General features: G+C 40.4%; 36 protein-coding genes (1 of these 36 running past the window's edge). 11 read left to right on the forward strand and 25 right to left on the reverse strand.

The window, feature by feature from the left end:
* Positions 1-40: 40 nt before the first annotated feature.
* The 4 genes from ACIGAM_RS08475 to ACIGAM_RS08490 form a co-directional block, all read right to left on the reverse strand.
* On the reverse strand, positions 41-319 hold the full coding sequence (locus tag ACIGAM_RS08475; RefSeq protein ID WP_396511028.1) for a DUF6520 family protein: 279 nt from the start codon (positions 317-319) through the stop codon (positions 41-43).
* A gap of 35 nt (positions 320-354) precedes the next feature.
* A complete protein-coding gene (locus ACIGAM_RS08480; RefSeq protein ID WP_396511029.1) occupies positions 355-669 on the reverse strand; it encodes a MauE/DoxX family redox-associated membrane protein in 315 nt (104 codons plus the stop codon).
* Between the two features lie 182 nt (positions 670-851).
* Positions 852-1,760 (reverse strand): helix-turn-helix domain-containing protein, encoded by a 909-nt coding sequence (locus tag ACIGAM_RS08485; protein WP_396511030.1) that lies wholly within the window; start codon positions 1,758-1,760, stop codon positions 852-854.
* Between the two features lie 30 nt (positions 1,761-1,790).
* Complete coding sequence (locus tag ACIGAM_RS08490; protein ID WP_396511031.1) at positions 1,791-2,084, reverse strand: hypothetical protein; 294 nt, start codon at positions 2,082-2,084, stop codon at positions 1,791-1,793.
* 455 nt (positions 2,085-2,539) lie between these two features.
* On the opposite strand from ACIGAM_RS08490, the gene ACIGAM_RS08495 reads away from it, so the two are divergent.
* Positions 2,540-3,370, forward strand: a complete 831-nt coding sequence (locus ACIGAM_RS08495) for an RteC domain-containing protein (RefSeq protein ID WP_396511032.1) — start codon at positions 2,540-2,542, stop codon at positions 3,368-3,370.
* Positions 3,371-3,458: 88 nt separating this feature from the next.
* Here the strand turns inward: ACIGAM_RS08495 and ACIGAM_RS08500 are convergent, their stop codons facing one another.
* From ACIGAM_RS08500 to ACIGAM_RS08515, 4 genes are all read right to left on the reverse strand, one after another.
* Complete coding sequence (locus tag ACIGAM_RS08500; RefSeq protein WP_396511033.1) at positions 3,459-4,625, reverse strand: ATP-binding protein; 1,167 nt, start codon at positions 4,623-4,625, stop codon at positions 3,459-3,461.
* A gap of 83 nt (positions 4,626-4,708) precedes the next feature.
* Positions 4,709-7,105, reverse strand: coding sequence for a glycoside hydrolase family 31 protein (locus tag ACIGAM_RS08505; RefSeq protein ID WP_396511034.1), 2,397 nt, complete (start codon positions 7,103-7,105; stop codon positions 4,709-4,711).
* A gap of 87 nt (positions 7,106-7,192) precedes the next feature.
* Positions 7,193-9,082, reverse strand: a complete 1,890-nt coding sequence (locus tag ACIGAM_RS08510; RefSeq protein WP_396511035.1) for a RagB/SusD family nutrient uptake outer membrane protein — start codon at positions 9,080-9,082, stop codon at positions 7,193-7,195.
* A gap of 12 nt (positions 9,083-9,094) precedes the next feature.
* Entirely contained in the window at positions 9,095-12,295 is a 3,201-nt protein-coding gene (locus tag ACIGAM_RS08515; RefSeq protein WP_396511036.1) for a SusC/RagA family TonB-linked outer membrane protein, read from the reverse strand.
* Between the two features lie 262 nt (positions 12,296-12,557).
* Here ACIGAM_RS08515 and ACIGAM_RS08520 point away from each other — a divergent pair, with 262 nt between their 5' ends.
* The 4 genes from ACIGAM_RS08520 (at position 12,558) to ACIGAM_RS08535 (ending at position 18,600) form a co-directional block, all read left to right on the forward strand.
* Positions 12,558-15,305 carry a glycosyl hydrolase gene (locus ACIGAM_RS08520; protein ID WP_396511037.1) on the forward strand — a complete coding sequence of 916 codons (2,748 nt, stop codon included), beginning with the start codon at positions 12,558-12,560 and terminating at the stop codon, positions 15,303-15,305.
* Positions 15,306-15,333: 28 nt separating this feature from the next.
* Positions 15,334-16,458 (forward strand): glycoside hydrolase family 88 protein, encoded by a 1,125-nt coding sequence (locus ACIGAM_RS08525; RefSeq protein ID WP_396511038.1) that lies wholly within the window; start codon positions 15,334-15,336, stop codon positions 16,456-16,458.
* A 45-nt stretch (positions 16,459-16,503) separates the two neighbouring features.
* Positions 16,504-17,421 carry an alpha/beta hydrolase gene (locus tag ACIGAM_RS08530; protein ID WP_396511039.1) on the forward strand — a complete coding sequence of 306 codons (918 nt, stop codon included), beginning with the start codon at positions 16,504-16,506 and terminating at the stop codon, positions 17,419-17,421.
* Between the two features lie 237 nt (positions 17,422-17,658).
* The gene (locus tag ACIGAM_RS08535) at positions 17,659-18,600 is read left to right on the forward strand and encodes a glycoside hydrolase family 43 protein (RefSeq protein ID WP_396511040.1); all 942 of its coding nucleotides are present in this window, start codon (positions 17,659-17,661) and stop codon (positions 18,598-18,600) included.
* Between the two features lie 302 nt (positions 18,601-18,902).
* Here the strand turns inward: ACIGAM_RS08535 and ACIGAM_RS08540 are convergent, their stop codons facing one another.
* The 15 genes from ACIGAM_RS08540 to ACIGAM_RS08610 all read right to left on the reverse strand — a co-directional run bounded on the left by ACIGAM_RS08540 (position 18,903) and on the right by ACIGAM_RS08610 (position 45,436).
* Positions 18,903-21,053 carry a hypothetical protein gene (locus ACIGAM_RS08540; RefSeq protein WP_396511041.1) on the reverse strand — a complete coding sequence of 717 codons (2,151 nt, stop codon included), beginning with the start codon at positions 21,051-21,053 and terminating at the stop codon, positions 18,903-18,905.
* A gap of 8 nt (positions 21,054-21,061) precedes the next feature.
* Positions 21,062-24,706 (reverse strand): DUF4450 domain-containing protein, encoded by a 3,645-nt coding sequence (locus tag ACIGAM_RS08545; protein WP_396511042.1) that lies wholly within the window; start codon positions 24,704-24,706, stop codon positions 21,062-21,064.
* Positions 24,703-27,591, reverse strand: coding sequence for a sugar-binding domain-containing protein (locus ACIGAM_RS08550; protein WP_396511043.1), 2,889 nt, complete (start codon positions 27,589-27,591; stop codon positions 24,703-24,705). The genes ACIGAM_RS08545 and ACIGAM_RS08550 overlap by 4 nt, the downstream gene beginning before the upstream one ends.
* 1 nt (position 27,592) lies before the next feature.
* The gene (locus tag ACIGAM_RS08555) at positions 27,593-29,473 is read right to left on the reverse strand and encodes a rhamnogalacturonan lyase (protein WP_396511044.1); all 1,881 of its coding nucleotides are present in this window, start codon (positions 29,471-29,473) and stop codon (positions 27,593-27,595) included.
* Positions 29,474-29,476: 3 nt separating this feature from the next.
* A complete protein-coding gene (locus ACIGAM_RS08560) occupies positions 29,477-31,996 on the reverse strand; it encodes a glycosyl hydrolase 115 family protein (protein ID WP_396511045.1) in 2,520 nt (839 codons plus the stop codon).
* Positions 31,997-33,484, reverse strand: a complete 1,488-nt coding sequence (locus ACIGAM_RS08565) for a glycoside hydrolase family 28 protein (protein WP_396511046.1) — start codon at positions 33,482-33,484, stop codon at positions 31,997-31,999.
* Positions 33,485-33,728: 244 nt separating this feature from the next.
* Positions 33,729-34,619, reverse strand: coding sequence for a phage exclusion protein Lit family protein (locus ACIGAM_RS08570; RefSeq protein ID WP_396511047.1), 891 nt, complete (start codon positions 34,617-34,619; stop codon positions 33,729-33,731).
* 59 nt (positions 34,620-34,678) lie between these two features.
* Entirely contained in the window at positions 34,679-35,638 is a 960-nt protein-coding gene (locus ACIGAM_RS08575) for a DNA adenine methylase (protein ID WP_396511048.1), read from the reverse strand.
* Entirely contained in the window at positions 35,623-36,978 is a 1,356-nt protein-coding gene (locus tag ACIGAM_RS08580) for a ParB N-terminal domain-containing protein (RefSeq protein WP_396511049.1), read from the reverse strand. The genes ACIGAM_RS08575 and ACIGAM_RS08580 overlap by 16 nt, the downstream gene beginning before the upstream one ends.
* A gap of 2 nt (positions 36,979-36,980) precedes the next feature.
* Positions 36,981-37,607 carry a hypothetical protein gene (locus ACIGAM_RS08585; RefSeq protein ID WP_396511050.1) on the reverse strand — a complete coding sequence of 209 codons (627 nt, stop codon included), beginning with the start codon at positions 37,605-37,607 and terminating at the stop codon, positions 36,981-36,983.
* A gap of 395 nt (positions 37,608-38,002) precedes the next feature.
* Positions 38,003-39,418: a purine-cytosine permease family protein gene (locus ACIGAM_RS08590; protein ID WP_396511051.1), complete on the reverse strand. Its 1,416-nt coding sequence runs from the start codon at positions 39,416-39,418 to the stop codon at positions 38,003-38,005.
* Positions 39,419-39,421: 3 nt separating this feature from the next.
* Positions 39,422-40,573, reverse strand: coding sequence for an alpha-hydroxy-acid oxidizing protein (locus ACIGAM_RS08595; RefSeq protein WP_396511052.1), 1,152 nt, complete (start codon positions 40,571-40,573; stop codon positions 39,422-39,424).
* Between the two features lie 5 nt (positions 40,574-40,578).
* Entirely contained in the window at positions 40,579-41,952 is a 1,374-nt protein-coding gene (locus tag ACIGAM_RS08600; RefSeq protein ID WP_396511053.1) for an FGGY-family carbohydrate kinase, read from the reverse strand.
* 18 nt (positions 41,953-41,970) lie between these two features.
* Positions 41,971-43,251: a sugar isomerase gene (locus ACIGAM_RS08605; protein ID WP_396511054.1), complete on the reverse strand. Its 1,281-nt coding sequence runs from the start codon at positions 43,249-43,251 to the stop codon at positions 41,971-41,973.
* 88 nt (positions 43,252-43,339) lie between these two features.
* Positions 43,340-45,436, reverse strand: a complete 2,097-nt coding sequence (locus tag ACIGAM_RS08610; RefSeq protein WP_396511055.1) for a bifunctional aldolase/short-chain dehydrogenase — start codon at positions 45,434-45,436, stop codon at positions 43,340-43,342.
* Between the two features lie 151 nt (positions 45,437-45,587).
* Here ACIGAM_RS08610 and ACIGAM_RS08615 point away from each other — a divergent pair, with 151 nt between their 5' ends.
* The 5 genes from ACIGAM_RS08615 to fucP all read left to right on the forward strand — a co-directional run bounded on the left by ACIGAM_RS08615 (position 45,588) and on the right by fucP (position 54,299).
* A complete protein-coding gene (locus ACIGAM_RS08615; RefSeq protein ID WP_396511056.1) occupies positions 45,588-46,634 on the forward strand; it encodes a GntR family transcriptional regulator in 1,047 nt (348 codons plus the stop codon).
* Positions 46,635-46,716: 82 nt separating this feature from the next.
* Entirely contained in the window at positions 46,717-48,003 is a 1,287-nt protein-coding gene (locus ACIGAM_RS08620; protein WP_396511057.1) for a rhamnogalacturonan acetylesterase, read from the forward strand.
* Between the two features lie 6 nt (positions 48,004-48,009).
* The gene (locus ACIGAM_RS08625; protein ID WP_396511058.1) at positions 48,010-50,856 is read left to right on the forward strand and encodes a glycoside hydrolase family 2 TIM barrel-domain containing protein; all 2,847 of its coding nucleotides are present in this window, start codon (positions 48,010-48,012) and stop codon (positions 50,854-50,856) included.
* A 290-nt stretch (positions 50,857-51,146) separates the two neighbouring features.
* Complete coding sequence (locus ACIGAM_RS08630) at positions 51,147-52,658, forward strand: rhamnogalacturonan acetylesterase (protein ID WP_396511059.1); 1,512 nt, start codon at positions 51,147-51,149, stop codon at positions 52,656-52,658.
* A gap of 321 nt (positions 52,659-52,979) precedes the next feature.
* Positions 52,980-54,299: an L-fucose:H+ symporter permease gene (fucP, locus tag ACIGAM_RS08635; RefSeq protein WP_396511060.1), complete on the forward strand. Its 1,320-nt coding sequence runs from the start codon at positions 52,980-52,982 to the stop codon at positions 54,297-54,299.
* Between the two features lie 82 nt (positions 54,300-54,381).
* On the opposite strand, the gene ACIGAM_RS08640 is transcribed toward fucP, so the two are convergent.
* Positions 54,382-55,095 carry a gluconate 2-dehydrogenase subunit 3 family protein gene (locus tag ACIGAM_RS08640; RefSeq protein WP_396511061.1) on the reverse strand — a complete coding sequence of 238 codons (714 nt, stop codon included), beginning with the start codon at positions 55,093-55,095 and terminating at the stop codon, positions 54,382-54,384.
* Between the two features lie 3 nt (positions 55,096-55,098).
* Positions 55,099-56,817, reverse strand: a complete 1,719-nt coding sequence (locus tag ACIGAM_RS08645) for a GMC family oxidoreductase (RefSeq protein WP_396511062.1) — start codon at positions 56,815-56,817, stop codon at positions 55,099-55,101.
* Between the two features lie 230 nt (positions 56,818-57,047).
* On the opposite strand from ACIGAM_RS08645, the gene ACIGAM_RS08650 reads away from it, so the two are divergent.
* Positions 57,048-57,671, forward strand: the 5' portion of a protein-coding gene (locus tag ACIGAM_RS08650) for an ROK family protein (protein ID WP_396511063.1). 495 nt of this gene lie beyond the right edge of the window; only the first 624 of its 1,119 coding nucleotides appear in the window; the start codon lies at positions 57,048-57,050; the stop codon falls past the right edge of the window.

Genomic DNA, 57,671 nt, shown 5'->3' on the forward strand with positions numbered 1-57,671 from the left:
TTTGCTATGGGGCTGTCTTCAATCTACGTGAATAGGTGGATTACGGATTACCTGGAATTACGTAAGGTGTCGCGCTTCCCGATGGTTTTCTGGTGTTTAACGAAATATCTGTAAAGACCTCAAAAACTCGTCCTTGAGGGTCATCTTGATAAATCACACTACACTCACTTCCCGAACTTTTACACGGATCAGTTGTTAATTGAGTAGGAGTACCATTCAGGTTAATCCATCCATTCGACTGGCTTGCGGTGTTCGCAAAAGCCAAACCTACTGCCAGCCCCAGTGTCATTACCGGGATCATTATTTTAGATTTTTTCATAATAAAAAGTATTAAAAAGTTTTGCCTACTCTGTTTTACAGGTTTTCGGCTGCTCCTGCATCATCGTGCGCACGACTAATTTTATAAGGCGTTATTTTTGTAAAACGGGAATACTGATAGCTGCCATAAATAGCCAGAGCCGTAAAAACCAGGTTGAAGAGCAAATGCTGACTCCAGGTTAAATCATTAATGATTCCGCCACAGGAGCAGGGTAGTTCTGGAATGAATAGCATCATCCCGGCTATATATACTGTAAATACGCTCATCAATACTGCAGAACCCAATAACCCAAGCCGGCGTGTTTTGGATACCAGCAGCAGGGCTGCCAGGCTGTATTTTAAACTGCTCAAACTCCAAAAGTTTAGTCGTAGCCGCATATAACCAGAGGCAGCTCAAGAAAATTGCACTGATTTGGAGCTGGTAATCAGGTTTTATACGTCGTGAACTCATAACTAGACTTTTGCTAGTTAAAGTACGTCTAGATCTTAAAAGATGAGTACTGTATGTGGGAGTATAAATACGGTATAGGCGATTAATTTTGGTTTTTTTTAAAGAAACTGGGTGGTACACCAAATTCTTTTTTAAACGCTTCTCCAAAATGCGGATAGGATTTAAATCCGGTTTTTAGCGCAATACCCGAAAGCTGATCGCCGGTGGTAGCTATCAGCTGTTTTGCCAGGTGTAAACGTTGTTTTATATGATATCTGAACACGGTGGTCTGGTAAAGCTCTTTAAAGCCTTTTTTAAGTTTAAATTCGTTTATACCAAAGCGTAATCCCAGCGTTTTTAAGGAACTTATGGGCGCATGTGTATGTTCTCTTAAATAGGCTTCCACTTTTTGTATGGTTTGAATATCGGCGGTATTTTTTAGCACTTCCAGTTTGCGAACCGGGTAGTCTTTGGGTAGGATTAGTTCTTTTTTTATTACAGGATTTAGGCTTTGAATTCGGGATGCGACCAGTAGAAAGTTACCGGTTACCGTATCGTATTGCAGTCTGAATAAGGTACAGTCTAACGGCATAAGCAGTCCCGTTTCTGTAATGATTTGCAGTTTACAGGAGCAACTGGGTTTATCTGTTTTTCTAAGTGTTTGTAACTGCCTGCTAAAAGTTTGCTGGGAATCGAGGGTGAGCAGCTTTGTGAAATTTTGATTTCGCACAACGTCTGTAGGGTACTGGTCAAAATTAGTGCTTAGAATTTCGGAGTTGGGACTGATTAAAAACAGGTAGTGGTTTACCGTTAATAGCTTCGTAACAGGCACATTGAATACAAACGGATTGTAAGAAGCCTGAAGTTCTTGAGCTAACATATTAAGCAGTACTGCAATGGCTTCGGTATCATTGTTTTGATCTGAGCGCGGAATCCGGTAATTGAAATTACCTTTAGCCATCTCCAAGATTATGTTTTTGATTTGAACTATTTGTGCTTCCCGGTTTTTCATCCTCCTTAATTTCACAGGGTTTGACTTCGTTTAGCGGTGTTTATTTAAAAACATAAGTGCCGGTTTTTTCTTAAAAAAAAGTTGGGTGGGAGTATGAGGATTGGTGCGTTGCAAATAAAAATTGAGCATACTCTCAGAAACCGGGCCTGAAATTCTAAACGCCACGGCACGTGTTAGTGCGGCTCCTTCACGAGCCAGGTAGTCGCGTGCTTCTTTATCGGTATCCAGAATGTTTCTGACATCGCAATATACAAGGTACGCCCTGTCTCCCTGCAGGCATAGGCGATCGTAAACCACCTTTTGTGCAGCTTGCAGGGTTAACACCTGTTGTTTGTAGTTGATACACAAGATTTCCGAATCTAATCGATATTCGGCATATGCGTTTTCGTATAGGTCCTGCATGACGTATTGTTTATTAAATGTATTAAAATTAGTAAAATGAATTATAAGTGTCTGTATTTCAAACTTATGAATGGTTTTATTTTGAGGATTTATCGGATGTAATAAGGTTTGCAGGATTAAAATTTACGTGTAAGGGAATATTTGGGGTTGTAACCTGCTTGCACGATATGGGTGTTGAAGGAATTTATTAGATTCAAAAAAATAAATCTTTAATCTGTTGCTTATGTCTCTATTCAAAACCTAACTATTGAACGATCAACCGGTATACCGCTGCGTACCGTTTGTTGTTTTAATTAGTTGTGATTATCCCTATACATCTTAAACACTAAAATCTATATCAGCCTCTCGATGTACTAACCTGTTTAACTGATGCTCCCATGTATACAACTATCCTAGAAAACTTTTACGATGACCTAACCCATCAGGTTTTACCCCTTGATGACCCTTTAAAAAAAGCCGCACTCGGAATTAAAACTTCGCATACTGCTTTGACCCGACTCAACGAGTTGGTTACACAGCAGGACTTTGAAGATGTTTCTGAAGAGATTCATTTTTTTAAGCATCTCAAACCCTGCCCAATGCGTTATTTGATTTATTATTCAGAAATGCGTCTGTGTGAATTGCGAAAGCCTAAAGCCGGTGTATGTTTTCAAATGCAATTTTATAAAAAGGAGTTGCGTAAAATTAATAAATTCTTCAAATGCCAAATGGATTTTGTGCGGTATATGGAGCAAGAGCTTACGCATCTGGATCACCAGTATTTTACTCGAAACGCAGGTATTCGTATTCCGTTTACTCCCCTAATTCATTATTTTGAATATCCGGAGTTTAGTAGTTCGCATGACCTGCTTTGGGCTAAGATTCAGGCTATGTACATGCTTATAACGTATCTACAAGAAGCACTTACCGCTTTGAAATCCAGAGTTGAAGCCCCTATTTTAGCTCAAAAGCATCTGGTGCTACTTTGGTCTGGTTCTAAAACTGCACTGGTAGAGCTTATTTATGCACTGTATGCATCACAACATTTAAATCATGGAGGTTCTGATCTCAGTACGTTGGTGAGTTGCTTTGAAAATTTTTTCCATATTAAATTGGATGGGATTTATAAGACCTATGGAGAAATTAAATCCCGGAAGGGGAGCAGGACCAAATTTCTGGAAGAACTTATTCTGGGACTGGAGTATAAAATGCGGTGTGATGACGCGTGATGTGGAAACTTTACAGTCAATCGCAGACTTCTTAATTTTCAGATTCACCAGGTGCTGTATGAACCATTTAAACTATTCGTTACTCAAATCAAAGCAAAGGAATCTCAATCCTTATTTGCGTTCCCTGATGTTTTGTACTTTCAATATGCATGGTACCATCTAAATTTGCAATGAGTTCTTTTACAAATAAGAGTCCCATCCCATAGCCCAATTCCCCTGAAGTTCCTACTTTATGAATAGACTGGGTGTTTAGAATCGCATCAATTTGATTTTGATTCATTCCCACACCCCAATCTTTAACTTCAATTTTTAAAATGTCGAGCTTTAATTGTTCTTCTATCGCTAAATGAACCTGTACCTGTTCTTTAGATCTGGTAAACTTTATGGCATTGGATATGAGATTGCCAATGAGTGGCAGCAAATTGCGTCTTGGGAATGTTAAATCGTGCTCTTTAAAGTCTATCGAAAGCTCAATATTCTTAGATCTAGCCTGTGGGCTGTAGAGATCACTTAACTTTGAAGCTAAGGAAGCTACGGTAAACTGGGCTTCCGTTTTGCTTTCAGCAGCTGTAAAATGATCTTTTAAAATGTCATTGGTTAATTGCAGAATGCCTGATGAAGCAGCCGAAATTAATTTTACAATATCCTGTAATTCTTCCTTTGTTTGACTTTCAAAATCATTGAGTTCTATAAGTTGGGAGATCCCGCTTAAAGGGCTTCGTACATCGTGTGCCAGGCGTAATTTTAGCAGTTTCTCCTCATGAGCCTGCTGAATGGCCTTTTGCGTTTCAAACTTTAATTGTATATGCTTTACAATTTGTTTTGCGATTATGTGTAGCTGTTCTATTTGAGCGTCTGACAACTCTTCAATTTTCTTACCGCCTACACAGAGCGTACCTATTGCAATGTCATCTCCTAACCGTAACGGAATACCATAATAAAATTTATAGCCTTCATTCTTTACATAATCAGAATTTTTAAAACGCGGATCTAAGTCAACCCGGGATTTAAAATGATGCGCTTCTTCTATTGTAAAATTACAAATAGATTCTTCGCGACTTTTTTGTGAGAATTCATCCAGCGTTCCGGCGACCGTCCACTGCGTATAATTATCAATAAAATTTACTTCAGAAAGTTCGGTCCCTGCTATTTTAGCAGCTAGTACACTTAAAGGGCCAAACTCACTGCGAAGCGACTCATAATCCAGATCGAGATCTGCTAATTTTTGTACTCTTAGAAAGTCTTTATTAATCAATTGTAGGGTTTAGAGGCCCTAAAAATAAGATATATTTGAAGCTAAACTTCACATTTTCTTATCATTAAAAATTGTTTAACATTTTAAAGCTCAATTTTAATGGTTTTTGATTTTTGAACATCAGCAAGGGTGAATTCTAGAATACCGTTCTCATACGTATACCTTGGAATCTCATTGTTTATCTTAATGGATTTGAGTTTTCCCACAAAATGAACGCGTAAGTTATACGTGCGCTTAGCTAGTTTAAAGTTTTTAAAATTGGGATTCATGGTAATAGCTAAGAAATTTTCAGTATGCTCAGTTGTAATTTGAGTAAGTGCATACTTCCCTTTTTTATAGTCTAAGCTTTTACCATCATCATCATACAATTGAAATTCAGCATTTTTACCAGCATAAATATCTAGTGTAATGAGCTCTGGAGTTTTAGACCCAATAGTTTCTACCCCATCTTGTGTAGGTAGTATAGCGCCCTCTTTGATAAACATAGGCATCTCGTCTAAGGGGCATAAGACATTTATAAAACGCTTTCCGGTATATTTTTCCTGTGTCCAGTAATTAATCCAATTTCCTTCAGGAAGGTAAACCGTGCGGGTTTTAGCTCCTTTTGTAGTAACGGGGCAAATCATCATAGCATCTCCTAATAGATATTGATCTGTAATGGCATATACATTGGGATCTTCCTGATAATCGAGTACTAATGCGCGCATGATTGGGCTTCCATCTTTATGGTTTTTATACATAGTACTGTATAAATAGGGGGTGAGGCTATAGCGTAGGTCGTCGTATTTCTTAAAGCTTACCAGAGCTTCTTCGCCATAATTCCAGGGTTCTTTATAGTTGGGATGCTCCATACCAAACAAATGTGCAATAGGACTCATCAAACCAAACTGCGTCCACCTGATGTATAACTCGGGGTCTGCAACGTGTTCAAATCCACCCATACAATGCGCCCAGTTGCTCACACCCGATAAGCCCATATTTAGACCCGCCTTAATTACGGATTCAAAATACTGCCACTCACTAGGCCAGTCACCGGCAAAAATAAAGGGGTAGCGTTGTATGCCGGCGTATCCTTCGCGGGTGTGATTCATACCGCGTTGCCCGTTGTATTCCTGAAATTTTTCATAAGGAGCTTTAGCGTATGCCAAAGGAAAAATATTATGAAGTCTTTTTATTTCCGGGCCCTGTGGTCCGGTTTTATCACTTTCATTAGCTTTACGTCCAAAGGCGCTTCCTTCGTCCGTTTTAAAGAACATCGCACCCGAATCTGCGAGGCGTTTCGCTCCATTGTCCCACCACCAATCTACCGCTTCTTTTTTAAAGAAGTTTACAAATTCACCGGTATTATTGGGTTCGGGATATACAAAACCTGCCTCACGAGCCTGATCGAGTAAATTGAGTGTGTTACCATTATCAAAACGCGGTCTTACGTGAACACCCACCATACTTAAGTCCTGCGCATACAGGCTATCAAACATCGCTTCGGGATTTTCAAAGGTTTCCCTCCATTCAAATGTTGTAGCACCGCTGCCTCCATTTTTACCGAAAATACGCCAGGTAGAATCCAGGTGTAAAATATCTATTGGAATATTGAGAGCTCTAAATTTTTTTACCAGCGCTACAGGATATTGGTCTGAAGTTAACTCTTCATACCCCCAGGTTCCGCCGCTGTATGTCCCTACGTGCAAGCCTAAGGCGGCTTTAGGAAGTAACGGAGATTTACCAGTAATGTCTGTATAGTGATCTAAAATCGCCGGAAAATCGGGTCCGTACATAAAATAATAGTCGAGTTCGCCACCCTTAGCTTCAAACGTGTAGACATCGTTAGCGGTGTGTCCCATATCCCAGCGTGTTTCAAATGAAGTATGAAAAAATATCCCATATCCGCGGGTGCTCATAAAAAATGGCACCGGACTGTAATTGGCCTCCAATACATTGTAAGCACCTACAATATGTGGTAAACCCTCACCGCGACCCACCGTAAGATTGGTAATTTTACCTCTTCGATCTAAGAAATCCATACGTTCTCCAAAACCAAAGAAATGTTCATCAGGAAATAATTCTTTCTGAGCACCTACCTCTTTATTCGTTGTATAGTTTCCGGAATTGACATCTCTAGAAAGTATGTTTCCAAATTTATCTTTAATCGTTACCTGAACCGGATTTTTAGTCACTTCTACAAGGAGCTGCGCTGTTTTTAACTGAATTAAATCTGCAGTTTCTTTAAGATCCCATTTGGTTTCTGCCCAGTCATACTGCGTAACCATATAGGGTTCGTCAGGCTCAAAATTGCCATCCCAGGAGGTTCTAAATCGTATAACATCTGCATTACAGACCTCCATACGCAGATGACCTTCAGTTGTTTTAATCTGAATGTGTTTTTTATCCTGGCTCGTTATTGATTGAAAAGAGCCTAAAGTGGTTTGGGCAGCAAGCGATGCTGTAAGTAAAAGACTAAACAGAACTATAGATAAGCGCATAGGAGTTGAGTTAAAATTATAAACAGGAATAGTCAAACACGGAGTATTGTGTTTGACTATTCTCTAAGTTAACCAGAATAATCACTATTAGAATCCTGGGTTTTGCATGGCTTGTTTTTCACTTGGTGAAAGCGGAGCCCCATCAATGATTAAGGCATCTAAATAGGATTGTGGTACCGGACGCAGTAAGAATTTTTCACTCACATTTGCTGCAGCTTCCGGATTAAATGCCTTTGCTCTGCTAACTAAACGTTCGGTTCTCGAAAGATCTACCCATCTGTAAAATTCTCCCATTAATTCGCGAGCTCGTTCGTTAAGCACAAATTCGACAAACATGTCTGCTTTAGAACCTACTCCGGGAGGATATAACTGCGCATTAGCTTCTGGTGTACCGGGTGTAAAAAAGGCTTCGGAAGCCAACATAGCGTCTGCTGTGCTGGTTGTGTTGCCAAAGTTTACTTCAGGTTCTGTAATATAATAAACAAGGCCGCGATCTTCCCCTTCTTTATAAGCAGCACGCTCTCTTAAGGTGTTTATATATCCCAGAGCTGTAGTATATTGTCCCATTCTGCCATAGGCCTCTGCAGCAATCAGGTAGGTTTCTCCCAAACGCGCAAGAATACCGTCACGGGTTCCTTTAGAATCATTAAAGTTAGTCCTAAACGGGTCGCGGTACTTTGAAAGGGAAGGATAGGTACTTATATTGAAATCAGTTACCTGATTTCCGTTATCATCAACCGCATATCTTGCGATAACTAAAGGCGCTAATGAAGATTTATAGGTAGATGTAAACCTCGTGTCATTTTGCTCATTAATCACATAGATAGCAGCCGTATCACCCACTGTAAATTTAGGCTCTCCTATTAAATCTGGAGTAGGAGCATTCTCTGCAGTCCAGCTAGGAACAGAATTTGTATTTTGGGCTATGTATGAAGTTTGAAAACTTTTGTAAAAACGAGAGTCGTTTACACGGTCAAAGTTATCTAAACCATAATCTGTAGGCTTTAAACGTTGAAACTCACGCCCGTCTGCGAGATTACGTGTCATTCCCGGAAAAAAGCGGTAAACCGAAAGAAAGTATAAATGCGTTTGGTTTCCGTAACGGCCTAACAGGGCCTGCGTATTGTCAAACTGAGAAGCCAGTAGAATTTCTGAAAGTTGCTCATTGGGTCCATTAACAGCCGTATAATTAAAAATATCATTGTAGTTAGGAGCTAAAGAACGCTCAGCGATTACCTCGTCTGCAAGAGTTGCAGCCATTTGTAAATCATTAGGCTGTGTGATTTCTGCATTCAATTCGCTGGCTCTGGTAAGATAGGCCTTTGCTAAAAAGTGACGTGCCGCCGCTTTTGTAAGTCTACCCTCCTGCGCTTCTGCCACTGGTAAAAATGCCACCGCCTGAGTTAAGTCTGCAATTAAAAGATTAAATACCTCTTCTTTAGAATCTCTGGGAAAATCTGCACGATCTGAAGTAATAGGTTCTGTAGAAATAGGCACATCTCCAAATTGGGTAACTAAATTGAGGTAATTAAAGCCTCTTAAAAAGTACAATTCTCCAAGGCGTGTATCGCGCAAATCTGGAGCATCTGCAAGCACATCTGGAATTTTTGAAATACCAATATTTGCAAGGTTAATCTGTGCATACATATTGTCCCAGTAAGGAGCTAAATTATCTCTATCTGTAGCATCTAATTCACTGCCGTATTGATTCCATTTTATAAAGTTAGTACCACCACCGTTTGTAAAGGTGTCTGTACCATAATTGGTTAGCGTATATGACCATTCATAATTATGGTGAAAACGCAAGCCCTCGTAGGCTCCGTTAACCAGCTCTTCGATACCTTCTGAAGAATTATAGCGGTCTTGTGTTAATACCGCAACAAGTTCTTCTTCGATAAAATCATCACTGCAGGAGCTGTATCCTAATGGCAACATTGCCAAAGCGTAAATTGTAAATTTTTTATATATATTTTTCATAATGCTCTTTTTTTAGAATGAAACATTTAATCCTACCACAAAGCTGTTTGTGGTTATTGAAGAGGCGCTGGGGTTAGCCCCGCCATTCTGAAAACTACTATCGGGATCAAGAAAATCTGTTTTAGAATACAACCATGGGTTTATAGCCTGAGCATAGATTTTAAGATTAGATATTCCTACATTTTCTAATGTTTGCTTATCAAAGTTATAGCCTAGAGAAACGTATCTTAATTTGATAAACGAACCATCCTGATAATTCATTGAACTGAAGAACAGGGGTTGACCGCCATTGTTGTAATTCGGTCTAGGATAGGCATTAGTAGGATTTTCTGGAGTCCAGTAATCTACTGCTCTGTGTACAAATTGCCCTTGAAGGTCTACGGCACCTCCACGAACTGTCGCTCCCCATTCTGAGTATAAGAATGCAGAAAGATCCCAGTTTTTGTAGCTGAAGGTATTGATTAATCCACCTATCCATTCCGGATTCGGATTTCCTATAATCTGGCGGTCATTGGTAGGGTTTATGATTCCGTCATTATTTACATCTTCAACCCGAATGTCCCCAGGTTCAAAATCTGCTCCATTCGCATTATAGCGGGCTATTTCGTCTGCATCTGCAGTCTGCCAGATGCCTATTTTTTTATAGTCATAAATAGCACCTATAGGTTCACCAATAAAATATCCGTTATTAATATCGTCTTCTTTGCTACCATCTACTAAAGAAACAATTTCGGTACGATTTGCTGTAAAGGTTAAGTCTGAAGTCCATCTAAAATTTTGACTTTCAATATTTCTTGTAGATAAAGCCAATTCGATACCCCGGTTTCTTGTCTTTCCTGCATTAACCGTGATGCTACCGTATCCCGTTACCGAGTTTGGGGTTTTATTTAAAAGAATATCATCTGTATTTGCTACATAATATTCTATAGAACCACTAATTCTTGAATTTAAAAAGGCGTAGTCTATCCCGAGGTTAATTTGTTTGGTACGTTCCCAGCCTAGTTCCCGGTTAGGTAAACTACCCTGATCTGTACCCTTAGGGTCACCTACCACATAGCCTGGTGCAGGAGTAGAGCCAAAAATATATGGCAGTCTTACCAGACCTCCGGAAGTGGAGTAGGGGTCAACCGCTTGATTGCCTACTTCACCATAACCCAGTCGTAGCTTAAATTGGTTGATCCAATTAATATCTTTCATAAAATCCTCCTGTTCCATTTTCCAACCTAAAGCCAATGATGGAAAGAAATCCCATTTATTATCTTCGCTTAGTACCGAAGCTGCGTCTGCTCTTCCGGTTACTGTTAAAAGATATTTGTCTAAAAGGCCGTAGTTTAAACGCGCCATGTATGAGGTTAATGTACGTTTTGTATAGCCTGATCCCCAGCCGTCAAGAGCCCCTCTATTTGTAGAGCCTAAGTTATACCATAACTGGCTGTCGTAAGGCAGGTCTGTGGCTGTCATATCGTTACTCTCGCCAGTAATACGAGATGAACTTTGTAATAGCGTAACGCCTAAATTGTGTACGTCATTGAAGTTTTTGTCATAGTAAACAAGATTTTCAAGCGTCCAGGAAACATTTTCACTGGTTGAGTAGCGGGCATAATTTGTAGAAGAAGAACTCCCACCACCTCTTAAACTTGAGGCTGCACTTTGAAACTGACCGTTTCTAAAGTTTCTAATATCTGGTCCAAAAATAGTTCTGAATCTTAAGCCTTCTGCTACCTGTAATTCGGCGAAGAAGCTACCAAACATTCTGGCAGTTTTTCGCTCGTTGATCACCTCGCCTACATCACGTATTGGGTTTATGATATTTGGGTTACCGCCGGGATTAAAAATATAATCTCCATTAGCATCATAAGGTTGTGCATACGGTAACTGGCCTAAGGCCGCTTCATATAGTGTTCTTGAGCCTCTAGACCCCCCGGCTGAATAGCCAAAGTCCTGTACTGCATAACTCGCATTGATAGTACCTCCTATTTTAAACCAGTCTACAGGAGTTAATTCTACATTGATTAAGGCACTGTATCTTTTATATTCCTGACCAACAACGGTACCTATTTGATCAAGATAGCCTCCAGAAATATAGGCTTTCATTTTTTCAGTACCCATATTTGCACTTACATTGTGTTGTTGTAAAATTCCTGTTTGTTCAGCAAAATTGGTCCAGTTTGTTGTAGGGATTCTCGAACCGTCATAAACGGGTATTTCACTAACCCCAAAACGAGCCTGCTCTGCTGCTGTAGTAGCTCTTGTTTGTACAATACCAGCCTCACGATCTATCCAGGAATACCCGTCAAGTACATTATTTAATGCAGTCTGATCACCGCCAAAAAAGATACGGTCTACGGCTGGGTCAGGATACAAAACCTGATCCTGATTGGGTCTTTTGTATGCGTTAGCTCCTATAAGGGCATCTCTTCTATACTGTGCATAGTCACCTGCGTTCCAATAATCAGCTAAATTGCGAATGTTTTCTAAAGAAACATTGGTACTGTAATTCAATTGAAATCTTCCGTTTTTTCCGCTTTTTGTAGTTACTAAAACAACCCCGTTTGCACCACGTGAACCGTATATTGCCGTAGCAGATGCATCTTTAAGAATCTCAACAGATTCAATGTCATTAGGGTTGAATGCTTCTAAACCACCCGATTGTAGCGGCACGCCATCTACTACATAAAGTGGGCTATTGCCCCCGCTTATAGAACGGTTACCACGTATGCGTATAGCTCCTACTTCTCCTGGTCTGGCGTTTGATGAGATGTTTACCCCTGCAGCTTTACCCTGTATACCCTGTAAGGTGTTTTGAACCGGGAAGTCATTTAACTCTTCTGCAGATACCTGTGAGATTGCACCCGTTATATCTGATTTCTTTTGCGTACCATACCCCACTACGATCACAGCGTCTAATTCTGAGCTATCCTCCTGTAACGTAATAGGATATGAATTTGAAGAGCCTACAGCTTGCGAAATCGATTTCATTCCTACAAAAGAAAAAAGGAGGGTTTGGCCTTCATTAGCTTGTAAGCTGTAGTTACCGTCAAAATCGGTTTGTGTTCCTGTTGAGGTTCCCTGTACGATAACATTAACTCCCGGGAGCGGCATTCCCTGAGAATCTGTCACGGTACCCGATACTGTTTTTTCCTGTGCCCAGATAGTTATACTAAGCATTAAAAAACTTAAAAACAGTACGATGTGTTTTTGCGTTTTTTTCATATTCATTAATTTTTAGAGAGATAAACTAGAATTAGTTGTTTGTGCTTAAAATTAAATAAAGGAAACGTTAGCGCTATCCTGTACTTACTGTGCTGTACTGTCCTGCTTTTTGTTAATATAGCTGTAGATACTACTACTCGTTAAACTGTGTGCTCAACAGGACGGCACAGGATAGCATTTGATTTATGAACTTTTATTTTTAGCATAACTTGAATACCTGAAGTATATCCACATATTATTAGCAATTAATTATCTTGAATTAATGACCTATACCAACCCTAAATTTTTATTTATACTCACCGCTTTATTACTTTTTTTAAATTGTAAAACGCAAGAGCCGCAAGAGACGCGAGAACCTATAAAAAACTCGATCTGGCCTGAAGTTACGAATACAACTAAACCGTGGACGCGCTGGTGGTGGATGGGGAGTGCAGTAGATAAACCCAATCTTAAAAAACACCTCATTGCTTTTCAAGAAGCGGGTCTTGGCGGTGTAGAAATCACTCCTATATATGGTGTAAAAGGGGAAGAAGCTAATTTTCTAGATCATCTTTCTCCAAAATGGCTGGAGATGCTAGACTATACCATTTCTACCGCAGACAGTCTGGGACTGGGAGTAGATATGGTTTTGGGAACCGGCTGGCCTTATGGTGGGCCCCACGTTACTAAAGAGTTTGCCGCAACCAAGCTGGTAGTGTCAACTTATACGGTTAAAAAAGGAGTTGACTTTACTAGCCCAATTCATCCACCTGCTACCGAAAAACAACCTGCGGTGTTCTCTGCTTTGTTAGCCTACGACAACAATGGAAACTTAAAAGATTTAACTACACAGGTTAGTGACGGGGCTATTTCATGGGACAATCCTGATGCAGACTATACCGTATATGCATTATTTACAGGCAAAACAGGTCAGCAGGTAAAACGGTCTGCGCCGGGTGGTGCAGGTTATACTTTAGATCATTATTCTAACGAAGCTTTTGAGGCATACGTAAAACCTTATGATTCCGCATTTGCGAAATTAAATGGAAATCTTCGTGCTATTTTTAATGATAGTTATGAAGTATATGGTACCGATTTTACACCTAAGTTCTTTTCTTTTTTTGAAGAACACAGAGGTTACGATCTTAAGCAGCATATCAACCTTTTATTAAGTGAAGAAGACGAGGAATTGGGCAACCGGGTAAAAGCAGATTTTAGACTTACCATTTCTGAATTATTATTGACCCAATTTGATAAGCCGCGGACCCAATGGGCAAACACCCATAATTTTAAAACCAAATTGCAGGCACATGGTTCACCGGGCAATTTGATCGACTTATATGCATCGGCAGATATTCCCGAGTGTGAGACTTTTGGCTCTATGCCTTATGATATAAAGGGTTTTAGACGCGAAGCAGAAAATATACGTACCGGTGATGCAGATCCTGTAATGCTGAAGTTTTCCTCTTCCGCAGGACATATTGCCGGGAAACCCTTAATTTCTTCAGAAACATTTACGTGGTTACGCGAGCATTTTAAAACCGCACTTTCACAAACAAAACCTGAAGCAGAAGAATTATTGCTTAATGGAGTAAATCATATCTTTTTACATGGCTCTACCTATTCACCGGAGCGTGCAGGTTGGCCGGGCTGGAAGTTTTATGCTTCTGTAAATTTTAGTCCTAATAATACGATATGGGAGGATGTACCTGCTCTATTTTCGTATTTGACTAATGTGCAATCAGTTTTACAAGAGGGGAAACCCGATAATGAGACTTTATTATACTGGCCTATTCAGGATGAGTGGAACAAATTTCAGCACGGTAAATTGTTCTTTGAGTTTAAAATTCACTCGCTAGAGGAGTGGTTGCTGGGTACACCCTTTTATAAAACCACACAGGAGCTGATGCAAAAAGGGTATGGAGTAGATTTTCTTTCAGATGATTTTCTAAAACAAGCAACTGTTGTAGATGGAAAGATCGTTCTTCCTAGCGGAACCTATAAATCGCTGGTAGTCCCGGACACTGATTTTATGCCATTGGCAACACTTCAAAAATTAATTGAATTAAAAAATCAGGGAGCTTCGGTACTATTTAGAGGCTTACCAGAAAGTGTTCCGGGGTTTTATAATTATAAGCAGCAAACCCAAGAATTAAAATCACTTATCGAAACTAATTCTCTTTCAGCAACTGATTTAGAAACCGGTTTGCAAGCGGCTTCAGTGTATCCCGAGACTTTAGTAAACACAGGTTTAAAATTTATAAGACGGGATGTTGATGGAAGCAAGATTTATTATTTGGTAAATCATACCGCAAATGCTATTGATCACTATATTCCGCTTGCGGGAACGGTGGAGAATGTGCTGATTTTAGATCCGCTTACGCGAAAGGCGGGAGCAGCACATATCAAAAAAGCAAATGGTGTTACTAGTGTAAATGTGCAAATCGCATCTGGTGATGCCTTAATTCTTAAAACAAATACTTCAGTTGCTGCAGATGACTGGGTGTATACTAATCCTATAAATTCTGGTGTAGAATTGACCAATCCCTGGAAAATTTCATTTGAAAAAGGCGGTCCGATTTTACCCGAAGCTGTCGAAATGAAAAGCCTAAAATCCTGGACAACTTTAAGTAAGGAAGCCGAGGAATTTTCAGGAACTGCCGTATACGCAACAACGTTTAATACGCCAGATGTTGAAGCAGATGCGTGGCGCTTAGATTTAGGCGACGTACGGGAAAGTGCAGCAGTTTGGTTAGATGATGTGTATATAGGTACTGCCTGGTCTGTACCCTATGTTCTTGATTTAGGTAAACTAGATTCGGGAAAACATACTTTAAAAATAAAAGTGACCAATCTTGCAGCAAACAGACTTCGTGCTAAAGAACTACGCGGTGAAGAATGGAAGATTTTTTATGAGATCAATATGGTAAATAAAGATTACAAACCATTTGATGCAACTGTATGGGAACCAAATCCTTCTGGTTTGTTAGATCCTGTAAAATTGATTCCGCTTAAAACAACAACAAACTAATTACTTTGATATCTTAAAGAATACTCTAATGAATAAAACAATCGCATTGCTACTTTTTGCTGTGTTTAGTATTAATTGTGCAGCTCAAAAAACAATAGACCGTAACGACATTTTAGCAAAAATGGAATTAGCCAATTCGTATTTTATGCAAAAATGGCCCGATGTAGGCAAAACCATTATTACTAATAAAGAGCGCCCCAGCCACATCTGGACGCGCGGGGTGTATTACGAAGGGCTGATGGCACTTCACGAAATTTACCCTAAAGCAGAGTATTATACCTACGCGCTAGATTGGGCTAACTTTCACGAGTGGAGTTTTAGAAGTGGTAACGAGACCCGCAATGCAGATGATTATGATGCAGCACAAACCTATATAGATTTGTACAATCTACAACCCGACCCCGAGAAACTAAAAAACACCCGCGCGTGTATGCAGAAGTTTCTAGTTACTCCTCAAAATGGGGATTGGGACTGGATTGATGCCATACAAATGGGAATGCCGGTTTTTGCAAAAATGGGCGTGTTGGAACACGACGACCGCTATTTTGAAAAAATGTACCAGATGTATATGGAAAGTAGAAACGTAATCGGCGGGAAGGGCTTATACAATCCTGAGGACGGACTCTGGTGGCGTGATGCAGATTTTGATCCGCCGTATACCGAGCCTAATGGGGAAGATTCCTATTGGAGCCGCGGGAACGGTTGGGTGATTGCAGCATTAGCAAAGACACTTGCTATAATCCCGGCAGATGCTCCACACCGCGAGCAGTATGTAGAAGATTTACAAGCAATGGCAGAAGCGCTAAAAAAGGTACAGCGTCCTGATGGCTTCTGGAATGTGAGTTTACACGATCCAACACATTTTGGAGGTAAAGAGACTTCAGGAACCGCATTGTTTGTATACGGTATCGCATATGGGATTAACAATGATTTACTAGATAGAGAGACCTATTTACCTGTAATAACTAAAGCCTGGAATGCGATGATTTCAGATAGTTTACACGAAAATGGGTTTTTAGGATGGTTACAATCTACAGGTAAAGAACCTAAAGACGGGCAGCCGCTTGCTTATGATAAGCAACCCGATTTTGAAGATTACGGTTTGGGTTGTTTTCTTTTGGCAGGTGCCGAAATGTACCGTTTAGAATTTTAAAAATGTAGTTTTTACAATTAACTTTCCTTTGCTTAACTTTCCGGTATGAAAATACAAATACTAGTAATGAGCTTATTTTTAAGTAACGCTGCAATAGCCCAACAGGAAGAAGTTAAACTTTGGGATGTGGTGCCGGGAAGTATTACAAATGATTCATTTAAAGAAGAAAAGCAATATGAAGGTGATCAAATACGAGGATATAGCAAAGTTTCAGAGCCAACATTAACCATTTTCACTCCGGAAGATGGTAAAAGTAACGGCACTGCAGTGGTGATTTGTCCCGGTGGTGGTTACAGCCATTTAGCGATAAATAAAGAAGGTTATAAATTAGGCGCCTGGTTCGCAGAACAGGGTATTACAGGGTTTGTGTTAAAAAACAGATTGCCTAGTGATGCCATTATGCAGGATAAAACTATTGGTCCGCTACAAGATGTACAACGTGCGATTCGCTATGTTCGGGAAAACGCTTTAAAATTTGGTATCGACACTTTAAAAGTGGGGGTAATGGGGTTTTCGGCAGGTGGACATCTTGCTGTTACCGCATCTACTTTGTATGAGGAATCAGTTTATGACAGTAAAGAAGGTGTGTCTGCAAAACCTGATTTTTCTATGCTAATTTACCCCGTAGTTAGTATGAAAAACGGAGTAACGCATCAAGGTTCGCGAGATAATTTATTGGGTAATAATCCCGATGAAGCGACTGTCACAAAGTACTCAGGAGAAGAACAGGTAACAGCAGCTACTCCGAAGACTTTTCTAATTCACGCTACAGATGATAAAGCTGTTCCGGTAGAAAATAGTATTCATTATTACCTGGCTTTAAAGAATGCCGGTGTACCGGTCGAGATGCATATCTATGAAGATGGTGGTCACGGTTTTGGTATGGGGCGCTCAGCCACTGCAGATTCCTGGCCTGCAGCATTGAGTCTGTGGCTCAAGAAACACGGTTTAATTACAAATTAGAAGTATTCATTATAAACTTTAACAGGCCTACTGAAGATCTAGCGTAAAATTTGAAGTGAAGAGGTCGTGAAATTTTAGTCTGTTTGAGCAAAACGATTTTTAATTTATCGAAAATACTTTAAGCGAGTTTCTAAAATTAAGACTTCTAGCAATAAATTTAGCTAGAATTTCATAAGCCTAGATTTTTTTGGTTCGTTTTTTTATCGATAAAAAAAATGAACAATAACCTTAGAAATTATGATCAAAAAAATTCTATTCGTACTTATAATTGCAACCGCTTTTACTTCCTGTAAAGCTCAGGAACCTGCTTACTTATTTACTTATTTTAAAGGTAACGGGGAAGATGGTTTGCATCTGGCTTATAGTACCGATGCGCTAAATTGGAAATCGCTAAACAACGATAAATCTATTTTGACTCCAGAGGTGGGTGAGCAAAAATTAATGCGTGATCCTGCAGTCATTCTTGGCGGAGACGGTAACTACCATATGGTGTGGACTACCGGTTGGACAGAGCGGGGTATAGGTTATGCCTCTTCAGAAGATCTGGTAAACTGGTCTGAGCAGCAATTAATACCTGTTATGCAACACGAAGAAACTGCGCGTAATTGCTGGGCACCAGAGATCACCTACGATGCTAAAAACGACCAATATATGATTTACTGGGCAACCACCATCCCCGGTTTATTCCCAGAAACTCAATCAAAAGCAGATGATGGATACAACCACCGTATGTACTATACCTTAACTAAAGATTTTAAAGATTTTACGAAAGCTAAAGTACTTTATGATCCTGATTTTAACTCTATAGATGCGACCATACAATGGGATGGCGAGCAGTATGTGATGTTCTTAAAAGATGAAACCCGCGAGCCGGCTCGTAAAAATTTAAAAGTCGCATTCTCGGAAAATTTAACTGGACCGTATTCTGAAGCCAGCGAACCCATCACCGGCAACTACTGGGCAGAAGGACCTACAGCCTTAAATGTAAACGGGAAATGGATTGTCTATTTTGATAAATATACCGATCATCAATACGGCGCTGTGATGTCTGAAGACTTAAAAAACTGGACCGATATTTCAGATAAAATAACTTTTCCTGATGGTATACGTCACGGGACAGCGATTCAGGTTTCTACCGCGGAGTTGAAACAGATTCAAGAGGTATTGGTAATTGATTGAGATGTTTTGATAGAGGTTAAATCTGCAATTAAAGGCTTTATTGATTAGAGCAGGTAAATTTTCTTTACTTTTCTTTGCTTGTCCAAAGAAAAGTAACAAAAGAAAAGACACTTTTTCTTAGGCATTTTTGCCATATTAGGCAAAACCGCAACAAGTCCCCTAAATTTTCTCCAAGGCTTCGAAAATTTTTAACGGGAACTTGTTACTAAGCTGAAGAAAAAGAACACTTTTTATTGAAATCATTCTTACAGTTGAAAATGTAAATTTATCTATTTGATAATTTCGCATAAAAAATACACGACTTAAAAAAACGGCTCTAGACCTTCCCATTTTACATCCCAGCTTCCATCATTCGGGAAGCCGGGATTTTTTAATTTATTCCCATCCCAACCGGCACACATCATCGCAACGGCAGTTAACAATCCGCCATTTCCGGGCATATACAGGGTTAAACGTTCTTCTTGATAGTTGTGTCCGTTTTTGAGGTAGGTGTTGGTCTGTACGTCCATAAATAAGGCGTCAATTGCTTTATCGGGCATTCCCAGTCGGGCAGCAGTCATTGCAGTCATTGGGAAATCCCATCCCCAGGTATCTTCCCAGGTCCACACCCCCCAAACTTTATCAAAGGTATGTTGCATCGTTGGTTTGTCTAATAGACTCGTCTCCGGAAGCATTCCATAAGCGCCAAGAACCGAGGGGTGATCGGTTAAGAACTCAGGATTGGTATACGAATCTGTTGCGCTTTCAGTCGCCAGATAATAATCTTCCTGAATCGGCAACGCCGAAAGCTTATTCAACACCTTCTGCCAGTTCTCAGGTACGGTTTCGCCTAAGCGCTCTTTCCAGTTTATAGCTGTTTTTAGCGCCCAGTTCCAATAGGCGAGTTCGTAGGTTGGGTTATAGGTTTCTGTTTTTTCAAAACGTTCCTGTGCAGGAATCACCGGCGGACCTAAAACATAGCGGTCATTTTTTTCATCATAATCGGGAAAGGAAGCCATAAATTCGGCTGTCGCAAAAACACGGTCTTTGTAGGTTGCTAATGTCGTTTCAGTAGTGTCTGCACGATACATCAATTCGGCAAAGGTTATAAAATGGGGTTGTTGCCAAACCAAAAATGCACCTACCGATGAGGGTCCTTCATCCCCATAAGGATCGGTCATTTTTTGCCAGCGCGCCCCGTTAAAACCCTGGCGGGCTGCCAGATCTTTTGCATTTTGAAATGCCGTATTGTACCAGCCTAGACTGTTCTCCAGCAATTCCGGTCTTCCCCAAAGCGGATAATGTACACCGTGCCACCAGTGCATTTCCAAATGGGGTTTACCATACCAACTGTTATAGGTCAATCCGGTTTCCTGAGGTGGTATATTCCCGCTGGTTTGCGCTTTGGTTAAATATTGCGAAAGCACCACGCGACGCTCCAATTCCGCTGCTCTCAAGTCTGTACTTCCCGAAAAATCAACAATACCGCCACTTTGCCAAAATGCTTCCCAACCCGTACTGCTGCTTGCATATACGGTATTTACAGTGGGTAATTCATCAATTTTTTTATCAGAAAAGGTACAGGTAAACGCGATTTTTTCGCCTTTAGGTGCAATACTAAAGTAGTGTTGTTTCTTTTCTATAACTTTTACTTCTCCTTCCCATTTTAATCCCACCGTATAGGACAACGAATCTAATGAGCGATTGATTACCGCAGTGTTATCATAATTTGTGGTAAGTGTACTGGTATAGTGTTTAGGGTTTTTCCATTGGGTTCCATAATCAGACCACTTGGCGGTAGGTGCGGGAAAACGTATGCGTATTTTGAGTTGGCCGGTGTTGAGTAATGCAGATTCTACGCTAACTCCTATCGCATCCTGCTCCTGACTACTGGAGGTAATTACTTTTACCGGAACGCCTTCTACTTTAAAATTACTGATTAATATTCCCGTCCATAAATCTAGGGTTTGATTTACAGCTTCTATATCTTTTGGTTTTACTGGCGTTCCATCTTTTTTGGTTATATCAAAACCCAAATTTCCTAAATGCACCCGATGCGGATTGGATCGGTAATATTCAGCGGCATCTTTCGCATGTTGAGGTGATTTTACCTGTGTGGCATAAGATACGTTTCGGCCATTTTGATCATAGTCTAACAGGGTTTCCTTAAAATCAAAAGTTTCTGTATTGGGGAATGCATTCCAGCCCCAATTAGCTTGTGTTCCTAAGGGAATTCCTTTTTCGTAGAAATCGGGAAAGGTTTGCAAGCCGGTAACATCTGTTGTAAAAGCAAAATTACCGTTACCCAGTGTCAACGAAGCCAGTGTATCAATCTCGGTGAGATGTACATTGTGACGCGAGACCACAGCTTTACGATCTATTTTATTTTCTAGAGTAGTTTCTTTTTTAACTTCCTGAGTGCAGGCTAATGTACACCCGAGGAAAACCAGAATGAATAGCTGTTTAATATTCATAATTTTAGTTAGCGTTGTAAGGTGAGACTCATTAAACCAATAATCACATCATTGGTAATACTTTCTATGTGTATATTTTGTAGCGTTTTTTTCGCATCCAGCGGAAGATCTAAAAGTGTTCCTGCTCCACCATCAATTCCATACTGCGTAAAACCGTGAATGTCTGTATAGTCATCAAATTTCCGGGTTATTTCTCCTGTTTTAAATAGGAGGCGCGGAGGTTTTGGAGCGTCGGTTGTAAATGCATAGCCGTCTGTGTAATAATCCTGCTCAATGGGCCACCAGTTTTCGGGGTTTTTTAGACGCAGCACGTCTGAAGTTCCATCGGTATAGGTTACGGTAACTCTGCCATTTTCCATTCGGGTCTGCATCGGGTTTGTAGTACCTGTCATAATGAAGTAAGCGTGGCTTGCTTTACCCGTGAGCGGTATGTTAATCGCGTCTGGATAGGTATCCCATTTTGAGGTGAAAACTACATTCTCATCGTTTGCTTGAGACCCAGTTTCAAATGGGATGTTTTGTTGACTTTTTATGGTTCCTGTATGTGCTGCTGCCTTACGTAAGCCACTATCGTCTATAGTTATTTCTTCGGAAATATTAGGGTAGCACCAGTTGCCGATGCCGGTTGTGGGCAGTTGTAGTGTAGGTGATTCTGGTCGCGGACTCCAATACTGTTGTTTGAAAATTTGATTGACGTCTGCATTAAAATGACTCGATAAATCAATAAAATCAAATCTAGGTTCCTGGTAAACAGGTATGTCCCAATTGGTAAATGCCAATTCAATTTCTTCTCCCGAGGTTAAACTAAACTTCAACTTATTGGTCCCGGGAACTACTGCCGATACGGGTAATTCTAGTTGCTTACTGCGTGATGAAGCAAATTTTATTTTCTGTTGATGGTTGGTATTTAGGTGTAAAGTGCCTTCTAAGATTTCTGTAGTATTATTTTGAAAATCAATAGTTACAGCTTCTGAAGAATAGTGGTTGTTGACGATTTCTAATTTTGGAACTACCTCAAAATTTACCGGTTTCCACCAGGTCATTTCGTTTTGTTTCAGTTTTATAAAAACCGCTTTATGCCCTAAAACGGAATTTATACGTGCATCAATTTTCTTTGAAGAACTATCAATCTCAGAAAGGGTTTGTTGAGGATCGTGAACTTCTAGAATTTCAGCGTTTGAAGTGTTGAGGTTTAGTGGTTCTTGTAGTGCATATTTTGTTTTTGAAATAATAGGATCTAAAGCTTGAGTACCCCATTTTACTTCAATTTTATACTGCTTAGCCTTACCCGCATCAATACTTATTTTAGGAGTTCCTACTGCATTCGTATCCATGGTGTAAGTTGCTTTTTTTCCGTTTACAGTTAGCTTTTCAAGTGTAGAACTGGCGGCATTTAATTCTAATTTGAGATTTAAATCGGCGTCGAAATTATTTTCCAGCGTATAGATTTCGGTATTTTCTATTCTTTTAAAAGACAACGAGACATCAGGTAGGTGTAAAGAAGCCTGTTCCCATTCTTGCGGAAAACCCGGTTGTATAATCAATTCATTATTGATAAAATTTGGCTTTATGCCAAAAAGACCTTCTACTAAAGCTCGTGCAGCAACACCTATAGGATCTGCAAAATCCCGATAGAGTTCGCCCCGCATGGCATCATAAAACGACAATTGCTGAAATCCGCCCGGCGAAGCACCCAGATACATACTTTCTACAAGGGCGCTTTCAAAAAGTTCAAAACCTTTTTCAGGTTGATTGCCTTGCCAGTAGGCGAGTGCCATATTGAGATTTTCAGCCAGCGCAACATTGTTTACAGACCAGGTGTAGGGTTGCCAGTTGGTCGTTGCAACTAAAGAAAGATCATCATAGGGTAAGCCTTCAGCCGCGACAGGAATATGCGGAATTTCATGGGTTACATAATTCAAACTTTGATACGCCTGAAAATTATCTGCAATGCCTTTATCAAGGGCGTGATATACCGTCCAGATTCCGGGAGTTTTGTGTAGCAGTTGATTGCCTAACGCATCTTTATACTCTGCAAAAACACCTTGTTCAGGAAGCCATAGTGTGTTTTGAATGGCGTTTTTAATTTTTTCGGCTTCTACCCAATAGGGTTGTGGATTTTTTTCTAAAAGCTGAGCTAATTTTGCGGTCAATATATTAGCACGATAATTATACGCTGATGTATACGTCACCGACCCTCCGCTGTATTGAAGTGCATCACTTGCCCAGATGCTAGCATAGGCATCGTACAATCCATCATTATTTGCATCAAAATTGCGCTTTTCCCATTTTAAATGCCGCTCAATTACGGGAAATATTTCTTTTAGAAATTCAGGATCTTTATTCCATTTAAAATGGGTGAGCAGCTGATCTATAAAAACCAGATTCATATCATAATGATGTGCGCGGTCGTTGCGATTGGGATGTCTGCTTATGTAGCCTTCGCTAAATAGTGCCGTGCCCAAAACTTCCTTTTGTCGTGCAAAATAGCGGCTACTGTCTAAGACTACAGGGCCTGTCTCGGGTTCTAAAACCTGTGATTTTCCGTAGCTGCTAAAGTGGGTTTTAGCACGGTCGTGCCAGCCTAATAGGTCTGCGGCATACGCACCACGCCAGGCGTTGAGGTGCATCCTCCAGGCTACCGAACCATGTAAATACGCCGGACTTTCCCAGATGGCATCTGCTGCAGTAGCGAGTGCGCCGCCCAGTGTATTCAAATAGGGATCAGGAGTTTGTAGCGTTACTCGGTTTGCCAGCATTTCAGCTTTATGTATTGCCTCATTAAATGCTTCTTCGGTAGTACGCGTATTTTGATTGGTTTTTGAATCCGGGTTTTCAATCGCCCAATAATAGGTTTTTGAAGCGTTTCTTGTAAGGGTACCGTACACCACAGGAAGCGTATCTGCAGTGGAGTTGGTTAAACGTATAGGATTCTGAATTCTTGTTGCACTGCCTAGTTTTACGATGCCTTCGGGGATTGTGCCTTGTAGTGTTCTGGTATTTTTATTTGTTTTTTTATCCCAATTAAAATCAAGAGTAAACTTGTTTTTGGCTAGAGTATAGGTGTTGTACAAACAATATTCCGGTTGCAGGTAAAACACAGATTCGGGGTCTGCGCCAATATCACCATCTCTATGGAATTTCTTTCCGCTGGCACCACCGAATAACCAACTTAGATCAACCGTTTCGGGTAGATTGGTTTCCGTTACTTTAAGTAAAAAACCTTCGTGCGTTGCCGAAGCAACTACGGTAAGCTGTAACCTTCCGGCACCTAAAATCTCATCGCGTAGGGTGTATTCCATAATACCCGGCGTATAGCGGGTTTCAATACTGTCTGCTTCTGTGATCCATTTGGAGGTATTTCCGTTAGCAATGCCTAGTTTAAAGTTGCCACCCATTCCCGGCATATACAAGGCAAATTCGGGTAAGTCGCCGGTTTCTACTCTAAAACCGGAATTGGTACCGTATAATGCGCGATTAAATTTTCGGGTACCGTTTACTAAAACAAAACTTTTGCCGTCCGGCTTATAGTGCAGTGGCCTTTTTTGATTGTGCCATAGCGCTTTTTCTTGTGCAATTGCAGGCGTAAAACCTACACTTGCTAAAATCAGAAGTAACAAAAAACCAGCAATTATTTGGAATGAACTTCTCATTCACCCTCATTTTTAGGCTTTAGTTCGTCGGGACTGTCGTTTGTATATTTATTAAATTGTTGCTTAGATGGGGTTTTAAATAAATCCTGAATCAGCGCAATATTGAGTTCGTTTTTTGGGTTAAATTCTGCCGAAGGCATATACTTCTGCAAACTGTAATACAACTGATGTGCTGCCGCATCTTTCTCAGGATCGTTAAGATCAACACTCACAACAATGAGTTTCCCGTTGCCCACTTTGGCCTCAAAAGCCATCGCAAGTCTGCGGTTCATAAACCAGGTGTCTATAGGCTGAATTAGCGGTCTGAATTCTGCCGGAAAGTCTTCCAAATGCATTACCTGCTGGTTGTTTACAATGCTGTACCACTGTAAATCACTGTGATATTCGGTGGGAAATTCGTTAAACAATGGGTGCTCCGGATCGATCAAAATTCCGGTAGTATGCGGTGGGCGCATCTGAAACCACGAGGTATTCCAAAAAACCGGGATAAAGGTTTGTACTACTTCGGAACCTTTTACGATGCGTCCTGCAGCATTTAATAAAACTGTACCGCCAGAGTTTAGGGTTTTTAGCGCTTGTTTGTCAAGCGAAGTACACTCATAAACTTGTGTAGTTACGGCAGGTAATTCTTTGGGATATACCCAAAAATCCCAGTGATTTTTAAATTCGGTGTTTTCAACCGAAATGGTAAATGTCAATTTTTGTGGAGTTTCGATCTCGTTAAGCGGAACTGCTATTTCACCTAAAGTAGATAATCCAAAACCAATTTCAGGAGTATCAAAACTACCTGAAGCCACACTAGTTCCTGCGCTATTAGTGATCTGCCAGTTTTGATTTTGCTTTAAAGATGTCTTCCCAAAATGGGAAATAAGCGCAGTAGCGGTAAACGATTCGTCATTAGTATATACAAACTTAGGGATCTCAGCGAGCGGCACCGTACTGTTTGCAAATTCCCGAAATGCAGTCGCATCTGTATAGGGTTTTGGGTCCCAAAAGGCATCCAAAACGCCCACAAGGGCAGTTCCCTGACCTGAATAATCGCTTAGCGAAAGCATTTGATAGCCGGCATAATTGGGCGTGCGCAATGCTTTCTCAATATCATATTTATAACACAAGGCCTGCAACTTCCCGGAAGCCATAAAAAAATCATTTGCCTGATCAAGCATATGATGATCTTTAAGATCTTCTTCAAAAAGTTCGAAGTTCTTAGCCTTATTTGGTCCGGTATATTTTTTAGTCTCGTTGAAATTTGGGAAAACACAATATTGCCCCAGTTCGTGCGACACAAACGGAACCTCAAATTGCGCGATATTTTCAGTAAAATTATTAAGAGTTTGCGGGGTTTCATTTTTCCAATCCAGTCCGCGGGCACCACCACGCACCATAAATTCGTTATTAGGCACTACCGGCCAGCTGCCACCTACCGATGCGCCTGTGTATAAACGACGGGTATCTTTTTGTTTCCAATAGTCATTAAAAGCACTCAGATATTCTACCTGTCGTCCTGTGGGTTCGTTACCATAAGCCAGCATTACATAGGAGGCGTAGTTGCCGTAATGGGTTTCCATACGGTTTGTTTCTTCATAAATATAAGTATCTATAGGTCTGCCTAGTCCTAAAGCACTGCCGTGATTTGCCCAGCTGGGGCCTTCGGGTTGTAAATAAATACCCAATAAATCTGCGGCTTTAAAAGCAGCTTCGGGCGGACACCAGGAATGATACCGTACGTGATTGAGACCGTGATCTTTTATAGCCCTAAACACTTTTTTCCAGGAGTCCACATCCATCGGGGGATGTCCTGTAAGTGGGTAAATCGCATTGTCTAGCGTTCCTCTTAAAAATACAGGTCGGTCATTTATGAGAAACGAAGTGGCTTGTGTTTTAAAATCCCGGATTCCGAATTGCAAGGTTTTATGATCAACGCCTTTAGAAGAAGTTAAGGTCACTTTAGCACGGTATAAAGCTGGGTCAAACTCATCCCATAACGCAATTGTTTCTCCTAACGGAACTGTCGCAACCAGCGTATCCTGAGTTGCGTTTATTTTAAATGAAGTCGAGTAAGGGTTTATTTTTTGAGGAGCAGCCGTATTGAATGTTTCCAACTCAAAATTTAAGGTTACTTTTTTAGATTGTTGCTTTAATTGGACTACAGCAATTTTAAAACGAACTTCTTTTGCAGCCCGGTTGGGATAGGCCTGTATATTTTCAATATAAATTTCGGGGGTGGCGACTAATTTTAGTTTCCCTATAATTCCATTCCAGTTGCCCTGTGTATGGTCGGTGATACTGTGGGAATCGGGACCTACATTAATTTCTTTAACACGGTTGTCAACGCGAATGCTCAAGGTATGTGTGCCCGGAGTTAAGTAGCTGCTTAAGTCGTATTGATGCGGAGCCACCATAGAATTTTGTATTCCTATTTTTTGACTGTCGAGATATACCAGTGTTTCGGTATGCGGGCGTTCCAGATAAAGGTAAATATGCTTATTATCCCAATCTTTCGGGATGGTTATTTCTTTCTGGTACCAGGCTGCGCCTACATATTCTTTTTCGGGCGTAAGCCAAAACGGAAATTTCACATCCCCCGGCTGACGGTACTTTTCAAACCGCGGATTAAAGTAAAACGAACTGTCGTAAATACTACCCGTCCATTGTGTTTTTATGGTAACCTCGTTGCCTTTATCATTAGTTAGCATCGACCCCGGAAGTATGATGTTGTCTTTTAATTTTCGGGCAAACCAAGCTGCAGTAGTTCCCTGGTCTTTAGCATCAATTTCAAAACGCCAGGTCCCTTCTAAGTGTAGTGTATCACTTTTTTGAGCGTGTATTGGCTGTAATCCTAAAAAGCTTACGAGTAAAATAAATAAAGTACAAAAGTGACGCATATTAGTTAGAATTTAATTGATTAGGAACAAGTTCGATATCGGGTTTGGGGGCTTTTTGCATCCCGTAACCCATATAAAAACCTACGTGTGGCGGCTGGTTGTAGCCTATGTTTTGCCAGGTAATACTCAAGCGGTACTGCGGATCGTGCATTAAGGTATATACACGTGTAGTGGTTGGAATAGGTGTTGTATAAATACGCAGTTCGCTACCATCATCACTGGGGAGCATCAGCTCTTCACGCCAATCGCCCAGAATATCTGCCGAAAGACTGGGAGTAGACTTTGATCCGTTTACTGAGTGTGCGCCATCGGCTTTAAAAATTCGGCCTTTGCCATACTTCTCAATATAATTACTGTTTAAGAGTTCGCGAGTCGTATCGCCATCCCACCAAATTAAAAAGTTGGCAACCCGTGGCGCTCTGCCTATGGGATTGCCTTTGCTATCATGAAGATTGCGATTGCCAGACCACCACATTTGTGCTCCTACGCGAGTGGTATCAATATTTGCGGCTACGCCACGGCCCACATCTTCATCGGGTTGTGCTTCAAATAATACATTACCGTCTTTTGCTGAAAATAAAACCACTCCCGGTCCTTTGGTACCTTCTTCAATTTCGTGAACACCAAAACGTTCCAGACCCGGTATTTCAGGATCAAGGTCACTTACGTGAATGGCATCGCCGTGTCTAAACCCTGTGGTGTATAAACCGCTACCGTCATCATCTACGGTCATCGCACCAAAAATGATTTCATCTTTCCCATCCTCATCAACATCAGCAACAGAAAGGTTGTGGTTGCCCATTCCCGAATACGGATTTTTCCCATTTTCCGAATCAAAGGTCCAGCGGGATTGTAGTTGGTTATTTTTAAAATCAAAGGCTGCCAGAACGATGCGCCCATAATAGCCGCGGCCCATCACGATGCTGGGATGAATGCCATCAAGGTAAGCTACACAGGCGGTAAAGCGATCTACCCGATTGCCGGTGTTATCGTTTTTACCATTACCACCTTTTCCGCCCCAGGCACCAATATTCCCGCGTTCAGGAATGTAAGCGGTAGTAGCAACTGCTTTACCGGTTTCACCATCAAAGACCGTAAGATATTCGGGACCTTTTAAGATTTTACCAAAGGTTCGGGAGCGCTCATCGGTATCCCGCCAGTCGGCTTTAGGGTCACCAATTACGGTTCCCAATGCATCTGTGGTGCCGTCTGCGGTTTTGCAGACCATTTCGGCTTTACCATCACCATCAAAATCATAAACCAAAAATTGCGTATAATGCGCACCTTCGCGTATGTTTTTTCCCAGACTGAGTTGCCAAAGCAATGTTCCGTCTAATTCGTAAGCCTGAAAAATAGGAGGGTCGGTCAACCCGCGATGGGAGTTGTCGTGACCTTTGCCGGTCATATGCACAATTATCTCATACTGCCCGTCGCCGTCTAAATCTCCCACAGCGGCATCGTTTGCGCTATAGCCTTCAATTTGAGTAAGCGGTAAGGATAAATAGGGTTTTATAGCTGCATTTGCGGGTATCGTGAATTTACCGGGTTCTTCGATTTCTGTGTTTTGCAAAACCGACTTTACAAACCAGGTATTGTTTAGGGCTAAGTCTGTCGTTTTATCTATAAAAAATGTGCTATTTGAAATCGGTTCTGTATTGAGTTTTACCGCAGGTTGTTCTCCAGATTTTCGGTAGATATTAAAACAAAGTTCGTCGGGGTCAGTTCCCAAAAATCGCCAACTCACGATGACTGCTCCGGTATCCTGAGCGAGTGCCACCACACCACGATCCAGATGTTCCATGTGTCGCTGTGCGTTACCCGCAACGCCAATTACGCAGAAAATTAAAATAAGATAATGCTTAATTGGACAGGATAGATTCATCGGTTAGTCGGTTAGGGGTAAGGTGTAGGGAAGTACTGTGCCATTCTCGGCCAAAATAAAATAATCGGGCAATACACCGGGGTCAAGACGGTAGATTTTAATCGTATGTGTACCGGCTTTAAGCGCACCTAAATTCAGTGATTTTCGGGCTTGATTGCGCAATACATTTTGTTTCCATTCTTCACTTCTGCCATAGGTCTCAAAATCTAAAATTTCGAAAGCATTATCGTTTAGTTGTATTCCTATTTTTAAGTTTTGATTACCAGTTATGGGATGATTGGGTAGTGTTGTGAGGGTAAAGTCGGCATTTTTTAAATCTTTTGAAAGCTCAATCTCATAGCTTAAAACCGGAGTGGTAGCTGCTAGCTCTTTAATTGTTGTGGCGTCTGAAGCGGCTAATTGTAAGATTTGCCCGGTATAACCTAATCCGTTTAATTGCTGCGGAAAACCTGCTTCAAAGTTTGTAGCACGGGTATAGTCTGCTGCCTTGTGCACCAGTGCAAGTTTAGGTGCTTCGGTACTTTTGGACTCGTCGTCTAAAATTTCGGGCAGCTCAAATACCGGAAGTCTGCGCGGTGCAGGATCCATAATACCGTTCCATTTTCCGTTTCCGAGGCTGTTGTAGGTGCTGGTTAATTGCGCTATCTCCTCTTGATTTGCGCGTATTGCGTTTTTATATTCCTCAGCTTTTTGACGATTGGTCTTACTATACTGCGTTGCCAAATCCCGATATAAATACTTCTTGTTCATCGCACTTGATGCAAGCACGGGATAAACAACCAGCTGATACCAGGCATCGGTACGATGTTTCGGAATTTCGTTTTGAGTGGTGTAGACTTTTTTTGAAAGCGCCTCATAAGCTTCTATACGCTTTGTGTTTTCATCATTTTCCGCACTTAATGAAAATCCGGTAAGGTGCGTAGCGCGTGTAGGTTCGGTTTGACTCCATCCCATAAATTCGGGTTTGCGTAACCAGGCGAGATCATAATACGTATGGCGTATATCGCTAATTTCAGAAGCCAGATTTTCACCAAAAATGCTTCCGTAGAAATTCTGCATATGGGTGATATAGTTTTCAGGCTTTCTAAATCTTTCCGGCTCAAATGCCAAATCCATAAAAAACTGCGTATTGTATTCTGCAGGCTTAATATCTCCCACATTAAGAATCCATATTTTATCTGCTCCCGTATCGTAGGCTTTCAGTAGTTCTTCCCTGATCAATGCGGGATGCGTTGTACTTAGCCACAAATAATCGTGCGGTCTTCCCCAATACGAAGCGTGGTAATACACCCCGCTACCGCCACTGCGTTTGCGCTCTTCGGCGTTGCTTAATTGTCTAATATATCCGTAGTTATCATCGGTCCACATCAGGGTGATATCTTCGGGTAAATCGAGGCCGTATTCATACAAATCAAGTACCTCTTTGTAAACGGTAAACACCTGCGGTACCTTTTTAGGATCTCCTATGTGTTTTTGCAATAAACCCCGCTGATCTTTAATAACGTCATTTAAAATTGCTGCTGCATCTGCGGTGTTTTTAGCACCTTCCATACCGCTGTCGTGAACGCCACGCATCCCGATGGTGTAAATTCCGTTTACATTTTTAGCTTCAGCAACACGCTCTTCCCAATAATTGAGAACGCCTTTTTTATTGCTGAAGTAATTAAAATCACCCATCGCATCGTGATCCCATTCATCTACATTATTACGCAGCATAGGTTCTGCGTGTGACGAACCTAAAACTATCTCATAATCTTCAGCCACTTTGGCATTTCCCGGATAGTGAAAAAACGCTTTGGTACTGGGATGCATTGCCGGCCAGATGGTATTTGCACGCAGGCGCAAGAGCAATTCAAACACCTTTGCGTAGGTTTTAGGTCCTATATCACCGGTTTCGGGTTCAAAAGTTTTTGCCGCCCAGGGCTGTAACCCCCAGTCTTCATCATTTATAAAAATCCCGCGGAATTGAACCGCCGGACTTACCGATTGAAAATCATCAATTGCCAACACCAAATTTTCTTGTGGAGTAGGAGTTACATCTGCCCACCAATACCATGGAGAAACGCCTATTTTTTGAGAGATTGAAAACACACCATAAGCCGTACCGCGGGGATCTGCTCCCGAAATCACCAGAGCTTTTTGAATACTACCAGTAGGATTGTGTACCAGCGTATGTGTATAGGTTTCCCAGGCATTTGCTGCCGGAAGTTTATTTTGATCGTTGACTAAGGCTTTAATCAATTGTGAATCGCGGTTACCTATCGCAATTACATTTCCTGAAACTTCTGCAATACGCGTAACAACCTGCGGCTCAAATCCGGTAACCTGCTCGATGTCCTGAGCGAGCAAATATGCCGAAATAGAATCGAGCGCAGGACCGTTTGCATCGTAAATAATTGCGGTCTTTGTGTCTGTGGTTACGAGTTCAAAATTTGAATTATAGAGCGTTTCTTTTTGCGTAGCACTGCCACAGCTTATACAAGCAGCAGATACTAACAAAAGAAATAGAAAAGAGCTTTTCATTTAGTTGATTTTCGGGGAAGAAGTATAAAGCGAATCTGAAATGACAACTCCGGGTGAATTTTCAATTTTTAAGGTCGAACCGTTTTTGATACTCAGGCTTACATTTTCAATAGTCCAGTTGGTACTGTGAGTGATTTGACCGGCTTCTTCCGCCTGTATGTGTACGTCTTTTAAAGTGATGTTTTCTACTAAGGAGTTTTCCATCCCATTAACATTAATGGCGCGTTGTGCCCCTTTTACATCAATATTATACAAGGTGATGTCTTTAAACGTAGGGATGCCTTTTTCGGGAGGATCTACTTCCATCAATAAGGTTTTCCAGCGTTGTGGTATGCTTTCTTCATCGTAACCTTCGGGCAACTTGGAGTAAGAGTATGACGGATTCCAGTTCATCGAAACTTCCATAAACGTACGTACGCTGTCCATTTGAATGTTTTGCATATACACATCTTCAACTGTACCGCCACGATTAGTAGCCGATTTAATATTGAGTCCGTTTTTGGTTCCCAAACCTTTAATATTAGAAACAAAAACGTGTCGTATGCTACCGCTGGTCTCACTACCTATGGTGCATAATCCAGAACCGGCAAGCGCTACACAGTCGCGTATTACTACATATTCGGTAGGGCGATCTACCCGAAGTCCGTCCCAGTCACGACCGGCTTTTAGGCAAAAATTATCGTCATTACAATCTATCGTACAGTTTTGTACTAAGATATATCGGGAAGAATCAATATCTATCCCATCGGTGCTGGGACCGTGGCCACCTATGTTATTTTTTATGGTAAGTCCGTCTACCGTAATCTGGTTAGAATACAATACCTGTACCGTCCAGAAGCCTGCACGCTGTACGTTAAGGTCTTTAAGAAAAACATTTTCCGAATTCTGAATGAGTAACGTACGCGGACGTTTGGCATCATAATCTACAATCCAGCGTAGGCCTTTGGGTTCGTATTCTTTACGCAGGTTCCAGTAATAATCCCAAAACACTTTTCCCTGCCCGTCAACGAGACCGTCGCCGTTTATAGTAACATTAGACTGATCTAACACATTGATTAACGCCGCAGGCCATTTCATCTCAATACCGGCAACACGCGTATCAATCTCGGGGTAGTCTTTAATATCCTCACTGCCTAAAATCTCAACCCCTTCAGGGATGGTAAATTGTATGTTTTTTTTGATGAAAATAGAGCCGCTTAAATATTTTCCCGGTTTAAAGGTTACCGTACCGCCGCCATTTACTGCAGCTGCGTCGATCGCTTGTTGAATTGCCGTGGTGGTCAACGCGCTCCCGTCTGCAATAGCATCGTAGTCGTTAACGTAAAAGATTTGCTCTTTAAAAGTATTGGGTTTTGCACCTACTTCATTTACCCACTCGGGCTCAAAGGCTGCAGGTTCTGCTGCTGCCAGATCTGGTGTGGTGTTGGTGTTTTTACAGCTGTATAAACTGCATAGTGCAAGTGCAAAAAAGAACGAAATCGACCTCATAGTATTCAAATGGAATTGAATAAACAAGTTCTTGTTTTTCAGAGTAAGAAGCATCCTGCACCTACCTGTTGGATGGCGTCGTCTTTAGAGTTTAGGGTAATCAAAAACGTCGAGACTTACTTATGGTGATAGGAGACGGCATTCTGTAGAGGAATAGATAATACAGTTAAGTTTTATAGTTACAGATTTTAGTAAAGGATAACTAGGTTTACTAATTTAATCTAAAAATGAGTTATTTTTTACCTCAGTTCTTTGTTAGGTATTTTTCTTTATGCTTTTCCAATATTTTTTTGAACTCCTCAACAGTTTCCCGAAAATCTTCAAATTCGGTTATAGGTTGCTTTATCTTATTTTCAGTCATATGTAAAGCAAATAAGGCTACAACCCAGCCCCATAATTCATCATCGGTTTTTTCAATTTTCTTATCAAGCACTGAAGTTATTCTGTCATATGCAAATGGATGTTCTTTTCCGTCATAGAAGCCAGTATGCATTCCAATAACATTCATTAAAGTCAATCCTAATGCGATTCCTCGCTTCCTCCATTTTAGTTCAGCGTCATTACAGTTGTTAAGAAGATTTTCAATGGCAAAATTGTCGCAATAAATTTCTTCATCAATTATATGTTGGAAGAGCTCATTTTTTGGCTGAATATGACCGACCTCATGAAGATAATAGAATGCCAAAGCTGTTTCAAAAAGATATTCTGGTGATTCAGGGTTTAAAGTTTCGTATTCTACCGGACGCCTTAACTCTTCAGGGAAAGTATCAACATCCTTATTTATTTCTGTTAAGTTTTTGGTTGCCCAATCTAGAGCTATTTTTTCTTCATTTAACTCTTCAGAATTTTTTAAGCTAATTTCTTGACCACTAGGTTTTACTTCAAAACAAATAACTCGATAGTAATTAAAATATGCAAAAGAATAACACCATAAGATGTCTAGTGATTTTTCGCTTATGGCTATATGACTCCATGAGGAGATTGTCTCAAACTTCCATTTATTTACATCACTAAAGTCTAATTGATGCTGAGCCAATTCTTTAGAGTTAATCTCTTTTAAAAACCGATATAAAGCGTTAACAGAAACTTTATATTTTTCAGGTATCGATGCGCTTAGTTCTAATGATTGATTCATTATTGATATAATTGTGTCTAACGTTCTGTGTATGAGTAGTGGCATCCCACAGGGTGCTATTACTTATACACCTTGTTGGGTACAGTATTTTCTCTTTTTTCTATCCAATTGGCTTTTAAACCAAGTGAGTCAATTTTTTTAATATCAATTTTACTTGTTGGGTTGTGAATTTCTGGAACAATTAGATTATGCGAATAAATCATTATTTCAGTTCCTTTAGAAGCATTTGCTGCGTGATAATTTAATTCGTATGTCCTTTGGAGAAAAGGCTGATAAAGATTTCTGATATTTAAATCATTATCATAAGAAACTAACCAATATCTATTTTTTAATTGAGCTATTAATTGCGAAATCTGCTGGTGGTCAGCGTGTTCATAGAAATTAATGTAAAGGTCTTTTCCTTTGTTATAATAAGGTGGGTCGAAATAGAACAGTGTTTTTTGAGGTAGTTCTTTGTCTAATTTTTGAGTTAATTCAACGGCATCTAAATTGTACAATGAAATTCTGTTTTTGTACCGACTAATTTTTCGAATTCTTTTTATTAAATCTTGTTTATTAAACCGAGCATCCATTTTCCAATTACCATCCTGATTTTTACCACCAATGACGCCTGCTTTAAGAATTCCTGATCTATTAGTTCTATTTAGGAAAAAAGTAGAAAAACCGATTTCAAGATTACTATAGTTCTTTGGGTTTTTCTGTACTTCTTTCTGTTTCTCCCAATTTTTAATAGTGACCTCTGTCTCAAAAATTTTGTCGCATAGCTCGTCAGTATGGTTTAATACGCAATCCCAAAATGCATAAATTCTAAAGTCATAATCATTGATATGGATTTTATGCACGTACTCATTGAACAATAAGGCAAGAGCGACAGAAGCTCCACCTGCGTATGGCTCAACATAATGGCCATCGGTAATTAAGTTATAGTCAATAAGTAATTGAACATAATGCGATAATTTTCCTTTACCACCCGGGTACCGCAGTGGGGAATAGTAGTTTGTACTTAAATTAATTCCCATAGTTTCACGAAAAAGATTTCTAAATTATCCCAATTTTTCTTCAGTTGTTCTGCTTCAGGGTGAAAATCCTTGTTATGTACAAATGCGTTGAAAGTGTCGATTGAGAAAATACTGTCTTTCATAGTTGAGGCAGTGTTTGCTCCTTTCAATTTGTCTTTGTCAAGTATTCCTTTACTTTCTAAGTCAGAAGCAACTGATTTAAGTTTGTGACTTAACTTACTGTTATTATTAACCCCTGATATTGGGTTTTTTTCTATGTAACTATCCATTGACAACTCAATAAACACTCTGAAAGCGATAGCTCCCGAATTCTCAAAATCTCTTAAATCAAGGTCTTTGAGCTCGTGATATATCTTATTAACTCTTGGCTGATTAATCGGGATTATTGTGCTCTTAGGGATTATTGTGTGTCGTTTAGAAATTAAGGTTTTACTTTTTTTACCTTTTGGTGTTTCCTTTATAGGGTCGGCTTTTTTTGGCCTTGTGGTGCTAATTAATTCCCAATTTCCTGAGAGTTCTTGTGTTTTATCGGGCAAATCAGTTTTCTTGAAAGTCTCAAGGTAGTTAAGTCGGTCATCTTTGTAGTATATGTCTTTTACCGTAAAATCTTTTCTTAATAAATCATTGGCAGCTTTGCTCAAAGGTTTTGCTACTTCTGCTGGCTCGAAACGGGTGATTACTTTTCCATCTTTTATATCTATACCTGATACACGTCTAAAATCAGGGTCAGTAGCCAAACGTTGAAGAGAAGAAGACTTTACTTTATTTAGTTTCTTTTTTAACTCTGAATCAACTGAATCTTCTTTTTGCAAGAAATCAATTATTTGAAGGGCATAGCTTGAAGTCCCTTTAACACGTTCATCATAACGGGCCTTTTGTTGTGCGTCCCAAACAACTGTTCCAACCCCATCATTTTGCCCCGTATGTTTTAATTCAATCCAATGTTCAGCTTCTTTTTCCTCGTCAAAAAGCACACAAGGCACTTTTTCTATTGGGGATTTTAAGTATTGTTCAGATAGTTTCTTGAACTTATTCAATAGGGATTTATTCGTTTCTGGAATTAAGTCAGGATTTTCAAGCAATTTGAGTGCTGTGACTCTACGATTGCCTTCCAAAACATTATACTGGTCTGTCTGTTTTTCGTGTTTAGTGATAAATATAGGGTCGCCTGGATTCAGACCTTGGTTTGTTATATCATCAGCCAATTTGGATAATTTATCTCCTTGGTCTTCAATCATTGTCTTGATTGCTTCCCTTTGATTTCCGACCATCTCAAATCTTGGATTTTCGATATTTATATTTAAGTCAGCTATATCTATAAGAGTCCGTTTGTAAGCCATAATTAATTGTTTTTTAATGCGTTTATCATACCTGCATACTTAAGAGAATAGCTGTCTTTATATCTATTCTCAAAGTTCGATATACTCTCTGGTTCATTAAGATTCCAATAATAATAGGAGTGTGCATTATCTCTTCCTCTCTCAACCAACAGTGGGAAATCAGAAAGTTCTATTTGGGGTAAATTTTCTTTTACAATTCTACATTGCCCGGGCTGTATTCTTGGCTTGCCTGTTTCATTATCCATAAAAGCCTTAACATATGCTCCTCCGTAAATGGGATTTTTTTCAATACCTTGAAATTCAATTTTTCCTTGATAATCAAAACGCCCAAAAGCAATTGAGGTGGTGAGCATATAATTTTCAGATAACATTCGTTGGTTGATTTTTTTAACCACACTTAGCAAGTCTCTTAGTTTATTTTCATTACTACCATTCCTAGCAAATAGAATTCCACAGTCTGAAACAAAAAATCCCTCCACATTTTCGGATTCTCTTAAAACATTAAATCCTGTCTGATAGAAATGCCGAATAGCTTCCAATGCTAAGCTATCATTCTTCATCAATTCCTTGAATCCTGAAATATCAGTAAAGGCTACAAAGGTGTTTCCATTAAAATCTTCTATCGGCATAGTTCTTTTTTATATTGTGTCCAACGAAAGTATAACACAACTAGTAGCGTTATACCTATTTTGCAAGTATTCGTAAATGTGTTGTATACTTTTTTTAATTATAAATATACTCTTTTGTGCTTATCGGGCTTTACAGAATTCCTCATTCAAACAACATTTCCGTTTTTTTGAGCCTTTTAACTACAGTAAATAAGATCCTAAAATTAAATAAGCATGACGCTATCTACCTGATACCTAAAGTATATAAATATACCCCATTACCCCACAGCCTTTTTTTACTATTCGTTATTTACAACTAATTATCGGTTCTATAACACTCTCGTATATGTGTGCTAAAAAAAGAAATGGCCGTCATTAATTAAATGACGACCATTTACACACACAATTATTTTGAGCTATACCGCTTTGCGCTGGTATAGTTTACTAAAGATTAAAAACAAGATCCCACAGCTAATCCACGCGGGTAAGGTTAAAAAGGATAAGAATACATCATACTGCACCGAGATAAAGTAGAATATCCCAAAGCTTAACGCCCAGGCGCCAAACACCGCCCAGTTGAATTTGATTCCGGTTTTTTCTGCATAAAAGGCTTGTATTCCGGCGCGCTTTCCGAAGAAATATTCAAAAACAATGATTGCTCCTATAGGTGCTAAAATAAAACCGTACAGGGCAACAAAACCTAAGAGTTTCATTGCAAAAGCGGGGAATAGTCCGGCGATGGTGGCTACTGTACCTGCAATAATGGTTACCCAGAAGGTAGAAAGTTTTGGTATTATGGCTTGAAAGGCAAGACCGGCTCTGTAGATCGTTGGGTTTGCTGTCGTCCAGCCTGCAAGAAGCACTGCGATAATCCCAAAAATACCAATAGCGTTATACGCCAGCGGACCTGGTGCAACAGTAGGTGCTTCCCCACCGGCAAGCATTGCTAGCGCTTCGGGTGATTTAAGATATACCGCATAGAGCAGGGCAGCAGCAATCCACGCGATATAATGGCCTATGTAAATACCGGCAGCCGTCGTCCAGCCTGCGCTTGCTTTTTTAGCAAAACGAAATACCGATAAATCTGACATCCCAATGTGCATCGCGGCATTTGCAAACCACGACCACAACACCACGTGCCAGAAGGTATATTTTATTTGTCCCGGAAAAGGCTCACTGCCTTCGCCCCAGATATTCCAGAAATCTGAAAAGCTGTTTACATCAAGTTGTATCAAGGCCACAACGCCACAGGCTACAAAGGCCAATACAATTACCGGAGACATCCAGTTAGCAGCCTTGGCAACGGTATTGTATCCGCGGGCAGCAATGAGTGAAATTACAGCTCCTATTGCTAAAACGACAAGGACCCAGGTAAGGCTGTTAGGCGTGGTATCGGTCAATTTGGGCATTTCCATATCAAACGGGATACCGACTGCGGTGGCAGACACGGTGATCATCGCCCCGGCAAGAAAACAAAATAAGATTCCGTTTGCCAAATTGTAGGCCGTTACCAGGCGGGTACCGCAAATTTTTTCCAAATGAAAATAAAGGGTGTATCTAAATTTGGTTCCTATTTCTGCGGTTAAAAATCTCCAACTTAAAACGGCGAGTAGGTTACCTATTAATAAACCTATGATAAGGTCAAAGGCACTTACACCGGTGGTTAAAAACAAGGGACCTATAACAAACTCGGTACCTGCGGCGTGCTCCCCGGCGTACATTCCTAAAAAGGCTTTCCAGCTTTGCAATCTCGATTGCGGAACGGGCTGGCGTTCAAATTCGCCACCTGCGATTTCTTCAATAGTATCTTCTTCCTGGTTGTATTGAGACATAGTCTAGGTTGTTATTAAATGTTTTGGTAAATCTTCTACGCGCTCGCAAACCAGCTGATCCATCACTTGTTTAAACTGGGTTTTAAGCATCCCGATGGTGTGATCGCCGCCTTTGTTGCCTAATGCGCCGCAGCCGTACATAAACGAGCGTCCCATAAAAGTAAATTTTGCGCCACAAGCCATTGCACGGGCAATATCTGGACCTGAGCGTAAGCCACTGTCCATCATCACTTCGATCTGATCGCCATAAGTAGCGGCGATTTCTTTTAGGCTGTTTATGGTAGATTGAGCTGCGTCGAGTTGGCGCCCGCCGTGATTAGAAACGATAATGCCGTCAAAACCCATACGTATGGCAGCAGCAGTATCTTCTAACGAGGCAACGCCTTTAAGCACGAGTTTTCCCTTCCAGCGATCGCGAATCGGTTTTATTTTTTCTTCGTTTAATTTTCCCGAAAAGGTACGGTCCATAAAGGCGCCCAGTTGTTTTAGGTTTAAACCTTCGGGGGTGTAGGGTTTTAGATTTTCAAAAGTAGGCTGCCCGTATTTAAGCGTGTTATACGCCCAGGTAGGTTTCCCCAGAATTTGCATAATGTTGCGTACCGACATTTTGGGCGGAAGTGCCAGTCCGTTTTTAAAGTCCCGGGGTCGAAAGCCAAAGGTAGGCACATCGCACAGCAGCACGAGAACCGGACAACCGGCGGCTTCTGCACGGTCTATAATATCATTGCGCACCGCATCTTCCACAGGATTGTACAGCTGAAACCAGGCATTCCCTTCGGTAAGTTCGCTGGCTTTTTCAATATCCATCGTGGTTACCGTACTCAGAATAAAAGGCACATTGTGTTTGTGCGCAGTTTTCGCCAAAATCGCGGGCGAATTGGGCCACATCAAGCCTTGAAGACCAACGGGTGCAATCCCAAAAGGCGCATCAAACTCCATCCCCAAAACTTTGGTTTTGGTAGAACTTTGACCGTAATTGTTTAAATACCGCGGCTGTAATTGTACATCGCGTATCTCTGAAGTGTTGCGTTTGATACTTACATCTTCATTGCAACCGCCATCAAGATATTCAAAAGCAAATGCCGGTACGCGGCTTTTTGCTTTGGTACGTAAATCGTCAACAGAAGGATAGGCAGTGTTAAAAGCGTTGGCCATAGTGTTTATTTAGCGATGAACGGAATGTGTTTTTTCATCGAGTAATTTTTCTTTAAAAATTTTGAATTCAGCTGGGTGTCAGAAATGCAAATTGCCGCTCCTAGTGCAGAGCCTAACGAAGAGTCTGTGGTGCGGAGTTCCATCGTTCTAAAATGATGCGAAAGCAGGTGAATGTAAATATCATTATCGCTAAAACCGCCGTCAACAAAAAGTTTTTCGATAGTCATATCACCTTTTGCAGTCTGTATACTTTTAACCTGTAAGCGTACCAGCTCCATCATCAACTGGTGGTAGGCATCTTCAAAAGAAGTGAATCTAAGCACTGTTTTTGGCGGGATCTCAGGATCGTCAAGAGACTCCCAATGAAAGATTTTTTCAAACTCTTTTACGAGTTCGTAATGAATTTCAGGATTAAATTTTACCGTTTTGTGGTAGTCTTTATCCACCCCATAATACTCAGTTAGTTTTTTAACCTGTATGCTGTATTCGTTGCCTAAAAACAGGCGCGCAGATTTTACAGGTTTGCCGTTAATACGCATATAATTGATGCAATCTTTGGCAACATCTGCTTTGCTGAGTTCGTTTTCTACAAACGGATTTAAAGCAATACTCCAGGTTCCCGTAGAAATCAAAATAAATTGTTTTTTAAGACTGCGCACATAGGGCAGTAGTGCGGCAGAACTGTCGTGAATACCTACTCCTATTTTTATGCGCTTCCCGTTGTAGTTCATATTGATACTGGTTTCGGTGGAAACGATAGGAGGTAAAATCTGATCCAGTTTTTCGGCATATACCCAGTCGTGGTAATCGCGTTTTTCAAAATCCCAAAGCGAAGTATGGCAACCTATACTGGTGTATTCGCTCAACGGGATTCCTGTAAAAACAAAGCTTAAATACTGTGGAAGGTGTAAAGAATATCTAATTTTCTTAAATACTTGAGGTTTGGTGTTTTTTAACCAATACAATTGCATCCCGGCATTGAGCATGCCTGAACTTGAAGAACCTGTTTTTTGATGAAAATTTTCTTCAGGTCCGTATTTTTCGTAAAACGAGTCTATAATTTCGGTAGGTATCGCTTTAGTATAATTATACAGCGGAAAAATCACATCGCGGTTTTCATCGAGATGTACCAGACTGGCGCCGTATGAAGAAAAGTTAATGGCTTTGATATCAAATTTTTCGGTTTTTAGAATGCGGTCAAACACCGTTTTTAACCATTCACGCAAAGCGGAAAGATCTTCGGTAGGATGCCCGTCTTCATCTGAAATTTCGTCAAACTGAATGTACTCGCGGTACACCTCCTGAAATTCAGAATCAAAAAGAAAAAACTTTTTATTTGTTTTACCAATATCAAATACTGCCGTAACTGTTTGCTTCATTAAATGCGTGTTTCCAGATTAAAGTCCTGTAGCGATCGTGTTTTTCCCACGTTCTTTGATCAATTGACCACGCACATCCAATTTGCGGTAGGCATCAATAGGATTGATAACTCCGCCTGCCTGTACCCGTGCCTGGCGAACCAGTGGGCGTACATCTGTGCGGTACGCTCCCTGAATGATTTCCTGGCAAAGCGTAACATCATTAGCTTCCTGAGCCGCTCTAAGTGCATCCTGATCGATTAATAGCGCTTTTGCATAGGCTTCCTGAATCGCTTCAAGAGACTGTATTAAATCTTCTAACGGATCTTTTACATTGTGACTCGCATCAATCATCCAACCCAGTTCGGGATTGTTTGGGTTGTTCTGCATCCCGTAAACCAACTCGTTAAAAATAAGGAATAGGGCGTAGGGTTTTATACTTCCCACGGTGATATCATCATCCCCATATTTGCTGTCATTAAAGTGAAAACCGCCCAGTTTGCCTTTCAGCATTAAGATGGAAACAATCTGCTCAATATTGGTATTGGGTAAATGATGTCCTAGATCTACTAAGGTATAAGCGCGTTCCCCACAACCATTAGCAAGCATTAGCGAGGTTCCCCAATCCTGAATCACCGTACTGTAGAAGTTAGGTTCGTAGGGTTTATACTCAATAAACAGTTTCCAATCCATCGGCATATCTTCGTAAATGGAAATCAGGCTGTTTTGTGTATGGGTGAGTGCGGTCTGAAAGTTATTTTGTCCCGGAAACGAAGAGCCATCTGCCAACCAAACGGTCAAACTTTTTGATCCCAGCTTATTTCCAATTTCAATAACCTCTTTGTTGTGGGCAATTGCCTGCTCGCGTACCGCGGCACTGGTGTTGCTTAACGAACCGTATTTATAAGACTCTTTCTGGTTTTTTTGATCCTGAAAGGTGTTGCTGTTTACTGCATCAAATTTGATTTTATGTATAGCAGCCAGTTCTTTTATCGCATTGTAATCGTTAGGCACATCCCAAGGAATATGCAGCGATACTGCACCGGCAGTTTGGGTAAGACTGTGAATTAAGCCTATATCTTCTATTTTTTGCTCTAAAGAAGCCGGTTCGCCAGAGAATGAGAATCTTCCAAAACGGGTACCGCCGGCACCCAATGCCCAGCTAGGGATTGCCACCTGAAATTCGGCAAGCTTGTTTACAATAGTAGTTACATCAACCTTATTTTTCGACAACGATTGAGCCAAAAAATCAAAGTGTGATTTATGATCAGAAAGACCTGCTTTGTTGAGGTCTTCTACGTGTTGGTTATTAATTTTCATAAGAAAAAAATTCTGAAAATGAAGTTAGTTAAAACTCTCGGAATCTTAATGAATCTAAGAGTTTTAACCCACTTCAATAAGTTTTTAATTAACGTACAAACGCATTTGCCATACCACCATCTACGTTTATGGTGTTTCCGGTACTCTTAAGCAGAACACCTACACAGGCAAAAACACCATCTGCAATATCGTCTGGTAAGATGATTTCGTTAAGTAAATTACGTTTTGCGTAATGTGCCGGTAAATCTTTAACCTCAATGCCGTAAGCTTTGGCGCGGCCTTCTGCCCAGGCACCTTCCCAGATTTTGCTACCTACAATAACGCCATCAGGATTTACCGTATTTACCCGTATTTTATCACCACCTAATTCGGCAGCAAGAAGACGCGTCATATGTTGCTGTGCAGCTTTTGCTGTACCGTACGCCACGTTGTTGGGTCCTGAAACCAGTCCGTTTTTACTGGCTATATTTACGATATCACCGCCTAAGCCTTGCTTCCGCATAATCGCAACACCTTCCTGAGCCATTAAAAACTGCCCTTTTACCAGAACGTTTTGTAAAATATCCCAGTCTTTTTGAGTGGTTTCTTCTAAAGGTTTAGAGATCGCAAGCCCCGCAGAATGTATAACAATATCTACCCCACCAAATGCGAGGCAAGCTTCTTTATACGCCTGTTCAATCGCTTCCTGATTGGTCACATCGCACACGGCACCGGAAACCTGATCTTTTTTGTAAGTCGCCACGGCTTCTTTAAGCGCGTCTTCACTCATATCGGTAAGTACCACATTGGCACCTTCGGCAACCAGTTTATCTGCAATTGCTTTACCTATACCACCGGCGGCACCGGTTACAATCGCTACTTTACGAGAAAGCGGTTGTTCTTTTGGCATACGCTGCAATTTCGCCTCTTCTAAAAGCCAGTATTCAATATCAAAAGCTTCCTGACGGGGTAATGAGGTATAACTTGTAATCGCTTCTGCACCGCGCATCACATTGATCGCGTTGATGTAGAATTCGCTAGCAACCCGCGTTGTTTGTTTATTTTTTGTAAAGCTAAACATCCCCACACCCGGGTAAATAATAATTACGGGATTAGGATCACGCATCGCCGGGCTGTTGTTGTGCTTACAGTTTTCGTAATAGTCTTTGTATTCCTGACGGTATTGTTCAAACGAAGGCTCAAGCTTAGCCAGTACCGCATGGGTATCGTCTAGATTGTCGTCTTTATCCAGATTCAGGATTAACGGCTGAATTTTAGTACGTAAAAAGTGATCTGGGCACGAGGTACCCATAGGCGCCAGGCGTTCTAGATCGTTGCTGTTTATAAATTGTAGAACAGTATCACTATCTGTAAAATGGCCGATCATCCGGTCTTCTGAAGAAGCGAGGCCTCTAAGAAGTGGCATTAATTTAGCGGCTTGCTCGTTACGTTTTGCAGCTGGCAAACTAGCAATTTTTTCACCTCCAAAAACACTGCCTTTTTCAGCTACTTTTTTCTCAATATATGCCGAAGCTTTTTCGATAACTTCAAGACTGTTTATGTAGCATTCATAAGAAGTATCTCCCCAGGTAAATAAACCGTGGCTACCTAAAACGATTCCGCGTATTCCGGGATTGTCATTAAGGCATTTTTCTAACTGAAGCCCTAAATCAAAACCGGGACGTTGCCACGGCACCCAGCCCATGGTATCTCCCCAGATGTCTTTAGTCACTTGCTCGCTGTCTTCTGCAGCTGCAATAGCTATAAGTGCATCAGGGTGTAAATGGTCTATATGTTTAAAAGGAAGTAATCCGTGAAGTGGTGTGTCAATTGATGGTGCTTTAGAATCAAGATCATAAATACAATGATTAAAAAGACCTACCATACGGTCTTCATCTTCAAGACCGCCATACACATTCTTTAAATTTCTAAGACGCTCGGTATATAGACCTGCTATTCCCTGTCTGGTTAGCGTACCTATATCCCCACCAGAACCTTTAACCCACATCACTTCAACATCTTCATTTGTAAGCGGATCTTTTTCTATGGTTTTACAGCTGGTGTTACCACCTCCATAATTTGTTATTCTTAAATCTGCACCCAGGATATTTGAGCGGTATAAAAAGAGTGCAACCTGGTCATCGCCTAATTCTGCAGCCTTTTGCTCATCCCAAAGATAATTTACGTGGCTAAAAGTTTTTTCCATTTTCGTTTTGTAAAGTTTAACGCATCTGATTCAAAATTATAGGTATTGAATTAGGTTGGCATCCTGTGCTGTACTGCTATATAAATGTTTTTAATGGCTAATCTTTTGATTAGTTTTACAGATACTTAATAAAATTAGTTATCCCTAACCTATGGCCCGCACTGTTGAAATTAAAATCAATGAAGATTCAAGAATACCTAAATACAAACAAATTGTAGACTCAATTATTGACGATGTCGCAAAAGGAAAATTGAAGGTAGGGCAAAAAATACCGTCTATAAACGAACTGAGCGAAGCGGCGTATTTAAGCAGAGATACGGTAGAAAAAGCGTATAAAATTTTAAAGGAGCGTAAGGTTATAATATCCGTAAAAGGAAAGGGGTATTACACCGCAAAAACCGAACTGATTTCTAAGATTAATGTGTTCTTTTTAATTAACAAACCCAGCTCATATAAGATGATTATTTTTAATCATTTTGTAAATACGCTCGGTGTAAATGCACACGTGAACTTAAGTATTTACCACTGCGAAGAATCCCTTTTTATCAATGCGATTGAGAAAAATATAGGTGCGTATAACTACTATGTGATTATGCCACATTTTAAAGATACAGACCTCAATCACGTAAGTTTTACGCCAGAAGTTCTTAAGGCTATAGAGCTTATTCCTAAAGATCAATTGCTGGTAGTAGATAATACTAAACCTGAGATTAAAGGGAATTATGGTTCAATCTATCAGGATTTCAAAGAAGATATCTATAACGCTCTAATTGAGGGGATGGACAGGTTGAAAAAATACGATAGGCTAATTTTAGTTTACCCATCAAAAAGTGTTCACCCATATCCAAGGCGTATCGTTCACGGCTTCCGGTATTTTTGTCAAAAGTTTGATTTTGAATTTGAAATTCTTGATGAGATTTATGAGGATATGGAGTTTGAAAGCAAAGACGTTTACATCACCATAGAAGAGATGGATCTCGTTAACCTGCTTCGTCAGGTGCGTGCCCGCAACCTGGTTTTAGGTAAAGATATTGGTGTAATCTCGTATAACGAAACACCTTTAAAAGAACTTTTAGGCATTACTGTTGTTAGTACAGATTTTAAAGCAATGGGGGAGACTGCTGCCTATATGATACTTAAAAACAAAAAAGAGAAGGTCAAAAACGTTTTTAAATACATAGAACGTAATTCGGTTTAATCTAATTTCAGAACAGTACAGGATACTCTAACGTATTGCTCTTTGTATTTTTCACATAACTTTTTTCTAACAAAAAACAGCTATGCGAAAACGCAACTGCCTTCTTATACTTTTTGGGTTAGTCTTTAATCTTCTCTCATCTCAGGAAGAGAACTCTTATCATTTTAATTTTGCTACTGAAGATGCGACTTCAGAAGAATCTGTTACAGCTTTACAACCCTATTCGGAAAGCTCAGGTTATGGCTTTGATTTGGGTACGGCCTATCGGGTAAAAGCTACTGAAAATGGTTTTACAAGTACTGCTCCCGTGTATTTTTCGGTACAGCTACCTCAAGGATCTTACAAGGTAACAGTAACCGTTTCTGGAATACATACTGAAACTACCTTAAAAGCCGAATCTAAAAGGCTTTTTATCCCGCAGCATAAAATATCTACAACAGATGAGGTAAGCCTACCCTTTAATGTAAGCGTATTTAAACCTCAAATTACTGAAGACTATAGCGTAGGATTGAAAGATCGCGAACTTTTAAAACTCGATTGGGATGATAAACTTACGCTGGAGTTCTTAGGAAATAGTACCATAAAAAATATTCATATCGAGCCTGTAACGGGATTAAAAACACTGTTTCTTGTGGGTGATTCTACGGTTACCAATCAGGATTTGGAGCCCTGGGCATCATGGGGACAATTTATTACAGCTTACCTTGATGAAAATATTGCAGTTGCCAATATGGCTTCTTCCGGAGCTTCATTGGCTTCTTTTAAAGGCAGTAGGATAGATAAAGTATTGCAGATGCTGAAGAAGGACGATTATGTAGTAATCGAATTTGGGCATAACGACGAAAAAATAAAGGGCGAAGGCAACGGCGCATACGGTTTGTATACCAATCTGCTTACCGATTTTGTTACGCGTATTAAAGAAAAAGGAGGAATTCCTATTTTAATAACCCCTACGCAACGGCGTGCTTTTGAGGGTGAACAACTAAAACCTACACACGGGGATTTCCCCGATGCAATGCGCAAAGTCGCCAAAAAAGAAAAGGTTACTCTTATAGATATAACTGCATTTACCACGCAGATGTATGAAGCCTGGGGAGCAGAAGGCTCGCGTAAAGCCTTTGTACAATATCCCGCAAATACGTTTCCCGGGCAGTCTAAAGCATTAGAAGATAATACACATTTCAGCAATTTTGGTGCTAACGAAATTGCGCTTGCTGTGTTATCTGGTTTGCGTGAAAGTTTTTCTACACTCAAGCACTATATTACAATAAATACACCTCCATACAATCCGTCACAACCTCACGAGCCGCAATCGTATAGCATACCCTACAGCAGTTTATTTGAAGCTTTAAAACCTGACGGAAACTAAATTATTATGAAAAAAATACACCTAATTTTCGCGCTTTTTCTTTTGAGTGTTATCGCTGCTTTTGGACAGCAAACCGATAAAATCTGGCTATCTGGGATAGATTTTGAACATCCTAAAACCTGGGAGTTTAAAGTTTCTGCTGGCAATAACAGCGGAGAATGGTCAACTATAAATGTGCCGTCTCAATGGGAGTTAGAAGGTTTTGGAGAATATACCTACGGCCGCTGGTATAAAGAATTGGAGCAAGACGAACCCAGCAAAGAAGAGGGGTTGTATAAACTGAATTTTGAAGTTCCCGCTTCCGTTAAAGCGAAACGGGTGACGATTCATTTTGGTGGGGTAATGACCGATACCGAAGTGAAAGTAAATGGTGAAGTGGTAGGACCTAAACATCACGGTGGCTTTTATGAGTTTGAATACGATATCACCCAATATTTGAAGTTTGGAGAAGAAAATCTACTCGAAGTTCATGTGTGGAAACACTCTGAAATAGGAAGTGTAAACAACGCAGAACGCAAAGCAGACTGGTGGTTGTTTGGTGGAATTTACAGACCTGTTTGGTTAGAAGTAAAGCCTAAAACAAGTATCAAACACGTAGCCGTTGATGCACAAATGGACGGCAGCCTAAAGGCTGATTTAGACATTTTAAACCCTTCTGAAAATCTGAAGGTAGTTGCTTCAATCGCATTATTAGGCGGTGAATCTAATCTAGAATCACAAACCATTAACCTCAATAAAACCGATACCACACAGACAATTACTGCAAAATGGAATAACGTAAAAACCTGGGATCCCGAAAATCCTAATTTATACGTGCTGACATTACAATTACAGAAAAATGGTAAAACCCTACACGAAGTAAGTGAGCGCATCGGGTTTAGAACGCTCGAGTTTAGAAAACGGGACGGGATATATGTAAACGGTACTAAGATTATCATGAAAGGAATCAACCGTCACAGCTTTTGGCCGGAAGGTGGTCGTAGTACCAGTAAGCGTATTAGTGTGATGGATGTAAACTTAATTAAGGATATGAATATGAATGCGGTGCGTTTTCACTATCCGCCAGATGATCATTTTCTTCACGTTGCAGATTCGCTAGGATTGTTTGTTCTTGACGAACTCGCAGGATGGCAAAACCCGTATGAAACAAAAACGGGTGAAAAACTGATTAAAGAAATGGTAGATCGTGATGTAAATCATCCTTCTATAATTATCTGGGATCAGGGCAACGAGGGCGGCTGGAATTATGAACTGGATGATGATTTTGCCAAACACGATCCGCAAAACCGAATTGTGATCCATCCGTGGTCTGATTTTGACGGTTGGGATACACACCATTACCCAACCTTTTTAACGGGTGTTCACCGTTTTGGAAGTGGTGAAAATGTATTTTTTCCTACTGAATTTATGCACGGTACCTATGATAATGGTATAGGTGCCGGTCTTAAAGACTTCTGGGAGCATTACAGTAAAAGTCCGTTGTTTGCCGGTGGTTTTATGTGGGCATTTAGTGATGAGGCGGTATTGCGCAGCGATTGGACCGGTGATGAGCAATTTGATTCTAAAGGCAATCTGGCTGCAGACGGCGTTTTAGGTCCGCACCGCGAGAAAGAAGGCAGCTTTTTTACCGTAAAAGAAGTTTGGTCTCCGATACAGTTTAAACCCAAAGCGATTACCGAAACTTTTGATGGAAGCTTCTTAGTAACCAACGACTATTTGTTTTCAAATCTCAATACGGTTACGATGCAGTATCGCGTAATGGAAGCTGACGCGAAAACATTTTACGAGCCGGGAACTGCTGCGCGTATTTTAGATTCTGGAACTATAGAATTACCAAATGCAGAACCGGGAGAAACCCGAAAAATCAAGATGCCTGTAGCCGAAGATTTCTTTAAAGGAGACTGGCTTGAGATTACAGCGACAGATCAACACGGGCGTGAGATTTACACCTTTACCTGGGCCATTCATAAAGCCGATTATTTTGCAGATAAATTTATGTGTCAAACCGAAACTAAAAAAGCTGCAAAAGCAACTCAAGACGATGCTATCGTTACTTTAAAAAGCGCTGAGGTTAGGTTGAAGTTGAACACCAAGACCGGTTATATCACCGAAATTAATAGTAAGAAAAGAGCGATTCCGTTTTTAAATGGCCCTAAACCTATAGGGATGAAAGCCGAAGTAGAAAAGGTAACCTTATCACAGGAAGGTCAAAATGCAGTTTGTCGTATTGATTACAATGGCGGAATCGACCACATTACCTGGACGATGTATGCAGACGGCCGTGTACATATGGAGCTTGTAGCGCTTAAAAATGCCGGAAGAAACAGCGGTTTTGACGGCGCTTTTTATGAAGGTGATATCGATAAATTCGGGATTACGTTTGACTTCCCGGAAACAGGTGTAAAGGGCATAACACTCTTTGGCCGTGGACCGTATCACACATGGCGCAACCGCCAGCAAGGGATTGAGTACGGAATCTGGGAAAAAGAATACAACAACACAATTACCGGAGAAAGTTTTGAAAATCTGGTATATCCTGAGTTTAAAGGCTATTATGCAAATTTCTTAGCCGGAAACCTGCAAGCCGGGGAAAACAGTTTTAAAATATTTAGTGAAAGCGATAAATTATTCCTGCGGTTGTTTATACCAGAAGAAGCCAAAAAAGGCTTTAAAGGCAATCACTTTCAGCCTGCGTTTCCAGATGGGAATATCTCTTTTATGTATGAAGTTCCCGGGCAGCGTGCGTTTAAACCCTTAGAACAACAAGGGCCTAGCAGTCAACCTTCAAACATTCGTATTAAAAGTGGCGATGAGGGAATCTCGATGAAGTTGTGGTTTGATTTTAGGGATTAGATTTTAGACGAAAGACGTTAGATTTTAGAGATCAGAAATAGGAAGAGAGAATAGAAAAAAGAATAGAGAGGAATGAGAAAAAACCTGTATTTGTTAGATGTCGAAGGCTTAATTGAATTTAAAACATCTGATTTAGAATTATTTAATAAGGAATAAAAAACAAGAAATTACATACACGACCCGCGCAAGGGATTGCAGTAAAAATCCCGGATTGCGACCTTAGGCGCAAACGGAATTGCAACGAAAAGCCCGACCCTTTTGGGTTGCGCCCAGAATAAATAGAGTGACTTATGAAAATAGTAAAACTAACTTGTCTGCTTATAGTAACATTATTTTTTGTGCAATGCGATACGGCAAATGCACAAAAGCCAACGGTGTATTGCGTGGGCGATTCAACTGTTAAAAACGGACAGGGAAAAGGAGATGGCGGTCTCTGGGGCTGGGGAGATTTTATTGGACAGTATTTAGACACTACACAAGTGCGTGTAAAAAACCACGCATTGGGTGGAACCAGTAGCCGAACCTTTCAATCTAAAGGATTGTGGCAGCCGGTTTTAGACAGTTTGCAGGCGGGAGATTATGTGTTGATTCAGTTTGGGCATAACGATAATGGGGCGTTAAATGACGATTCACGCGCTCGTGGAACTATAAAAGGTATCGGTGAGGAAACCGAAGAAATAGATAATATGCTTACCGGAGCGCACGAAGTGGTGCACAGCTACGGATGGTACATTCGTAAAGTGGTAACCGAAGCAAAGTCTAAAGGCGCAATCCCGGTAATTATGGCGCCAATACCGCGTAACGATTGGGAAAATGGAAAAGTACCGCGTAATGCAGATTCGTACGGCGGTTGGGCACAACAAATCGCTGAAGAAGAAGGTGTAACCTTCATCAATCTTAATGATAAAATGGCTTCAGAAATGGAAGCCAGAGGAGAAGAGCAGGTTACAGGTCATTTGTTTTACAAACGCGATCATACCCATACTTCGGCAAAAGGAGCGGTTTTAGCCGCTTCATTAATTGCTGAAGGTTTGGCTGAAAGCGATAACTCTTTAAAAAAATATTTGCTTGAAAACCCGGAGATTACGCTTCCGCGAAAGCGAAATCTATTTTTAATAGGTGATTCTACAGTAGCAGATAACGGCCAACCTACAAAAACCGGTTGGGGCGTTTATTTACAGCAACACGTAGATACAACTCGAATGAGCGTTTATAATAAAGCCCGTGGCGGTAGAAGTAGTCGCACGTTTAGATATGAAGGCTTGTGGGATGCTGTTAAAGAGCAGTTACAGCCGGGGGATTTTGTGCTGATGCAGTTTGGTCATAACGACGGCGGAAATATTGATAAAGCAAAATACCGCGGATCTGTAAAAGGAATGGGTGATGAAACGCAGGAGGTGCAACGCGATAGCAGCGGCATTGAAACGGTACATTCTTACGGGTGGTATATGAAGCAGTATATTAAAGAAACCAAAGAAGCCGGAGCGACACCTATCGTGCTCAGTATGATTCCACGTAACGATTGGTTTGACGGTAAAGTGGATCGTGCAGTAACAAGCTATGGGGGTTGGGCTGAGGAAGCTGCTGTGCAAGCCGGTGGTTACTTTTTAGATCTTAATGAGGCAGTTGCTCAAAAATATGAAGAAGTGGGAAAGGATAGCGTTAATGCATTTTTCCCCGATGATCATACCCATACTAACATAGCAGGTGCACAACTTAATGCGCGTATCGTCGCCCAATTGATTGAAGGGCTGCGAGCGTCAGATTTGCGGGATTATATTTATATTCAGGAAGAAAAGTAAGTTAGTAACACGTATAGATTAAAAAAACCAATCTTTAAGATTGGTTTTTTTGTGCCACACTATGCCGGTTTCATTTACTGAAAAATACTCTTGCGAAGCTTTTCATTGCTAATTCTGAAGAATAAAAATAATCGTTTTAATCTTTAAATTAAATACGCTAGTTTTATAAAGTAAAACGTTTTAGTTTGCTTTGTTGGTTTTACGTTTATTTCGCTTAGTAAATAACTTAGCATTTACTACAACGATTTTTATTGCAACCAGATTTCAATTTATACTTAACTAACCTACAAGCTGTGTTCACGCTTCTAACCAATTAAATTTATGAGTAAACCTGTATCTATTCCCGTAGTACCTAAAAAATTAATGCTTCCGTTTATTTTAGTGACTTCACTTTTTGCGCTTTGGGGTTTTGCAAATGCAGTTACAGATCCTATGGTACAGGCCTTTAAAAAGGTTTTAGAATTGTCTAACTCACAGGCAGCCTGGGTACAAATGGCGTTTTATGGTGGGTATTTTTGTATGGCGCTACCTGCCGCATTATATGTGCGTAAATTTTCATACAAATCTGGCGTTCTGGTAGGGTTAACACTCTATGCAGTGGGCGCTTTGTTATTTTACCCTGCAGCAACAACAGGATTGTTCTGGTTTTTTTGTTTAGGACTTTACATTCTCACTTTTGGACTTGCTTTTCTAGAGACCACAGCAAACCCTTACATATTGGCGATGGGTGACCCGTCAACAGCGACACGTCGTTTAAATCTTGCACAGGCTTTTAATCCGGTTGGGCTTATCGCCGGACTTATGGTAGCAAAATTCTTTGTTTTAGATTTACTGCAGTCTGATGATGTAGTTAATTTTTCGGCGTTGCCTGAAGCTCAGAAACTGTTGATTAAATCTGCAGACCTGATGGTCATACGCAATCCATATGTAATTTTAGGCTTAGTAGTTTTAGCGATATTGATATTAATTGCTGTAAATAAAATGCCCCAGGCAAAAGGAGAAGGAGCATTACCAAGTGTTAAACATACGTTTGCAAATCTTTTTAAAAACAAAAAATACACATTAGGTGTACTGTCATTAATATTATATATGGGTGCACAAATAGGGTGCTGGACCTATATTTATCAGTATGCCGAATCTAAAGGAATTGCCAGTTCTACAGCTGCAAATTATCAGCTTGTCGCCTTTATTTTGTTTACCATAGGTCGTGCCTTAGGGACCTATATGCTTAAGTTTATGAGTTCGGGTAGATTACTTTTTATATTCTCGGCTTTAGGAGGTTTATTCACACTAGGTGTTGTCGTATTAGAAGGAACTTTCGGTTTATACAGTCTGGTAATGGTATCTTTATTTTTATCTATAATGTTCCCTACAATTTATGGTATTGCTTTAGAGGGGCTTAAAGAAGAAGAGTCAAAGATAGGTGCTGCCGGTCTGGTTATGGCTATTGTGGGAGGTGCTTTGTTACCTAAGCTTCAGGGAATGATTATAGATCTGGGTGGAGTAGGAGTAAACGATATTACTGTACTGGGCTTGTCTGAGATGAATCTTTCCTTTTTACTACCGGTCACATGTTTTATTCTGGTAGCGATTTATGGAAACTGGATTCATAAATTAGGGTCTAAACGTAGTATTCGTTAATAGTTTCTCTAATAGAATGAATATTTAGAAAATAAAAAGCCTCCTAATTTCAGGAGGTTTTTTATGCTTTTAATTGGTGAGATTAAGTGATTAAATTACCATTATCATCCCATTCTGCGATGACCCCGCGTTGTTCCTGATCAACACATTTTGCAATCCAATCAGGATCATAGGCGACCCCGTGTTTTTGTAATACTTCTTCAGGAACGCCATCCCAAATATTAGGTTGATTGCCTTTATAACCTAAATCTTCTAACCCCATTTTAGATGTGTAATATCCCGTCATAGTCAAATTGCGCATCAATGTAAAAAACTGTATCGGCATAGGTTGTTCACTACGTGGAATGTCTGCATCAGGATATGCAATCGTATCTAGTATCGCTTTCTGATTTTCTTCTGACGATTCAATAAATTCTGTATTGTGTAGCGTATTTGAGGTGTGATCAAGCCACATTAAACCTCCTCGTATGGGGGTTTGCAATGCCGGAATATCTTTAACCATAAATTCTAGAAACCCCGGAACGCCGGCTTCGGTGGCACTGCCATATTCGTCATTTGCAGGGAGTATTAAAGCGCACAGGATATCTAGTGTTTTTTGCTCGTGTTCATTAAAAAACTGTTCAGTATTTAATTTTTCTATATATGCAAGTTCTTCGGGCGTACGCCCAAAATAGTCTTCTGCAGCTTTAGCAACATCCCCTTCTTTAACCTCTAGATTAGGATCGCAACCGGTTAATAGAAGTCCGGTTCCCAGAGAACCTAAAAACAAGGATTTTAAACTATCTCTTCTATCCATAATTTAGATATTTTGTTGTTTTAACTGTTCAATAATATAATCTGAAGCCCTCCACGAGAGTGCTAAAATAGTCCAGGTTGGGTTTTTATCTGCCTGAGAAACAAACGGCCCGGCATCTACGATAAAGACATTATCTACATCGTGCAATTGCTGAAATTTATTAACTACAGACGTTTTTGGGTCATTACCCATGCGGGTTGTGCCTACTTCGTGAATAATACGCCCAGGATTTGCAAGACCGTAATCCTGTTCTTTTGTGGGCGCATCCTGAAGTAATTGTCCACCCATATTGTGTACAATTTCTTCAAAAGTTTCATTCATATGTTTTGCCTGGTTACGTTCATACTCAGACCATTTATAATTAAATCGCAGCACCGGAATCCCAAATTCATCTACTGTAGACGGGTCTATCTCACAGTAATTATCAACCATCGCGATAGATTCACCACGGCCGGCCATACCTATAGTTGACCCGTAATATTTTTTAATATCAGAACGCAAACTGTTACCGTAACCACCCACTTTCTGATTAAAAAAGCGGTTTAAATCATTAGGATTAAAGCCAAAGCCATAACTGGGCATTCCCATACCTCCCCAGACTTCAATGTGATAACCTCGCGGAAAGTTGAGCTTCTTATTATCGCCCCACCACGGAGTATATACGTGCATACCACCCACGCCATCTTCGTTATAGGTGTCGCGATTCATGAGTTCGGGTATAAAAGCAGAGCGGCTTGCACCGGTAGAATCGTGCAGGTATTTACCTACCATATCACTACTGTTTCCTAAACCGTTAGGGTGCTGTTTGCTTTTTGAATTGAGTAAAATACGTGCAGAACTGCAAGCTGAAGCTGCAAGTATAACAATTCGGGCTTTTAGCTTATATTCTTTACGATCTTCTTTATTAATGTAAGATACACCGGTAGCTTTTCCTTCTGCATTAGTTGTTATTTCGCGCACCATAGAATTTACAAAAAGATCAATCTGCCCACCGCTTTTTTGAGCAGGAAAAATTAAACAGGTACCTGAAGAAAAGTCAGCATATACCGAGCAGGCACGAGAGCACTGCCCGCAGTAAAAGCAAATTCCGCGATCGTTATTTAGCTTTTTAGTAAGCATAGACATACGGGAAGGAATCACGGGAATGTTTGATTTCTGAGCTCCTTTTATATAGAAAAGTTCGTGTAATCTTGGTTTAGGAGGCGGAAGAAAAAAACCATTCGGTTCATTTTCAAAATTCTCTTTAGATCCAAAAACCCCTATTAATTTATCTACTTTATCATAGTAAGGTTTGACATCTTCATAGCCTATAGGCCAGTCGTCACCGTGGCCATCATAGCTGTGATGTTTAAAATCGCGTTCTCCAAAACGTAACGAGATACGGCCCCAATGATTAGTACGACCACCTAGCATACGCGATCTAAACCAGTCAAATTGAGAATCTCCTTTCTGGGTATATGGCTCTCCTTCTATATCCCAACCCCCATAAGCGCTGTCAAAATCACCAAAAGGGCGTACGGTTGATGCACCACGGCGCGGAGATTCATAAGGCCATTTAAGTTGTGTACGTTGCTCTGGGGCAGCAGGATCAAAATAGGGGCCTGCTTCAACCACGGCAACTTTTAAACCGGCATCGGCGAGAATTTTTGTCGCCATACCACCGCCGGCACCAGAACCTACAATGATAACATCGTAAAGTTTTGAGGATTCCTTTATCTTCATAGATTAAGTTTGAAAGATTATAGAATTAGAGTTTATAACTACTTGAATTAAGAATACTTAAATTAATGAGACTTATATCTACTAGATTTTAAGAGATCTTATTTATTTAAATTTAAATAAAAATTGTTCAATACAAGTAAAACGATTTATTCAAATTTGATAAAACGTTTTAGTTGATCTATTTTTGTGCTATATTTTAATGTTTAAAGTCTGATAATTAGTGGGTAAATATGAGAGATATTTATAGCGATGATAGAATTGTAATGACCCTTGATGCAGGAGGTACAAATTTTGTATTTACAGCCATACAAGCAGGTATTGAAATTGTTGACGCAATAACATTATCTTCTAATTCTACTAATCTTGAAGCTTGCTTAAAAACTATTATTGAGGGATTTAATCAAGTGAATGCAGCTTTAAAAACGAAGACTCCACAGGCGATAAGTTTTGCATTCCCCGGACCTGCAGACTATAAAAACGGAGTGATAGGTGATCTTGTAAATTTACCTGCGTTTAGAGGAGGTGTAGCTTTAGGTCCTATGCTTAGCGAACTTTTTAGAATACCTACACTTATTAACAACGACGGAGATCTTTTTGCGTACGGCGAGGCAGTTGCCGGTATGTTGCCTTTTATAAACCAGGCGATTTCTAATGCAGGATTGTCACGTACCTATAAAAATTTAATAGGTATTACTTTAGGAACCGGGTATGGAGGTGGTATTGTGGTAAATAATCAACTATGTATGGGCGATAATTCCGCCGCAGGTGAAATCTGGCTGACCCGTAATTATTTAAAGCAACAAACAATTGTTGAAGAAAGCGTGAGTATTCGGGCGATTCAGCGGGTATATAAA

The organism is Leeuwenhoekiella sp. NPDC079379 (assembly GCF_044542075.1).
Taxonomy (GTDB): Bacteria; Bacteroidota; Bacteroidia; order Flavobacteriales; family Flavobacteriaceae; genus Leeuwenhoekiella.

Excerpts from the sequence above, each read along its gene's own strand:
- ACIGAM_RS08475 (WP_396511028.1), bottom strand. The coding sequence starts at position 319 with ATGAAAAAATCTAAAATAATGATCCCGGTAATGACACTGGGGCTGGCA.
- ACIGAM_RS08485 (WP_396511030.1), bottom strand. The coding sequence starts at position 1,760 with ATGAAAAACCGGGAAGCACAAATAGTTCAAATCAAAAACATAATCTTG.
- ACIGAM_RS08495 (WP_396511032.1), top strand. The coding sequence starts at position 2,540 with ATGTATACAACTATCCTAGAAAACTTTTACGATGACCTAACCCATCAG.
- ACIGAM_RS08505 (WP_396511034.1), bottom strand. The coding sequence starts at position 7,105 with ATGCGCTTATCTATAGTTCTGTTTAGTCTTTTACTTACAGCATCGCTT.
- ACIGAM_RS08510 (WP_396511035.1), bottom strand. The coding sequence starts at position 9,082 with ATGAAAAATATATATAAAAAATTTACAATTTACGCTTTGGCAATGTTG.
- ACIGAM_RS08515 (WP_396511036.1), bottom strand. The coding sequence starts at position 12,295 with ATGAAAAAAACGCAAAAACACATCGTACTGTTTTTAAGTTTTTTAATG.
- ACIGAM_RS08520 (WP_396511037.1), top strand. The coding sequence starts at position 12,558 with ATGACCTATACCAACCCTAAATTTTTATTTATACTCACCGCTTTATTA.
- ACIGAM_RS08525 (WP_396511038.1), top strand. The coding sequence starts at position 15,334 with ATGAATAAAACAATCGCATTGCTACTTTTTGCTGTGTTTAGTATTAAT.
- ACIGAM_RS08530 (WP_396511039.1), top strand. The coding sequence starts at position 16,504 with ATGAAAATACAAATACTAGTAATGAGCTTATTTTTAAGTAACGCTGCA.
- ACIGAM_RS08535 (WP_396511040.1), top strand. The coding sequence starts at position 17,659 with ATGATCAAAAAAATTCTATTCGTACTTATAATTGCAACCGCTTTTACT.
- ACIGAM_RS08540 (WP_396511041.1), bottom strand. The coding sequence starts at position 21,053 with ATGAATATTAAACAGCTATTCATTCTGGTTTTCCTCGGGTGTACATTA.
- ACIGAM_RS08545 (WP_396511042.1), bottom strand. The coding sequence starts at position 24,706 with ATGAGAAGTTCATTCCAAATAATTGCTGGTTTTTTGTTACTTCTGATT.
- ACIGAM_RS08550 (WP_396511043.1), bottom strand. The coding sequence starts at position 27,591 with ATGCGTCACTTTTGTACTTTATTTATTTTACTCGTAAGCTTTTTAGGA.
- ACIGAM_RS08555 (WP_396511044.1), bottom strand. The coding sequence starts at position 29,473 with ATGAATCTATCCTGTCCAATTAAGCATTATCTTATTTTAATTTTCTGC.
- ACIGAM_RS08560 (WP_396511045.1), bottom strand. The coding sequence starts at position 31,996 with ATGAAAAGCTCTTTTCTATTTCTTTTGTTAGTATCTGCTGCTTGTATA.
- ACIGAM_RS08565 (WP_396511046.1), bottom strand. The coding sequence starts at position 33,484 with ATGAGGTCGATTTCGTTCTTTTTTGCACTTGCACTATGCAGTTTATAC.
- ACIGAM_RS08570 (WP_396511047.1), bottom strand. The coding sequence starts at position 34,619 with ATGAATCAATCATTAGAACTAAGCGCATCGATACCTGAAAAATATAAA.
- ACIGAM_RS08575 (WP_396511048.1), bottom strand. The coding sequence starts at position 35,638 with ATGGGAATTAATTTAAGTACAAACTACTATTCCCCACTGCGGTACCCG.
- ACIGAM_RS08580 (WP_396511049.1), bottom strand. The coding sequence starts at position 36,978 with ATGGCTTACAAACGGACTCTTATAGATATAGCTGACTTAAATATAAAT.
- ACIGAM_RS08585 (WP_396511050.1), bottom strand. The coding sequence starts at position 37,607 with ATGCCGATAGAAGATTTTAATGGAAACACCTTTGTAGCCTTTACTGAT.
- ACIGAM_RS08590 (WP_396511051.1), bottom strand. The coding sequence starts at position 39,418 with ATGTCTCAATACAACCAGGAAGAAGATACTATTGAAGAAATCGCAGGT.
- ACIGAM_RS08595 (WP_396511052.1), bottom strand. The coding sequence starts at position 40,573 with ATGGCCAACGCTTTTAACACTGCCTATCCTTCTGTTGACGATTTACGT.
- ACIGAM_RS08600 (WP_396511053.1), bottom strand. The coding sequence starts at position 41,952 with ATGAAGCAAACAGTTACGGCAGTATTTGATATTGGTAAAACAAATAAA.
- ACIGAM_RS08605 (WP_396511054.1), bottom strand. The coding sequence starts at position 43,251 with ATGAAAATTAATAACCAACACGTAGAAGACCTCAACAAAGCAGGTCTT.
- ACIGAM_RS08610 (WP_396511055.1), bottom strand. The coding sequence starts at position 45,436 with ATGGAAAAAACTTTTAGCCACGTAAATTATCTTTGGGATGAGCAAAAG.
- ACIGAM_RS08615 (WP_396511056.1), top strand. The coding sequence starts at position 45,588 with ATGGCCCGCACTGTTGAAATTAAAATCAATGAAGATTCAAGAATACCT.
- ACIGAM_RS08620 (WP_396511057.1), top strand. The coding sequence starts at position 46,717 with ATGCGAAAACGCAACTGCCTTCTTATACTTTTTGGGTTAGTCTTTAAT.
- ACIGAM_RS08625 (WP_396511058.1), top strand. The coding sequence starts at position 48,010 with ATGAAAAAAATACACCTAATTTTCGCGCTTTTTCTTTTGAGTGTTATC.
- ACIGAM_RS08630 (WP_396511059.1), top strand. The coding sequence starts at position 51,147 with ATGAAAATAGTAAAACTAACTTGTCTGCTTATAGTAACATTATTTTTT.
- fucP (WP_396511060.1), top strand. The coding sequence starts at position 52,980 with ATGAGTAAACCTGTATCTATTCCCGTAGTACCTAAAAAATTAATGCTT.
- ACIGAM_RS08640 (WP_396511061.1), bottom strand. The coding sequence starts at position 55,095 with ATGGATAGAAGAGATAGTTTAAAATCCTTGTTTTTAGGTTCTCTGGGA.
- ACIGAM_RS08645 (WP_396511062.1), bottom strand. The coding sequence starts at position 56,817 with ATGAAGATAAAGGAATCCTCAAAACTTTACGATGTTATCATTGTAGGT.